53 protein-coding genes (2 of these 53 cut by a window edge) are annotated in these 56,702 nt (G+C 68.6%); 17 read left to right on the top strand and 36 right to left on the bottom strand.

Going from position 1 to position 56,702, the window contains the following annotated elements; translation table 11 throughout:
- The 3 genes in view from RM423_RS04640 to RM423_RS04630 are tightly spaced (at most 52 nt apart) and all read right to left on the bottom strand, a layout consistent with a single transcriptional unit that may run on beyond the window.
- Positions 1-361 carry the 5' portion of an MBL fold metallo-hydrolase gene (locus RM423_RS04640; protein WP_311421832.1) on the bottom strand. It extends 266 nt beyond the left edge of the window, so 361 of the gene's 627 nt are visible here — the first part of the coding sequence; its start codon is at positions 359-361; its stop codon lies beyond the left edge, outside the window.
- Complete coding sequence (locus RM423_RS04635; RefSeq protein ID WP_311421831.1) at positions 361-1,446, bottom strand: S-(hydroxymethyl)mycothiol dehydrogenase; 1,086 nt, start codon at positions 1,444-1,446, stop codon at positions 361-363. Before RM423_RS04635 ends, RM423_RS04640 begins: the two co-directional genes overlap by 1 nt.
- A 52-nt stretch (positions 1,447-1,498) precedes the next feature.
- Positions 1,499-2,809, bottom strand: a complete 1,311-nt coding sequence (locus tag RM423_RS04630; RefSeq protein ID WP_311421830.1) for a citrate synthase — start codon at positions 2,807-2,809, stop codon at positions 1,499-1,501.
- 87 nt (positions 2,810-2,896) lie between these two features.
- On the opposite strand from RM423_RS04630, the gene RM423_RS04625 reads away from it, so the two are divergent.
- Positions 2,897-3,388 (top strand): SRPBCC family protein, encoded by a 492-nt coding sequence (locus RM423_RS04625; RefSeq protein ID WP_311421829.1) that lies wholly within the window; start codon positions 2,897-2,899, stop codon positions 3,386-3,388.
- A 12-nt stretch (positions 3,389-3,400) separates the two neighbouring features.
- Entirely contained in the window at positions 3,401-3,880 is a 480-nt protein-coding gene (locus RM423_RS04620; RefSeq protein WP_311421828.1) for a DUF5709 domain-containing protein, read from the top strand.
- A gap of 45 nt (positions 3,881-3,925) precedes the next feature.
- Here RM423_RS04620 and RM423_RS04615 read toward each other — a convergent pair whose 3' ends face one another.
- From RM423_RS04615 to RM423_RS04590, 6 genes are read right to left on the bottom strand one after another with little or no spacing between them, the layout of a single operon-like run.
- Positions 3,926-4,327, bottom strand: a complete 402-nt coding sequence (locus tag RM423_RS04615) for a DUF3037 domain-containing protein (protein WP_311421827.1) — start codon at positions 4,325-4,327, stop codon at positions 3,926-3,928.
- Positions 4,324-5,094, bottom strand: coding sequence for a HipA family kinase (locus RM423_RS04610; protein WP_311421826.1), 771 nt, complete (start codon positions 5,092-5,094; stop codon positions 4,324-4,326). Before RM423_RS04610 ends, RM423_RS04615 begins: the two co-directional genes overlap by 4 nt.
- Before the next feature lie 10 nt (positions 5,095-5,104).
- Positions 5,105-6,460 carry a GH1 family beta-glucosidase gene (locus tag RM423_RS04605; RefSeq protein WP_311421825.1) on the bottom strand — a complete coding sequence of 452 codons (1,356 nt, stop codon included), beginning with the start codon at positions 6,458-6,460 and terminating at the stop codon, positions 5,105-5,107.
- Between the two features lie 45 nt (positions 6,461-6,505).
- Positions 6,506-7,345, bottom strand: coding sequence for a carbohydrate ABC transporter permease (locus RM423_RS04600; RefSeq protein WP_311421824.1), 840 nt, complete (start codon positions 7,343-7,345; stop codon positions 6,506-6,508).
- On the bottom strand, positions 7,338-8,306 hold the full coding sequence (locus tag RM423_RS04595) for a carbohydrate ABC transporter permease (protein ID WP_311421823.1): 969 nt from the start codon (positions 8,304-8,306) through the stop codon (positions 7,338-7,340). The genes RM423_RS04600 and RM423_RS04595 overlap by 8 nt, the downstream gene beginning before the upstream one ends.
- 7 nt (positions 8,307-8,313) lie before the next feature.
- Positions 8,314-9,654 (bottom strand): ABC transporter substrate-binding protein, encoded by a 1,341-nt coding sequence (locus tag RM423_RS04590; protein WP_311421822.1) that lies wholly within the window; start codon positions 9,652-9,654, stop codon positions 8,314-8,316.
- A 284-nt stretch (positions 9,655-9,938) separates the two neighbouring features.
- Between RM423_RS04590 and RM423_RS04585 the strand changes: the two genes are divergently transcribed.
- The 3 genes from RM423_RS04585 to RM423_RS04575 all read left to right on the top strand — a co-directional run bounded on the left by RM423_RS04585 (position 9,939) and on the right by RM423_RS04575 (position 15,338).
- Positions 9,939-11,195 (top strand): ROK family transcriptional regulator, encoded by a 1,257-nt coding sequence (locus RM423_RS04585; RefSeq protein ID WP_311421821.1) that lies wholly within the window; start codon positions 9,939-9,941, stop codon positions 11,193-11,195.
- 292 nt (positions 11,196-11,487) lie between these two features.
- A complete protein-coding gene (locus RM423_RS04580; protein WP_396327597.1) occupies positions 11,488-14,061 on the top strand; it encodes a galactose-binding domain-containing protein in 2,574 nt (857 codons plus the stop codon).
- Between the two features lie 167 nt (positions 14,062-14,228).
- Entirely contained in the window at positions 14,229-15,338 is a 1,110-nt protein-coding gene (locus RM423_RS04575) for a 5'-3' exonuclease (protein WP_311421819.1), read from the top strand.
- Between the two features lie 84 nt (positions 15,339-15,422).
- On the opposite strand, the gene RM423_RS04570 is transcribed toward RM423_RS04575, so the two are convergent.
- The 7 genes from RM423_RS04570 to RM423_RS04540 form a co-directional block, all read right to left on the bottom strand.
- The gene (locus tag RM423_RS04570; protein WP_311421818.1) at positions 15,423-16,385 is read right to left on the bottom strand and encodes an SRPBCC family protein; all 963 of its coding nucleotides are present in this window, start codon (positions 16,383-16,385) and stop codon (positions 15,423-15,425) included.
- Positions 16,386-16,396: 11 nt separating this feature from the next.
- Positions 16,397-17,254 carry an FAD binding domain-containing protein gene (locus RM423_RS04565; RefSeq protein WP_311421817.1) on the bottom strand — a complete coding sequence of 286 codons (858 nt, stop codon included), beginning with the start codon at positions 17,252-17,254 and terminating at the stop codon, positions 16,397-16,399.
- Entirely contained in the window at positions 17,251-19,752 is a 2,502-nt protein-coding gene (locus tag RM423_RS04560) for a xanthine dehydrogenase family protein molybdopterin-binding subunit (protein ID WP_311421816.1), read from the bottom strand. The genes RM423_RS04565 and RM423_RS04560 overlap by 4 nt, the downstream gene beginning before the upstream one ends.
- Positions 19,749-20,303 (bottom strand): (2Fe-2S)-binding protein, encoded by a 555-nt coding sequence (locus tag RM423_RS04555; protein ID WP_311421815.1) that lies wholly within the window; start codon positions 20,301-20,303, stop codon positions 19,749-19,751. The genes RM423_RS04560 and RM423_RS04555 overlap by 4 nt, the downstream gene beginning before the upstream one ends.
- Before the next feature lie 88 nt (positions 20,304-20,391).
- Complete coding sequence (locus RM423_RS04550) at positions 20,392-21,516, bottom strand: XdhC family protein (RefSeq protein ID WP_311421814.1); 1,125 nt, start codon at positions 21,514-21,516, stop codon at positions 20,392-20,394.
- Positions 21,509-22,645, bottom strand: a complete 1,137-nt coding sequence (locus RM423_RS04545; RefSeq protein ID WP_311421813.1) for a vWA domain-containing protein — start codon at positions 22,643-22,645, stop codon at positions 21,509-21,511. Before RM423_RS04545 ends, RM423_RS04550 begins: the two co-directional genes overlap by 8 nt.
- Positions 22,645-23,592: an AAA family ATPase gene (locus RM423_RS04540; protein WP_311421812.1), complete on the bottom strand. Its 948-nt coding sequence runs from the start codon at positions 23,590-23,592 to the stop codon at positions 22,645-22,647. The genes RM423_RS04545 and RM423_RS04540 overlap by 1 nt, the downstream gene beginning before the upstream one ends.
- A 177-nt stretch (positions 23,593-23,769) precedes the next feature.
- On the opposite strand from RM423_RS04540, the gene RM423_RS04535 reads away from it, so the two are divergent.
- Positions 23,770-24,534: a lysophospholipid acyltransferase family protein gene (locus tag RM423_RS04535; protein ID WP_311421811.1), complete on the top strand. Its 765-nt coding sequence runs from the start codon at positions 23,770-23,772 to the stop codon at positions 24,532-24,534.
- A gap of 77 nt (positions 24,535-24,611) precedes the next feature.
- Complete coding sequence (locus tag RM423_RS04530) at positions 24,612-26,210, top strand: metallophosphoesterase family protein (RefSeq protein WP_311421810.1); 1,599 nt, start codon at positions 24,612-24,614, stop codon at positions 26,208-26,210.
- Positions 26,211-26,230: 20 nt separating this feature from the next.
- Here the strand turns inward: RM423_RS04530 and RM423_RS04525 are convergent, their stop codons facing one another.
- From RM423_RS04525 to RM423_RS04515, 3 genes are read right to left on the bottom strand one after another with little or no spacing between them, the layout of a single operon-like run.
- On the bottom strand, positions 26,231-27,439 hold the full coding sequence (locus RM423_RS04525) for a cytochrome c oxidase assembly protein (RefSeq protein WP_311421809.1): 1,209 nt from the start codon (positions 27,437-27,439) through the stop codon (positions 26,231-26,233).
- A 35-nt stretch (positions 27,440-27,474) separates the two neighbouring features.
- On the bottom strand, positions 27,475-28,773 hold the full coding sequence (locus tag RM423_RS04520; RefSeq protein ID WP_311421808.1) for a Dyp-type peroxidase: 1,299 nt from the start codon (positions 28,771-28,773) through the stop codon (positions 27,475-27,477).
- Between the two features lies 1 nt (position 28,774).
- Positions 28,775-29,413 carry an SCO family protein gene (locus RM423_RS04515; protein ID WP_311421807.1) on the bottom strand — a complete coding sequence of 213 codons (639 nt, stop codon included), beginning with the start codon at positions 29,411-29,413 and terminating at the stop codon, positions 28,775-28,777.
- A gap of 146 nt (positions 29,414-29,559) precedes the next feature.
- Between RM423_RS04515 and RM423_RS04510 the strand changes: the two genes are divergently transcribed.
- A complete protein-coding gene (locus RM423_RS04510) occupies positions 29,560-30,039 on the top strand; it encodes a Fur family transcriptional regulator (protein WP_311421806.1) in 480 nt (159 codons plus the stop codon).
- 52 nt (positions 30,040-30,091) lie between these two features.
- Here the strand turns inward: RM423_RS04510 and RM423_RS04505 are convergent, their stop codons facing one another.
- From RM423_RS04505 to RM423_RS04485, 5 genes are all read right to left on the bottom strand, one after another.
- Positions 30,092-30,952, bottom strand: a complete 861-nt coding sequence (locus RM423_RS04505; RefSeq protein WP_396327596.1) for a metal ABC transporter permease — start codon at positions 30,950-30,952, stop codon at positions 30,092-30,094.
- A 41-nt stretch (positions 30,953-30,993) separates the two neighbouring features.
- Entirely contained in the window at positions 30,994-31,968 is a 975-nt protein-coding gene (locus tag RM423_RS04500; protein ID WP_311421804.1) for a metal ABC transporter permease, read from the bottom strand.
- A complete protein-coding gene (locus RM423_RS04495) occupies positions 31,965-32,813 on the bottom strand; it encodes a metal ABC transporter ATP-binding protein (protein ID WP_311421803.1) in 849 nt (282 codons plus the stop codon). Before RM423_RS04495 ends, RM423_RS04500 begins: the two co-directional genes overlap by 4 nt.
- Complete coding sequence (locus RM423_RS04490; protein ID WP_311421802.1) at positions 32,810-33,745, bottom strand: metal ABC transporter solute-binding protein, Zn/Mn family; 936 nt, start codon at positions 33,743-33,745, stop codon at positions 32,810-32,812. The genes RM423_RS04495 and RM423_RS04490 overlap by 4 nt, the downstream gene beginning before the upstream one ends.
- A gap of 87 nt (positions 33,746-33,832) precedes the next feature.
- Complete coding sequence (locus RM423_RS04485) at positions 33,833-34,276, bottom strand: SRPBCC family protein (protein ID WP_311421801.1); 444 nt, start codon at positions 34,274-34,276, stop codon at positions 33,833-33,835.
- A 216-nt stretch (positions 34,277-34,492) separates the two neighbouring features.
- Here RM423_RS04485 and RM423_RS04480 point away from each other — a divergent pair, with 216 nt between their 5' ends.
- On the top strand, positions 34,493-36,103 hold the full coding sequence (locus tag RM423_RS04480; RefSeq protein ID WP_311421800.1) for an alpha,alpha-trehalose-phosphate synthase (UDP-forming): 1,611 nt from the start codon (positions 34,493-34,495) through the stop codon (positions 36,101-36,103).
- Positions 36,104-36,216: 113 nt separating this feature from the next.
- Here RM423_RS04480 and RM423_RS04475 read toward each other — a convergent pair whose 3' ends face one another.
- Complete coding sequence (locus RM423_RS04475; RefSeq protein ID WP_311421799.1) at positions 36,217-37,407, bottom strand: chitinase; 1,191 nt, start codon at positions 37,405-37,407, stop codon at positions 36,217-36,219.
- 403 nt (positions 37,408-37,810) lie between these two features.
- On the opposite strand from RM423_RS04475, the gene RM423_RS04470 reads away from it, so the two are divergent.
- Positions 37,811-38,098 (top strand): hypothetical protein, encoded by a 288-nt coding sequence (locus RM423_RS04470; RefSeq protein ID WP_311421798.1) that lies wholly within the window; start codon positions 37,811-37,813, stop codon positions 38,096-38,098.
- On the opposite strand, the gene RM423_RS04465 is transcribed toward RM423_RS04470, so the two are convergent.
- The 6 genes from RM423_RS04465 to RM423_RS04440 form a co-directional block, all read right to left on the bottom strand.
- The gene (locus RM423_RS04465) at positions 38,064-38,825 is read right to left on the bottom strand and encodes an HAD family hydrolase (protein WP_311421797.1); all 762 of its coding nucleotides are present in this window, start codon (positions 38,823-38,825) and stop codon (positions 38,064-38,066) included. The two genes, RM423_RS04470 and RM423_RS04465, sit on opposite strands and share 35 nt — an antisense overlap.
- A gap of 58 nt (positions 38,826-38,883) precedes the next feature.
- The gene (locus RM423_RS04460; RefSeq protein WP_311421796.1) at positions 38,884-40,338 is read right to left on the bottom strand and encodes a mannitol dehydrogenase family protein; all 1,455 of its coding nucleotides are present in this window, start codon (positions 40,336-40,338) and stop codon (positions 38,884-38,886) included.
- Between the two features lie 123 nt (positions 40,339-40,461).
- Complete coding sequence (locus RM423_RS04455; RefSeq protein WP_311421795.1) at positions 40,462-41,244, bottom strand: phosphocholine cytidylyltransferase family protein; 783 nt, start codon at positions 41,242-41,244, stop codon at positions 40,462-40,464.
- A gap of 20 nt (positions 41,245-41,264) precedes the next feature.
- A complete protein-coding gene (locus RM423_RS04450) occupies positions 41,265-42,323 on the bottom strand; it encodes a CDP-glycerol glycerophosphotransferase family protein (RefSeq protein ID WP_311421794.1) in 1,059 nt (352 codons plus the stop codon).
- 115 nt (positions 42,324-42,438) lie between these two features.
- Complete coding sequence (locus RM423_RS04445; protein ID WP_311421793.1) at positions 42,439-42,621, bottom strand: DUF1059 domain-containing protein; 183 nt, start codon at positions 42,619-42,621, stop codon at positions 42,439-42,441.
- Between the two features lie 34 nt (positions 42,622-42,655).
- Positions 42,656-43,861, bottom strand: coding sequence for an EAL domain-containing protein (locus tag RM423_RS04440; RefSeq protein WP_311421792.1), 1,206 nt, complete (start codon positions 43,859-43,861; stop codon positions 42,656-42,658).
- A 257-nt stretch (positions 43,862-44,118) separates the two neighbouring features.
- Between RM423_RS04440 and RM423_RS04435 the strand changes: the two genes are divergently transcribed.
- Positions 44,119-45,264, top strand: coding sequence for a baeRF2 domain-containing protein (locus tag RM423_RS04435; protein ID WP_311421791.1), 1,146 nt, complete (start codon positions 44,119-44,121; stop codon positions 45,262-45,264).
- Between the two features lie 35 nt (positions 45,265-45,299).
- Here RM423_RS04435 and RM423_RS04430 read toward each other — a convergent pair whose 3' ends face one another.
- Entirely contained in the window at positions 45,300-45,563 is a 264-nt protein-coding gene (locus tag RM423_RS04430; RefSeq protein WP_311421790.1) for a hypothetical protein, read from the bottom strand.
- A gap of 139 nt (positions 45,564-45,702) precedes the next feature.
- On the opposite strand from RM423_RS04430, the gene ddaH reads away from it, so the two are divergent.
- Positions 45,703-46,560 (top strand): dimethylargininase, encoded by an 858-nt coding sequence (gene ddaH / locus RM423_RS04425; RefSeq protein ID WP_311421789.1) that lies wholly within the window; start codon positions 45,703-45,705, stop codon positions 46,558-46,560.
- Positions 46,561-46,574: 14 nt separating this feature from the next.
- Here ddaH and RM423_RS04420 read toward each other — a convergent pair whose 3' ends face one another.
- Complete coding sequence (locus tag RM423_RS04420) at positions 46,575-47,333, bottom strand: GAF and ANTAR domain-containing protein (protein ID WP_311421788.1); 759 nt, start codon at positions 47,331-47,333, stop codon at positions 46,575-46,577.
- A 219-nt stretch (positions 47,334-47,552) separates the two neighbouring features.
- Here RM423_RS04420 and RM423_RS04415 point away from each other — a divergent pair, with 219 nt between their 5' ends.
- Positions 47,553-48,326, top strand: coding sequence for an ANTAR domain-containing protein (locus tag RM423_RS04415; RefSeq protein ID WP_311421787.1), 774 nt, complete (start codon positions 47,553-47,555; stop codon positions 48,324-48,326).
- 14 nt (positions 48,327-48,340) lie between these two features.
- Here the strand turns inward: RM423_RS04415 and RM423_RS04410 are convergent, their stop codons facing one another.
- Positions 48,341-48,598 (bottom strand): hypothetical protein, encoded by a 258-nt coding sequence (locus RM423_RS04410; RefSeq protein WP_311421786.1) that lies wholly within the window; start codon positions 48,596-48,598, stop codon positions 48,341-48,343.
- Positions 48,599-49,173: 575 nt separating this feature from the next.
- On the opposite strand from RM423_RS04410, the gene ctaD reads away from it, so the two are divergent.
- The 3 genes from ctaD to RM423_RS04395 all read left to right on the top strand — a co-directional run bounded on the left by ctaD (position 49,174) and on the right by RM423_RS04395 (position 52,649).
- Positions 49,174-50,958, top strand: coding sequence for an aa3-type cytochrome oxidase subunit I (ctaD, locus tag RM423_RS04405; RefSeq protein WP_311421785.1), 1,785 nt, complete (start codon positions 49,174-49,176; stop codon positions 50,956-50,958).
- A 492-nt stretch (positions 50,959-51,450) separates the two neighbouring features.
- Positions 51,451-52,050 carry a neutral zinc metallopeptidase gene (locus RM423_RS04400; RefSeq protein WP_311421784.1) on the top strand — a complete coding sequence of 200 codons (600 nt, stop codon included), beginning with the start codon at positions 51,451-51,453 and terminating at the stop codon, positions 52,048-52,050.
- Positions 52,047-52,649, top strand: a complete 603-nt coding sequence (locus tag RM423_RS04395) for a hypothetical protein (protein ID WP_311421783.1) — start codon at positions 52,047-52,049, stop codon at positions 52,647-52,649. The genes RM423_RS04400 and RM423_RS04395 overlap by 4 nt, the downstream gene beginning before the upstream one ends.
- Positions 52,650-52,677: 28 nt before the next feature.
- On the opposite strand, the gene RM423_RS04390 is transcribed toward RM423_RS04395, so the two are convergent.
- Both RM423_RS04390 and RM423_RS04385 read right to left on the bottom strand, forming a co-directional pair.
- Positions 52,678-54,498: a family 43 glycosylhydrolase gene (locus RM423_RS04390; protein ID WP_311421782.1), complete on the bottom strand. Its 1,821-nt coding sequence runs from the start codon at positions 54,496-54,498 to the stop codon at positions 52,678-52,680.
- A 147-nt stretch (positions 54,499-54,645) separates the two neighbouring features.
- Entirely contained in the window at positions 54,646-55,500 is an 855-nt protein-coding gene (locus tag RM423_RS04385; RefSeq protein WP_311421781.1) for a phytanoyl-CoA dioxygenase family protein, read from the bottom strand.
- Positions 55,501-55,685: 185 nt separating this feature from the next.
- On the opposite strand from RM423_RS04385, the gene RM423_RS04380 reads away from it, so the two are divergent.
- Positions 55,686-56,702, top strand: the 5' portion of a protein-coding gene (locus RM423_RS04380; RefSeq protein ID WP_311421780.1) for a glycoside hydrolase family 3 N-terminal domain-containing protein. Its footprint extends 780 nt past the window's final position; only the first 1,017 of its 1,797 coding nucleotides appear in the window; its start codon is at positions 55,686-55,688; its stop codon lies beyond the right edge, outside the window.

The raw sequence follows: 56,702 nt of genomic DNA, 5'->3' as shown, positions 1-56,702 counted from the left end.
CCTGCAGCTCGACCCCCGCGACGGCGATCGACTCCTGCGAACCGAGCGGTTCGTAGTCGAAGTCGGGATGGCTCTGCCGCCACAGCACCTCATCGGCCGGGTGCAGCCGCACCGGTGCGCCGGTGGCCTCGCTCAGCTCCCGGGCGACGCTGACATGGTCGTCGTGGCCGTGGGTGCACAGCACCGAAAGCACAGTGCGGCCACCGATCAGGTCCACGATCGGCGCCAGCTCGTGTGGCGCGTCGATGACCACGCACTCGCTCTCGTTGCCCAGTACCCACACGTTGTTCTCGACGTCCCAGGTCCCGCCGTCCAGGCTGAACGTCCCCGATGTGGTCGCATGCGCGATCCGCGCGGTCATCAGAACACCACCACCGAGCGCAGCACGTCGCCGTGCCGCATCTTCTCGAACGCCGGCTCGATATCGGTGATGCCGATCGTCTCGCTGACGAACTTGTCCAGTGGCAACCGGCCTTGCAGATACAGGTCGATCAGCATCGGGAAGTCACGCGACGGCAGGCAGTCGCCGTACCAGGAGGACTTCAGCGAGCCGCCGCGGCCGAAGACGTCCAGCAACGGCAGCTCGATCCTCATCTCGGGGGTGGGGACGCCGACCAGCACGACCGTGCCGGCGAGGCCGCGGCCGTAGAAGGCCTGCCGGTACGTCTCGGGGCGCCCGACCGCATCCACCACGACATCGGCGCCGAAGCCGCCCGTGGCCGCCTGGATGGCCTCGACCGCGTCGGTCGCCGTGGAGTTGACGAGCTCGGTCGCGCCGAACTCGCGGGCGGCCGCCAGCTTGCGGTCATCGACGTCGACGGCGATGATCTTCGCCGCCCCGGCCAGTCGCGCCCCGGCGATCGCGGCCATTCCCACGCCACCGCAGCCGATCACCGCGATCGAATCACCCCGGCCGACCGCGCCCGTGTTGATCGCGGCGCCGATCCCCGCCATCACACCGCAGCCCAGCAACCCGGCGACGGTGGCCGGCGCCCGGGCGTCCACCTTGGTGCACTGACCGGCCGCGACGAGGGTCTTGTCGGCGAAGGCGCCGATCCCTAGCGCGGCGCTCAGCTCCGTGCCGTCCTCGAGGGTCATCTTCTGCTTGGCGTTGTGGGTGTTGAAGCAGTATTGCGGCCGGCCGCGCGTGCAGGCCCGGCACTGCCCGCACACCGCGCGCCAGTTGAGGATGACGAAGTCCCCGGGTGCCACCTCGGTGACGCCGTCCCCGACGCTCTCGACGATGCCCGCCGCCTCGTGCCCGAGCAGGAACGGGAACTCGTCGTTGATGCCACCCTCGCGGTAGTGCAGGTCCGTGTGGCACACCCCGCACGCCTGGATTCCGACGACGGCCTCGCCCGGCCCCGGATCGGGCACGTTGATCGTCACCAGTTCGACCGGCTTGCCTACGCTGCGCGCGATAACTCCGCGAACCTGTTGGGTCATGCGTATCTGTCTACATGATGCGCGGCGACAGGCGCATCCCGGTCAGCCGCTGTCAGCTTCGGTCGGACACCGGCACGTACGAGCGGCTGTCCGGGCCGGTGTAGAGCTGGCGCGGGCGGCCGATCTTCGTCTGCGGGTCGTTGATCATCTCGTGCCACTGGGCGATCCAGCCGGGCAGCCGGCCGATCGCGAACAGCACGGTGAACATCTTGGTGGGAAAGCCCATCGCCCGGTAGAGCAGGCCGGTGTAGAAGTCCACGTTCGGGTAGAGCTTGCGGCTGACGAAGTAGTCGTCCGACAGTGCGTAGCCCTCGAGCTCCAGGGCGATGTCGAGCAGGTCATCGCGCTTGCCCATCGCCGAGAGCACCTCGTCGGCGGCCTTCTTGATGATGGCCGCGCGCGGATCGTAGTTCTTGTAGACGCGGTGACCGAAGCCCATCAGCCGGACACCGGCCTCTTTGTTCTTCACCCGCTCGACGAAGGACCTCACGTCGCCGCCGTCGGCGCGGATGCTCTCGAGCATGTCGAGCACCGCACTGTTCGCCCCGCCGTGCAGCGGCCCGAACAGGGCGTTGATACCTGCCGAGATGGAGGCGAAAAGGTTGGCGTTGGACGAGCCGACGAGCCGCACCGTAGACGTCGAGCAGTTCTGCTCGTGGTCGGCGTGCAGCATGAACAGCAGGTCCAGCGCGCGGACCACCGCGGGATCGGCCTGGTACGGCTCAGCCGGCAGGCCGAACGTCATGCGCAGGAAGTTCTCGACCAGGTCGAGGGAGTTGTCGGGGTACAGGAACGGCTGGCCCATCGACTTCTTGTACGCGTAGGCCGCGATGGTCGGTACCTTCGCGAGCAGCCGGATGGTCGACAGGTCGACCTGCTCGGCATTGAAGGGGTCCAGCGAATCCTGGTAGAAGGTCGACAGGGCGGACACCGCCGAGGACAGCACCGGCATCGGATGCGCGTCGCGGGGAAAGCCGTCGAAGAACCGCTTGAGGTCCTCGTGCAGCAGGGTGTGCCGGCTGATTCGCGAGGTGAACGCGGTCAATTCGTCGGCGGTCGGCAGCTGGCCGTAGATCAGCAGGTAGGAGACCTCGGCGAAGTTGGACCTGGCGGCGAGCTCTTCGATCGGATAGCCGCGGTACCGCAGAATTCCGGCGTCGCCGTCGATGTAGGTGATCTGGGACGAGCAGGACGCGGTGTTCGCGAATCCCGGATCGTAGGTCACCAGGCCGGTCTTGGCGAGCAGCTTGCTGACATCGGCTCCCATCGCGCCCTCGGTCGTAGGCACGATCGGCAGCGTCAGATCATCACCCCTGACCGGGTGAAACAGGGCTGTGTCAACGCTTGTCGCGGTCTCCGACATCTTCAAGACTCCTTTGTCCATGGTCTGGGGCAAACCCTACTTCGCGAACCAGGGTGCTCCTCGCCAGGCCCGAATAGGATGTGTCAGATGGCGCCGGTGCGAACAGACATCACCCTCCCGGCGACGCCGCGGCAGGCCTGGGAGCTGGTCACCGACTGGACGTCGCACAGCCGCTGGATTCCCCTCACCACGGTCACCATCGACCCGGACAGCCCTGCTGGTTCCGGCCTGGGCACGAGGTTCACCGGCCGCACCCACCTCGGCCGAACCGGGTCGGGCGGCAGCGGGTTGAGCCGGCTGGGCTTCGACGACCCGATGGTGGTCACCCAGTGGCAGCCGCCGGACGTGCATGGCACCGGCTGTTGCCGGGTCGTCAAGCAGGGACCGTGGCTGACCGGCTGGGCCGAGGTCCAGGTCGCGGCGACTACCAGCGGTGCGCGGGTGACCTGGCTGGAAGAGGTCCGGACGCGCTGGGTTCCCCGGTTCGCCGACCCGGTGGTCAGCGCTGTCGGGTCTGCGCTCTTCGGACACGTGCTGCGCAAGATGGCAGCCGAACTCGCATCATCGCGCCCGGAGTGATGTAGTGAAGCCATGAGCGAAACCGATGACACTGCCTTCGGCGACGAGGTGTACGCCGCTGGAGACGACGACGCCGAGTACCTGGACCAGGCCGAGACACTGACCGGCGACGGCGTCGAACTGGACGAGCCGCTGGACACCAGTTACTCACCGCCCGACAACAGCCCGGTGGCCACCCGGTTCGGCAACACCGCCGCCGAGCAGGCGGAGGGTGAGAGCCTGGACCAGCGGCTGGCCCAGGAGGTACCCGACATCACGCCGGACACCGTCACCGCGGATGTGGCCGATCCGCGGGCGGGTCGCCTGATCGCACCGGACGAGGGCGCGCACGAGGACGACGAGGCCGCCCCGGTGGCCTTCGACGCAGGCAAGGCCGGCAGCGCGGCGACCGCCGAAGAGGCGGCGATGCACGTGGTGGACGAGGGCGACCTCAACCAGCAGGCCACCAACGAGGAGGACTTGAGCGCCGAGCCGCTGGACGACTTCCGCTGAGCTGAGCGGCCGGCCCGCTTCTCCTCCGGCGGTGGCCCGCAGCGGTCAGCCGACCAGCGAGCGCAGCAGGTGTTCGAGCTGCCGGGCCGGGTCCGCGGTCATTCCACCGTGGACCGGCCCCGGCTGCACGACGGTGCTCTTGGGAGCGGCCAGCCAGCCGAAGCGCTGGCCCAGGCCGGTGCGGCCGGCGGCACCGGCCGCGCCGTCGCCACAGCACAGTTGCCGCACCGCGTCCAGAGCCGCGGCCACCGCGGCGAGGTCCAGCTCCGGTGCCAGTGCCCGGATCGCCCCGGTACGGATTCTGCTTGCCGAGCAGAGGTAATCCGCGGCCTGGCTGTACACCACGACGCCGACATTGAGGAACTCCTCGCGGTCGACCCGAGGAACGCACCGCAGCACCACGTACTGGAACCCGGCCAGCTCCACCGACTGCCCCGGAGCCGTCATGACGCCACCGCCACGGGCAGCCAGCGCTTGCAGCCGTGCAGCCGCGCGAGCAGGTACGTCACGTACGCGCGCCGCACCGCCGCCGGTGTCCGGTGGTTGGGCGTCGGCTCCAGCCACTCGTCCGGGACCTGGGCCACGACCTCGGTCAGCAGATCCTCGTCGATCCTGCCGGCCAGCTCCGCGTCGGCGTCCGGCACGCCCGCGAGGTAGCCGATGAGCACGTGGTCGCCGGCGTCGTAGGGCTGGGCGGCGAATTTCTGCGGGCCGGCCGTCGGCGAGCCCCAGCCGTAGTGGAAGTACAGCGCGGCGCCGTGGTCGATCAACCACAGCCGGCGGTGCCAGACCAGCAGGTTCGGATTGCGCCAGCTGCGGTCGACGTTGGCGGTGAAGGCGTCCAGCCAGAGGATGCGGGCAGCCTCCGCCGGGTCGGGGGAGTAGCTGGAGTCCCAGCCGAACGCGCCGGGCAGGAAGTCGACCGCCAGGTTCAGCCCGACGCTGGCGGTGAGCAGATCCTGCACCTCTTCGTCGGCCTCGTACTTGCCGATCGTGGCGTCGAGCTGGAGCGCACGGAGCTCGGGAACCCGCAGTCCCAGCCGCCGCGCGAGCTCCCCGACGATCACCTCCGCCACCAGCACCTTCAAGCCCTGACCCGCGCCGCGGAACTTGGCGACGTAGGTTCCCAGGTCGCTTGCCTCGACGATGCCGGGCAGCGAACCCCCCTCGCGCAGCGGGGTCACATAGCGAAGGGCCTGCACGGTCGGGATCACACCGGCCAGCCTAGGTGATCGGGGCGGCCGCCTGACCGGTCCGGATCAGCTCGGCGTACGTCTGCCCGCTGAGCTTCAAGGTGCGCCGCTGCGTCCGGAAATCGACGTAGGCCAGACCGAAGCGCGGCCAGTACCCGTAGGCCCACTCGAAGTTGTCCAGCAGCGACCAGGCGAAGTACCCCTTCACCGGGGCGCCCTGGGCGGCGGCGCTGTTCATCGCGGCCAGGTGGCTCAGCAGGTAGTCCGTCCGCTCGGTGTCGGCCACGTAGCCGTCCGCGTCGGGCTCGTCGGTCCAGGCCGAGCCGTTCTCGGTGACGTACAGCGCCGGGGCGTCGTAGTCCTTCGTCAGCCGCAGCAGCAGCTCTTCCAGTCCCTGCGGATGCACCTCCCAGTCGAGGGCGGTGGTCACCGCGCCGGCCACCGGAACCTGGCGGTATCCCAGCGTGGCCACCGTGGGGTCTGCCCGCACCACCATGCGCATGTAGTAGTTCAGGCCGAGGAAGTCCAGCGGTGCGGCGATGGTCTGCAGGTCGCCGGTCCGTTCGGGCAGCTCGATGCCGTACAGCTGCACCATGTCGGCCGGAAACCCTTTGCCGTGCAGGGGATCCAGCCACCACCGGTTGGTGTGCCCGTCCGCCCGGGTCGCCGCGACGATGTCCTCGGTGCTATCCCCGGCCGGCTCGCACGGGCTCAGATTGTTGACGATTCCCACCGAGGGGGTGCTGGCGGCGGCGTGGCGGATGGCGTCCGTCGCCAGGCCGTGACCGAGCAGCAGGTGGTACGAGGCGTGCACCGCGCTGTGCAGGTCGCGGATGCCGGGCGCCATCCGACCCTCGAGGTGGCCGATCCACGCCGAGCACAGCGGCTCGTTCAGGGTGACCCAGTCGGTGACCCGGTCGCCCAGGCGCCCGGCGACGATCCCGGCGTACTCGGCGAAGCGGTAGGCGGTGTCGCGGGCGACCCAGCCACCCCGGCGCTGCAGTGCGGACGGCAGGTCCCAGTGGTACAGCGTCGTGAACGGCGTGATGCCGGCGGCCAGCAGATCGTCGACCAGCCGGTCGTAGTAGTCCAGACCCGCGGCGTTGACCGCGCCGCTGCCGGTCGGCTGGACCCGGGGCCAGGCGACCGAGAACCGGTACGAGTTCGCCCCGACGCTCGTGAGCAGTTCGAGGTCCTCCGGCCAGCGCCGGTAGGAATCGCAGGCGACCTCACCGGTGTCGCCACCGTCGATGGCCTCCGGGGTGCGGCAGAAGTCGTCCCAGATCGAGGAGCCCCTGCCGTCGGCGCGTACCGAGCCCTCGATCTGATAGGCCGAGGTCGCCACGCCCCAGACGAAGTCCGCGGGCAGGGAGCTGAGGTCAGTCATGAACTCTCCGGATGTTGCAGTGCGATGCGTGGTGCGGTGTGCGGGTCATTTCACGGCGCCGGCCGTCATCCCGGCCACCAGGAACCGCTGTAGCAGCAGGAAGCCGATCACGATGGGGATGCTGACGGTGAGCGAGGCGGCCATGATCTGGTTCCAGTAGATGTTGTTCTGAGTGGCATAGCCCTGCAGCCCCACCGCCAGGGTTCGGGTGGAGTCGTCGGTCATCACCGACGCGAACAGGACCTCGCCCCACGCCGTCATGAACGCATAGATCGCGACCGCCACGATGCCGGGTACCGCGGCCGGAACGACCACCCGGAACAGTGCGCCGAGCGGGCCGTTGCCGTCGACCTTCGCCGCCTCGTCCAGTTCACGCGGGATGGAATCGAGGTAGCCGACGAGCATCCAGATCGAGAACGGCAGCGTGAACGTCAGGTAAGTGATGATCAGCCCGGTCCGGCTGCCGTACAGCTCGATGCCGGTGGCCTGGCCGAGATTGACGAAGATGACGAACAGCGGCAGCAGGAACAGGATGCCGGGAAACATCTGGGTGGACAGCACGACCACCGAGAACGTCTGCCTGCCCCGGAACCGGTAGCGGCTGAGCGCGTACGCGGCGAGCAGCGCGATCGCCACCGAGGCCAGCGACGAGGTGGTCGAGACGAGCACGCTGTTGACGAAGTACCGGGCCAGCGGGATCGTCTGCCACATGTCGTGGAACGGCTGCAGGGTCAGGTGGGTCGGCAGCCACGAGAAGTCGCCCTGCACGTCGCTCAGTGGCTTCAGCGCCGAGGTCACCATGATGTAGATGGGCAGCAGGGTGAACAGCGACAGCAGCGTCAGCCCGACGCGGCGGGTCCAGGTGAACCAGGTGGGCTCACGCATGCTCGGTCCTCCGGTTCACCGCGACGAGATAGCTACCGGTCACCACGAGCAGGAACAGCAGCAGCAGCACCGACATCGCCGACCCGGTGCCGAAGTTCCAGGTGACGAACGAGTTCTGGTAGATGTGCATGGAGATCAGGTCCGCCTGGTGCGGTGCCGACTTGCCGAACAGCGTGTACGGCGTCGTGAACTCGTTGAACGTCCAGAGGAACAGCACCAGGATCAGCACCCGGTTCACCGGTGCCAGCAGTGGCAGGGTGACCCGCCGCAGCTGGCCCCCGATGCCGGCCCCGTCGAGCGCGGCAGCCTCGTACAGCTCACCGGGGATGCTCTGCAGGCCGGCCGTGAGGCAGAGGAAGGCGAAGGGCCAGCTGCGCCAGATCGTGACGATCACCAACGAATAGAAGCTGTTCTGGCCGATCAGCCAGAACGGCCGGTGGTCGACCACCTGCAGCTGGTCGACCAGCACATGGTTCACCACTCCGGTGTCGCGCTGGAGCATGAAGCTCCAGGTGATCACCGAGGCGAACACGGGCATGGCGTAGGGGATCAGGAACAACGTGCGGAGGATGCCGCGGCCGGCGAACGTCCGCTGGGTGAGCACCGCGGCGGCCATGCCGAGCAGCCACGAGAACCCCAGCACCAGAATGGTGAACGCCAGTGTCACCGCGAAGGAGTGCAGCAGCGCCTTTCCGGCGGGCTGGTTGATGTTCACCGCAAGCTTGTAGTTGTCGCCGCCCGCGAACGGCGCCGCCTTCCAGTTGCGCAGGTAGAACTGGGTCAGCTTCAGAAAGCTGATGGCCACGCCCACCATCATCGGGACGATGTGGATGAGCAGTTCCAGCAGGATCGCCGGCGCGAGCAGCAGATAGGGCAGCAGCTCGCGCCGGGGACGGCGGGCCTTACGCGGTGGTTCGGCCGGCCGGTCGGCCGGCCGAACCTGCTCGACCGTGTCTAGCACGTGCTCATCAACCGCCGATCTGCTGCTGGGCGGCCGCGAGCTGGCTCTTGATGGTGTCCTCGGTGACCGTCTTTCCGCTGGCCGCGTCGGCGAACATGTTCTTGATGGCGGTGCCGACCAGGGTCTCGAACTGGCTCTCCTGGGCGACGGCCGGAAGCGGCGCCGCGCTCTTGCTCAGGATGTCCTTGAAGGTCTGCACGGCCGGCGTTCCGAACGCCGGGTCGCTGTAGGCGTCGCTGACCGAGGGCAGCGAGCCGTAGGTCTTGTTCAGTTGCTCCTGCTCCGGGGTGCTCGTCATGAACTTGACGAACTTCAACGCCGCGTCCTTGTGCTTGGTGTTGTCGAACACCGCGAGGTTGATCCCGGCGACCATGCTGGTGACCTTCTTGCCGCCGGCCGGAGTGGTGGCGGGCAGTGGCAGCGGGGCGACGCCGATATCGGCGGCCTTCATTCCCAGCTGCGCCAGCGATCCGGAGGCCGCCTGCCAGAGCACCATCGAGGTCTTGCCGGTCGCGAAGTCCTTGAGCGCCTCGGTGCCGTTGGAGTACTCGGCATCACTCGGGCTGACGATCTTGTCGGTCTGCATCAGGTCGACGTACTGCTTGATCGCGGCGATGTTCTGCGGAGTGTCGAACGTCGGCTTGCCGGAGCCGTCGAAGAAGCTGCCGCCGTGCTGCTGGCTGAGCGTGAAAGCGTTGTGGATGTTCTCGGTGCCACTGCCCGCTTCCAGCGACAGGGCGAAGTGCTGGGCGGTGGTGAGCTTCTTGCCGTCGGCCACCAGCTCGTCCCAGGTCGCCGGGGGCTTGCTGATGCCGGCCGCCGCGAACTGCTTCTTGTTGTAGTACAGGCCGTAGGCGAGGCTGTAGAGCGGCACGGCCGTGGGAGCCTTGCCCTCGGCGCCGGTCGCCGACAGGCTGCCGGCCAGGAAGCGGTCCTTGCCACCGACCTGCTGGATGGTGGCGTCGTCGAACTGCGTCAGGGCACCGGTGGCCTGCAGCGAGGCGGACCAGGTGTTGCCGATGTTGAGCACGTCCGGGCCCTTGCCGGACGTGGTCGCCGCCAGGATCCGGTTCAGCAGGTCCGACCACGGGACGACCTCGACGTTGACCTTGATGCCGGTCTGGCTGGTGAACTTGGCCAGCTCGGGTGTCAGGATCTGCTTGTCGTTGGCCAGGCTGGTGCCCTGGTTGCTCGCCCAGTACGTCAGGGTCGTGTTCGCGTCGGCGTTCTTGCTGTCGCCACTGGTGCCGCTGGCGCCCTTGGCACTGTCGCCGCTGCCACAGGCGGCAAGCGGGACGGCGAGCAGCGCGGTGGTGATGGCCGCGGTGGCGGTCCTGGTCAGTCGCACGGTGAGTCCTTCCATTCGGTGCGGGAGTTGCCCGCCGCTCAGAGACGATCGACGAGGGGCCCGCACACTCCTGCAAGGCTTCCTCTAAGTCGTGAATCATGTGGCGAGACGGGGCCGGAGTCAACCTCCGCCCCGGCTCCGACTCCGATTTGTTATCCGCACGTTGCGCGACGTTAAGGGCCAGTTACGTGCGCGCGTTGCCGCCGCTCTTACACGACGTGAAGTATGGTCGGCGATAGCTGCACCACACCGCTAAGTCGTACACGTCTCGCAGGGGAGCGCCGATGCCCGGGACGAGGACGACGACCGTCCGGGATCTTCGCAAGAGCAACCGGGCGCGCGCGCTGTGGGAGCTGTACATGAACGGCCCGCTGACCCGGCAGGAGGTGGGCGCGGCTGCCGGAGTGAGCCCGGCCACCGTCAGCAACCTCGTCGGGGAGCTGCTCGAGCAGGGCGTGGTGATCGAGGTCGGGCTCGAGGACTCCAACGGCGGACGGCCTCGCGGCCTGCTGCAGGTCAACCCGGAGTACGGCTTCGTGGTCGGCGTCGACGTCGGCGAGACGGCGTTACTGGTCGAGCTGTTCGACCTGTCGATGAAGGTCCGCGCCTCGCACGTGTCGACCACCGAGCTGGCCCGGCTCGATCCCCAGGACGTGGTCGACCGGGTGCACGAGGGCATCGAGGCGGTGATCGCGCAGGCCGGCGTCCGGTCCGAGCAGATCCTCGGCGTCGGCGTCGGCGTACCGGGGCTGGTCGAGCACGGGAACGACGCCGTGGTGCACGGTCAGAGCGTCGGCTGGGACGCGGTGCCGCTGGGGGCGATGCTGCGCGACGGCATGGACCTGCCGCTGCTGATCGACAACGGCGCCAAGACCCTGGGGCAGGCGGAGAAGTGGTTCGGCGCCGCCAGAGGCTCGGACAACGCGGTCATCGTGCTGCTCGGGATCGGCGTCGGCACCAGCATCATCAGCAATGGCGAGCTATACCGCGGCTCGACCAGCAGCGCGGGCGAGTGGGGCCACACCACCGTGATGGTCGAGGGCCGTCAGTGCCGTTGCGGAGCGGTGGGCTGCCTGGAGGCCTACGTCGGGGCGGAGGCCATCGTGGCGCGCTACGACGAGCTCAAGCGGCGCCGGGTCGAGATCAAGCCACGGGAGCTCGAGGAGCGCGTCGCCGCGATCGTGACCGCGGCGCCGTCCGACAAGGCGGCCGCCAAGGTCCTCGACGAGACGGCGACCTACCTCGGTGCGGGGATCGCCGACCTGGTGAACCTGTTCAACCCGGAGCGGGTGGTGGTCGGCGGCTGGCTCGGCCAGTTGCTGGGCGACACCCTGCTGCCCCGGGTTCGCGAGGTCGCCGCACGGCACGCGCTGCGGCTGCCCTTCAGCCACGTATCGATCCTCAAGGCGCAACTGGGCAAGGACGCCGTCGCGCTCGGCGCCGCCACGCTGCCCATCGCGAGCGTGCTGTCCTCCGGTGCCGTGCTGCCCTCGACCACCGTCCGGTCGCGGCTGCTCGACTCCAGCCGCGCCACCGGCTGACGCTCGCCGGAAACCTTTTGGCAATGTCCGGTATTCCCTCTTGTCAAGATATATTACAAGCTGTGTAGGATGTGCGTCACAGTCCTCTGCTACAGCAACGGCGAGGACCGGCGCGCGGAACAGCTCCTGGTCACCGGCGCCTGGCTCGACCCGCCCACCCCCTCCGTCCCCCCTGATAGGTAGGCCGATGAGACCAACCCCCGCATCTCCGCACGGTGCCGAACTGGCCCGCGCCGATTCCCGACGCCCGTACCGGCGTGCTCGCGTTCTGCTCGCCGGCCTGGCCGTCGCCATGGTCGCCAGCGTCGTCGGCGTGGTGCACACCGCGGCCCCCGCGGCCGCTGCCGGCACCCTGCTCTCGCAGGGCAAGGTCGCGACCGCGTCCTCGACCGAGAACGCCGGCGTCCCGGCCTCGGCAGCGGTCGACGGCGACACCACGACCACCCGCTGGTCGAGCACCTTCGCCGACCCGCAGTGGCTCCAGGTGGACCTCGGCGCGTCCGCGACGATCAGCCAGGTGACGCTGACGTGGGAGGCGGCCTACGGCAAGTCCTTCGAGATCCAGACCTCGGCCGACGCCAGCACCTGGACGTCGATCTACTCGACCACCACCGGAACCGGCGGCGTGCAGAACCTGACCGTGTCGGGCACCGGGCGCTACGTGCGGATGTACGGCACCGCCCGCGGCACCACCTACGGGTACTCGCTGTGGGAATTCCAGGTCTATGGCACCACCGGCACCACCGGCGGTACCTGTGGCACCACCAACGCGGCGCTCGGGCACCCCGCCACCGCCTCGTCCACCGAGGACGGTTCGGCGGCCTCTGCGGCCGGCAACGCCGTCGATGGCAACACCACCACGCGATGGTCCAGCACCTTCGCCGATCCGCAGTGGCTGCAGGTCGATCTCGGCTCGTCGCAATCGATCTGCGGCGTGTCGCTGAACTGGGAGGCCGCCTACGGCAAGTCCTTCCAGATCCAGACCTCGGCCGACGGCACCACCTGGACGTCGATCTACTCGACCACCACCGGAACCGGCGGCGTGCAGAACCTGACCGTCTCGGGCACCGGGCGCTACGTGCGCATGTACGGCACCGTGCGGGCCACCACCTACGGGTACTCCCTCTACGAATTCAGCGTGTTCACGACCGGCGGCGGTACCACGACGCCGCCTACGACGGGAGCGTGCCCGACCCAGTCGGACAATCCCAACTTCGGCTCGAACGTCCACATCTTCGACCCGTCGATGTCGAGCGCGACAATCCAGGCACAGCTGGACGCCGACTTCAACGCGCAGAAGGACACCAACACCGCGCAGTTCGCCAGCGGCCGGGTCGCCGAGCTGTTCAAGCCGGGCACCTACAGCGTCGCGGACAACGTGGGCTTCTACACCTCGGTCGCGGGCCTGGGTCAGAACCCCGATGACGTCACCATTAACGGCGACGTCACGGTCGATGCGTTCAACAGCTCCGACGCCGGCAACGCCACCCAGAACTTCTGGCGCTCGGTGGAGAACCTGGCGATCAACCCGTCCTCGGGCACCGATCGCTGGGCAGTGGCTCAGGCCGCGCCGTTCCGCCGGATCGACGTGCACGGCAACCTGAACCTGTACCCGGCCAGCTACGGCTGGGCGAGCGGCGGCTACATCGCCGACACCAAGGTCTCCGGCCAGGTCGCCTCGGCCTCGCAGCAGCAGTGGTACAGCCGTGACAGCAACTTCGGTAGCTGGAGCGGATCGAACTGGAACATGGTCTTCTCAGGGGTCAACGGCGCTCCGGCGCAGAGCTTCCCGAACCCGCCGATGACCACCCTGGCCACCACTCCGGTGTCCCGCGACGTGCCGTACCTGTACCTCGACTCGACCGGCAAGTACCGGGTCTTCCTCCCGTCCCTGCGCACCAACGCCTCGGGCCCGAGCTGGGCGAACGGCTCCACGCCGGGCACCTCGCTGCCGATGAGCCAGTTCTACGTGGTGAAGTCCGGCGACACCGCGACGACGATCAACCAGGCTCTGTCCAATGGTTGCAACCTGTTCTTCACCCCCGGCGTCTACCACGTGAGCCAGACGCTGAACGTGACGAAGGCCAACACCGTCGTCCTGGGCATCGGCATGCCGACGATCATCCCCGACAACGGCGTGAACGCCATGTCGGTCGCGGACGTCGACGGTGTCCGGCTCAAGGGCCTGCTCTTCGACGCCGGCACGACGAACTCGAACGCGCTGCTCACCGTGGGTGCCGCCGGGTCCAGCGCATCGCACGCGGCCAACCCGACCACGATCCAGGACGTGTTCTTCCGGATCGGTGGCGCTGGTGCCGGCAAGGCCACGAACAGCCTGATCGTGAACAGCAATGACAGCATCATCGATCACATCTGGGCGTGGCGCGCCGACCACGGCGCGGGCGTGGGCTGGACGACCAACACCGCGGACAACGGCCTGACCGTCAACGGCAACAACGTCCTCGCCACCGGCCTGTTCGTCGAGCACTACCAGAAGTACGAGGTCCAATGGAACGGCCAGAACGGCAAGACCATCTTTTTCCAGAACGAGATGCCCTACGACGTGCCGAACCAGGCCGCCTGGATGAGCACTCCGACGACGAATGGTTACGCCGCCTACAAGGTCGCCGACACGGTGACCACGCACGAGGCCTGGGGCGTGGGTAGCTACTGCTACTTCAACGTCAACACCTCGGTGAACGCCTACCACGCGTTCGAGGTCCCCAACACGGCCGGCGTGAAGCTGCACGACCTGCTGACCGTGTCCCTCGGCGGCAACGGCACGATCACCCACGTCATCAACGACACGGGTGCCACGGCACAGGGCAGCGCCACCGTTCCGGTGGATGTGGTGAGCTACCCGTAAGCCAGTACCCGTGGGGAGGCCTGAATACCCCTCGGGATCAGCTGAATACCTGAGCGCCGGCCGGACAGCAGCAGCTGCCCGGCCGGCGTTCTGCTTCTTCCGGCGGTTCTGCTTCTTCCGGCGGTGCGAACTTCGGATCGTCAGGGGTCGCGTTTACAGTGGTGGCCGTGGAGAACGCCCCGGTGCTGCTCGCCATCGACGGCAATTCCCTGGTGCACCGCAGCTTCCATGCCCAGGCCGGGTCGGGCCTGCGCTCGTCCGACGGCCGGCCGCTGTGGGCCATCCGGGGGCTGCTCACCCAGCTGGTCGCGGCCGCCGAGCGGATCGCCCCGGCCGCCATCGTGGTCGGCTTCGACGACGCGGCGGCGAGCCTGCGGCGGGAGCGATGGCCGCAGTACAAGGCCACCCGGACGGTCAAGCTGGAGACCCTGGTGTCCCAGCTCGACGGCGCGGCACAGGTGCTGCGCGAGATGGGCGTCGCCGTCGTCGTCCCGGACGGGCTCGAGGCCGATGACGTGCTGGCATCGGCGGCCCGGTTCGCGCCTACTGTCGGCGCTACCACGGTGATCATGACGTCGGACCGGGACTCCTTCGCACTGATCGATGAGCACACCAGGGTGCTCCGGATCATCAACGGCGGGGTCGACGCCTCGCCCATGCTCACCCCGGAGCGGCTCGTCACCCTGCTGGGCGTGCGGCCGCACCAGTACCGCGACTTCGCCGCCCTGCGCGGTGACCCGTCGGACAACCTTCCCGGCGTGCGGGGCATCGGTCCGAAGACCGCCGCGAAGCTGCTGACGGCGCTCGGCTCCGCGGCCGCGGCGTTCGAGGACCTGGCCGCCGGCGGCGCCCGGGTGGTGGCCGCGGTCGGCCAGGCCGTTGCCGACAAGCTAGCCGAACCCGCCGCCCGTGAGGCGTGGGCGCTGAACTGCCAGGTCATGCGGATGCACGCCAATCTCGACCTGGGGGTCCGGCTGGCCGGCGACGGCGCCGGCCAGCTGCCCCTGCAGCCGGATGCGGTGAGCCAGGCGTTCTCGGCGCACCAGCTCACCTGGACGGCGCCCAGTGCTCTGCAGGCGCTCTGCCACCAGGAGGCCCCGGAGCGACCGGTCCGGACGGCCTCGTGGACCGAGCGGGAGTTCAGCGGGGCCGCCCCAAGTCTCGGACACCGGCCCGGTCGACGGCACCCGCCGCTGCCTCCGCGCCAGACCGAGCGGCAGAAGGCCGCCGCCAAACGGCTGGCAGCGGCGAGCGCGCAACTGTCGCTCTTCGACTAGCCGGACCGGAGCAGTGGGGGCAGCGCGAGCTGGGTCAGTGCCGCTCGATGAGCGGCTCGATATCGGCCGCCGCGGCGCTCTGCATCAGCGGCGCCGCCGGAGCGCGGCCAGCACGAGCGCCACGACGACCGCACCCAGTGCCACCGGGGCCAGCCGCTTCGCCACGGCGGGTCCGGCCGAGCCGAGCAGGTCGATCGGTTCAACCTCGTCCATGGTCCGGCGGTGCTGCCCTCCCGATGCCGGCGATGGCAGCACCGCACTGTCGGACGGCGCAGGCACAGCACTGTCGGTCGGTGGCGGGCTCTCCACCAGGGGAGTGATCGGCGGCGCGGTCTCGCCGGACGCGGCTCCGATCGGGACCTCCTCGACCGGCGCGTCCACGACGGACATTTCCGCGGTCGGCAGGTCGTACACCGACGTCTCGGAGTCCGCGCCAACCGGGGCCGCCGATTGCTCCTGGGCGAAACTGGCGATGGCGACGTAGGACTCCGGATCGTCGGTGACCTCGTCCGAGGGGCCACCCAGGGCATCACCGGTCACGCCCGCACCGGTCACACCCACACTGGTCACCGCTGCATTGGATGAAGCGGCACTGGTCACGTCACCGCCGGCCAGCTTTCCGGCCAGGCAGTCGGCGAACTGACCGATCAGCTTGTTGCCGACGTCCACCATCACGCTGCGGCCGAACTGCGCCGGCTTGCCCGTGATGTTGAGGTCGGTCAGCACGGTGACCGCGGTGCCGGCACCGTCCGGTACCAGCGTCGCGGTGATGGTCGCCGTTGCCGTTCCGTTGCCGCGGGCGTCCTTGCCGCGGGCGTCGATGACCGTCCGATGCGCCACCGCGTCCTTCTCCACGAAGGTAGCCTTGCCTTTGTAGGTAAGCCCGATCGGTCCCAGTCGAACCTTCACCGTCCCGGTGAAATCGTCCCCGTCCACGGTGTCGATCGCCGCACCGGGCATGCATGGCGCGATCCGCTCGATGTCGAGCAGCACCTGCCAGGCCTGCTCGACACCGGCGGGCACGGTGAAGGTGTGTTCCAGCTGCACGAGTTCTCCGATCAGATTCCGGCCGCGGCGAGCACCGCTCGCCGGGTCAGCACGGTGGCCAGGTGATTACGGTAGTCGGCTTTGCCCGACAGGTCACTGGGTGCCGCTGTGCCGTCGGCGGCAACGGCGGCGGCGTCGGTCACCGCGCCGGCCACGGCATCGGCTCCGACGAGCGCCTGCTCGGTGGCCCGCGCCCGCAGCGGTGTCGGGCCCATGTTCGTCAGCCCGATCCTGGCCTCGGTGATGGTGCCGTAGGAGCGGTGCACCGCCGCCGCCACCGCCACGATCGACCAGGCCTGGGCGACCCGGTTCAGCTTCTCGTAATGAGTCGACCAGCCGTCCCCGAGCTTGGGAATCCGGGTCGCGGTCAGGATCTCGCCCGGTTCGAGCGCCGTCGTCAGGTAGTCGAGGAAGAAGTCCTGAGCCGCGATCGTCCGGGCGCCGTTCGGGCCCTGCGTCAGCAGTTGAGCGTCCAGGGTCAACGCCACCGCGGGTAAGTCACCGGCCGGGTCCGCGTGCGCCAGCGATCCGCCGAAGGTGCCGCGGTGGCGCACCTGCCGGTCGGCCACCGTCTCGGTGGCCTGCACCAGCAGCGGCGCGTGCCGCGTGACCAGCGGGTTGCCCAGTACGTCTGAGTGAGTGGTCATGGCACCGATCAGGATGGCGTCGCCCTCATCGGTGACGCCGGTGAGCTCGGTGATGCCGCCGAGGTCGATCACCAGCTCCGGATAGGCCAGCCGCAGCCGCAGGATCGGCAGCAACGACTGCCCACCGGCCAGGATCTTGGCGTCCTCACCGGCCGCGGTGTAGGCCTGGACCGCCTCGGCGATCGTGGCCGGCCGGACGTAGTCGAAGGGCGCGGGGATCACAGCTGACCTCCTTCAGAGGCAGTGCTGCCGTCGGACGTGGTTGTGGACGGACCGCCGTAGGCGACGGTGCCGCCGGGGGAGCGGTCGGCCTTCGCCGGCGCACCGGTCTCTGCGCCGTTGATGGCCCGCCACACCCGCTCGGGTGTGCACGGCATCTGAATGTCGTTGATGCCCCAGGGCCGCAGCGCGTCGATGATCCCGTTGACGATGGACGGGGTCGAGGCGATCGTGCCCGCCTCGCCCACGCCCTTGACCCCGAGCGGGTTGGTGGTGGACCTGCTCACCGTCCGGTCGGTGGTGAATGTCGGCAGGTCGGTCGCCGAGGGCAGCAGGTAGTCCACGAACGTCCCGGTGGTGAGATTGCCGTCGTCGTCATACACCGCCTCTTCGTACAGGGCCTGGGCAATGCCCTGGGCGAGGCCGCCGTGCACCTGGCCGTCGACGATCAGGGGGTTGATCACCTCGCCGATGTCGTCCACGCAGACGTACGTGCGGATGGTGGCGACGCCGGTCTCGGTATCGACCTCCATCGCACACAGGTGGGTGCCGTGCGGAAAGGAGAAGTTCTCCGGGTCGAAGGTGGCGTCGGCGTCCAGGCTCGGCTCCATGCCCTCGGGCAGGTCGTGCGCGGCGAAGGTGGCGAAGGCGATCTCCTGAATGCTCTTGCCGGTGCCGGGCGCGCCCTTGACGCTGAACGAGCCGCCGGAGAACTCCAGGTCGTCCTCGCTGGCCTCGAGCATGTGCGCGGCGATCCGGCGGGCCTTGGCGACCACCTTGTCGGCGGCCCGCACCACCGCGATGCCGCCGACGACAAGGGACCGCGAGCCGTAGGTGTCCATGCCCTTCGGCGAGGACTGGGTGTCGCCGTGGATCACCTCGACGTCCTCGAACGGCACGCCGAGCTGGTCGGCGACGATCTGGCTCCACGCCGTCTCGTGACCCTGGCCGTGCGCGCTGACGCCGGTGACGACCTCGACCTTGCCGGTGGCCAGCACCCGGATGGAGGCGTTCTCCCAGCCGCCGGCGGCGTAATCGAGTGAGCCCAGGACGCGGGACGGGGCCAGGCCGCACATCTCGGTGAACGTGGAGATGCCCAGGCCGAGCTGCACCGGGTTGCCCTCGGCCCGGCGCTGAGCCTGTTCGGCGACCAGGTCGTCCCAGCCGATCAGCTCCAGCGCGCGATCGGTCGCGGCCTCGTAGTTGCCGCTGTCATAGGTCAGGCCGCAGACCGTGGTGAACGGGAACTCCTCGTGCCGAATCCAGTTCTTGCGCCGCAGTTCCAGGCGGTCCATGCCGAGCTCGGTCGCCAGCTCGTCCATGATCCGCTCGATGGCGAAGGTCGCCTCGGGACGGCCGGCGCCGCGGTAGGCATCGGTCGGCGTCTTGTTCGTGAACACGCCCTCGCAGGTGAACCGATAGGCGTCGAACTTGTAGATGCTGTTGAACATGAACGCGCCGAGCACCGGCACGCCGGGCGTGATCAGCCGCAGGTAGGCGCCCATGTCGGCGTACAGGTGCACGTCCAGGCCGGTCACCGTGCCGTCCCGCTTGGCGGTGATGGTGATGTCCTGGATCTGGTCACGGCCGTGGTGCCCGCTCATCAGCGACTCCGACCGCGACTCGGTGTACTTCGCGGGCTTGCCGAGCTTGCGGGCGACGAGAGCGGTGATCACCTCTTCCGGGGTGACCTGGAGTTTGCCGCCGAACCCGCCGCCGACATCGGGCGCGATGACCCGGATCTTGTGCTCGCCGATGCCGAGGGTGAGCGCCAGCATGGTGCGCAGGATGTGGGGCACCTGGGTCGCCGACCACATCACGAAGCCGTCGCCGTTGGGCTGGACGACGGTGGACCGGGGCTCCATGAACGCCGGGATCAGCCGCTGCTGGAGAAACCGGCGGCTCAGCGTGACCTCGGCCTGGCTCACCACCTCGTCGATCGCCGCTCCGGTGCCGGCCGTGCCCGAGTCGAAGACCCAGGTGAACGAGCGGTTGGACTGGGTGTTGTCGTGCACCAGCTGTGCGTCCGGGGCCAGTGCGGCCTCCATGTCCAGCACCACGGACAGCTGCTCGTAGTCGACGTCGATGGCCTCGAGGGCGTCCTGCGCCGCGGTCTTGTCGCGGGCGACCACCACGGCCACCGCCTCGCCGACGTAGTTCACCTGCTCGACCGCCAGGCTCGGGCTGCCGGGGTTGACCATGTCCGGGCTCACCGGCCACGCGCAGGGGATGTTGCCCTGGGTCTCGGCGAAGTCGCGCCCGGTGTAGGCGGCGATCACGCCGGGACGGGTGAGTGCCTCGGACACGTCGATTGCGGTGATCCGGGCGTGTGCCATCGGGCTGCGCAGGATGGCCAGGTGCAGCATGCCCGGCAGCGTCATGTTGTCGGTCCAGGTGGTGCGACCGGTGATCAGGTGGGCGTCCTCCTTGCGGCGCCGGGACTTGCCGACTTCGAGCGCGGGGACGTCCTCGGCCGCGGGACGGTCTTCGATGGTGGTCACGCTGAGGCCTCCACTGCATTCGGGGCGGGGATGAGCGCGGCCGGCGGGTCGCCGGCTGAGGCCTGGGCATCAGTTGCTGTCTGAGCCGACATAGCGGCGCCGGCGGCCTGCACGGCGGCGACGATGTTCTGGTAGCCGGTGCACCGGCACAGGTTGCCCTCGATACCCTCGCGAACCTCCTCGTCGCTGGGGTTCGGGTTCTCGCGGAGCAGGTCGCACGCCGCGAGCATCATGCCCGGGGTGCAGAAGCCGCACTGCAGGGCGTGCTTGTCGTGGAAGGCCTGCTGGATGGGATGCAGCGTGCCGTCGGCCGCGGCGAGCCCCTCGACCGTGGTCACCGCCGCGCCCTCGGCCTGCACGGTGAGTACCGAGCAGCTCTTGACGCTCTTGCCATCCATCAGGACGGTGCACGAGCCGCAGTTGCTGGTGTCGCAGCCGATCACCGTGCCGATCTTGCCCAGCCGCTCGCGCAGATACTGCACCAGCAGCAACCTCGGCTCCACATCGTCGGAATACGCGACCCCGTCCACCGTCACGCTGACCCGTGTCATGAAACCTCCAGCAGAACTCGTTGTAATGAGGATCACAGACAAGCCTCAAACGGCTGTGGGCGCAAGCCGCAATTTCGTCGCAGGCGTTTCAGCCCACGCTCAGCGGACCTGGATGGTCGACGTGGATGGGGCCGGCGGTGACGCGGAGTGGTTCACCGGTGCCGCCCCACCGCGCCGCGATGATCTCCGCGGCGATCGAGACCGCTGTCTCTTCAGGGGTGCGGGCGCCGATGTCCACGCCGATCGGGGCGTGCAGGCGAGCGAGTTCGTCCTCGCTGAAACCCAGCTCGCGCAGCCGGCTGAGCCGGTCGTCGTTCGTGCGGCGGGAGCCCATCGCACCGACGTAGGCCAGCGGCATCCGCAACGCCAGTTCGAGCAGCGGCACGTCGAACTTCGGGTCGTGGGTGAGCAGGCAGATCACGGTCCGCTCATCCACCTCGGTACCGGCCAGGTACCGGTGCGGCCACTCGACGACGACCTCGTCGGCGTCCGGGAACCGCTTGCGGGTGGCGAAGATCGGCCGGGCGTCGCATACGGTGACCCGGTAGCCGAGGAAACTGCCGATCCGGGCAACTGCCGAGGCGAAGTCGATGGCGCCGAACACGATCAGCCGCGGCCGGGGCGCGTACGCGGCCACGAAGACGCCGATGTCATCGAGCCGGCGCTCACCGTGCGGGCCGTACCGGATCACGCCGGTCCGGCCCTGGGCCAGCAGGCCGAGGGCGTCGTCGCGGACGGCGTCGTCCAGCCGCTCCGAGCCGAGAGTGCCGGACGCACCGGCGGGACGGACCACCAGCCGCCGGCCGCGCTGGCCCTCGGGAGCGTCCACCACCGTGGCCACCGCAACCGGCCGGCCGGCCTGGATATCGGTTGCGATGTCACCCAGCTCCGGATAGCTCTGGGGCCCGATCCGCTCCACGAAGATGTCGATGATCCCGCCGCAGGTCAGGCCGACCGCGAAGGCATCGTCATCGCTCACGCCGTAGCGCTGCAGTACCGGTACGCCACCAGCGCGCACCTCGGTCGCCAGCTCGTACACCGCGCCCTCGACGCAGCCGCCGGACACGCTGCCCGCGGCGGTGCCGTCCGGACCCACCAGCATCGACGCGCCGGGCTGGCGTGGCGCCGAACTCCAGGTGGACACCACGGTGCCGATCCCGACCTCGGCCCCGGACTCCCACCAGCGCAGCAGATCGGCGAGCACGTCACGCATGGGCAATCACCTCGACCAGTTCTTCCAGCGCCGCGAAGCTGTGCCCGGCGACGAGGACGTCGATGTGGGGCAGTGCGGCGACCATACCGCCGGTGCTCGGCGCGAAGCCGTCCTTGCCCTTGTGCGGGTTCACCCAGATGACCGCGTGCGCCAGCCTGGCCAGCCGCGCCAGCTGGCTTCCCAGCTCCGCCGGATCGCCGCGCTCCCAGCCGTCCGAGCACAGCACCGCCACCGCGCCCCGGGCCACCCCGCGCTGGCCCCAGCGGTCCAGGAACGCCTTCAGCGCGTCGCCCAGCCTCGTCCCACCGCTCCAGTCCGGCACCGCCCGCCCTGCCGCGGCGAGCGCCCGGTCGGGGTCGCGCGCCCGCAGCTCCCGGGTGATCCGGGTCAGCCAGGTACCGACGGTGAATACCTCGGTGTTCAGGGGCGCGGACCGTACCGCCGCGTGGGCGAAGCGCAGCAGTGAATCGGCGTACGGAGCCATCGAACCGCTGACGTCGAGAAGCAGCACCAGCCGACGGGGTTTCGTGCGCCGGCGCCGGCGGAGCAGCTCGCTCGCCTCACCGCCCTGGCGCAGCATCTGCCGGACGGTGCGGTCCAGGTCCACCCGGCCCCGGTGGGCGCGGGTGTACCGGGGCGACCGGCGCCCGGCCAGCCGCGGGGCGAGCAGCGCGAACAGCCGCCGCAATTGCTCCCGCTCCGGCTCGGTGAGGGTGGCCACGTCCTTGTGGCGCAGTACCTCGTGCCGGCTGGCCTGGACCGCGAAGGTGGGCGACTCCTCGTCGGAATCCGCGCCCTGGGCCGCGGTATCGACCTCGAACGGCGCGGCCTGCAGCACGGACGGCGGCGTCTGGGTGGTCCGGCCGCCGCGCTCGTCCGTGCCGCCGAAATAGAGCGCGAAGGCGGAGTCATACCTCGGTAGGTCGTCCGGGTCGGCGCACAGCGTCAACCGACCGGCCCAGTACACCTGCGCGGGATCGAGGACGTCCAGGTGTGCCACCGCGCCGAGCATCGCCTGTACCCGCTGGGGGCTGGCGGGCACCCCCGCGTGACGCAACGTTCGGGCGAATCCCGTGACCGTGTCGATGAAATCTCGATCCGGGGCGGCAGCTCTCCCGGTGGCCGGCATCACCGGACCGCTGATCCGGCCAGCTCCGCCAGTACCGTGTCCCGGATTCGGACGGAGTCCTCCTGGTACTTGAGCACCGCGCCGAGGGTGGCGGCCGCCCGCTCCGGATCGAGGCTGCGCGCGCCCAGCAGGTGCAGCGCCTGTGCCCAGTCGATCGTCTCCGCGACCCCGGGTGGCTTGAGCAGGTCGGCCTCGCGCATCCGGCGGACCGCCCCGGCGACCTCGCGTGCCAGCCGCTCGGTGATGTCGGGCAGCCGGCCGCGCAGGATCGCGACTTCGCGGTCGAAGGACGGGTGCGCCACCCAGTGGTAGAGGCAGCGCCGCTTCAGCGCGTCGTGTACCTCGCGGGTCCGGTTCGAGGTGAGGACGACCAGCGGCGGTGTCTCGGCGCGGATCGTCCCGATCTCGGGGATCGTCACGGAGTTGTCGGACAGCACCTCGAGCAGGAAGGCCTCGAACTCGTCGTCGGCACGGTCGATCTCGTCGATGAGCAGCACGGACGGGGAGTGCTCGATCGCCCGGAGGATCGGCCGCGCGATCAGAAAGCGGCGGTCATAGAGCGCGTGCTCCAGTTGCGCGGCGTCGGTCGCGATGGCAGCCGATTCGGCGGCGCGCAGGTGTAGCAGTTGGCGCGGGAAGTCCCAGTCGTACAGCGCCTGCGAGGCGTCGATGCCCTCATAGCACTGCAACCTGACCAACTCGGCCCCGGTGACCTGGGCGAGTGCCTGCGCGAGGCTCGTCTTGCCGACCCCGGCGTCGCCCTCCAGAAACAGCGGCCGGCCCATCTTCAGCGCCAGGTACGCGGCGGTGGCCAGGCCCTCGTCGGACAGGTATCCGGTGCGTTGCAGTGCGGCGGCCAGCGCGGACGGGTCGGCTGGGTCTGCCCGGTGGGCTGGGCCGCTGCCAGGTGATGCAGTGTCCGGTGATGCGCTGTCAGGTAATGCCATGCCAACAGCATGGACTGCCGCCCGTCCGCATGCCATGGAAGCGGCTGTGTCATGGGCCGCCGAAACCCAGGCGGCTGTGTCATGGGCCGCCGAAACCCAGGCGGCTGTGTCATGGGCCGCCGAAACCCAGGCGGCTGTGTCATGGGGCGCCGAAACCCAGGCGGCTACGGTATCGGGATGGAGCCCGTCTACTCGTCCGTCATCACCATCGCCCGCGGTGTGTTCGCGCTGCAGGGGCTCAAGTTCACGCTCAGCGGCGCCGAGAACGTTCCCCGCACCGGCGGCGCCGTGATGGCGATCAACCACACCGGCTATATGGACTTCACCTACGCCGGGCTCGCGGCGCAGCCGTCCGGGCGGTTGGTCCGCTTCATGGCCAAGGATCAGGTGTTCACCCACAAGATCAGCGGCCCGTTGATGCGCGGCATGCGCCACATCCCGGTCGACCGGGACGCAGGCGCCGCCTCGTTCCGTGCTGCCGTCCAGGCGCTCAAGAGCGGGGAGATCGTCGGCGTCTTTCCCGAGGCCACCATCTCGCGGTCCTTCGAGCTCAAGGAATTCAAGAGCGGCACCGTCCGGATGGCGGTGTCGGCCGGCGTGCCGATCCTGCCGACGGTGATCTGGGGCTCGCAGCGAGTCTGGACCAAGGATCATCCCAAGCGGCTCGGCCGTACCGGCGTGCCGATCTTCCTGAGCGTGGGGGCGCCGATCACGGCCACCCGCAAGGACGATTCGGAGGAGGTCACCAACCGGCTGCGGCACGCGATGACCGAGCTGCTGCACGCGGCGCAGGCCGGCTACCCGCCGCTGACCGGCGACGATCTGACCTTCCTGCCGGCCCGGCTCGGCGGTACGGCCCCCACGCCCGAGCGAGCGCAGCAGCTGGATGAGGAAGAGGCCGTCGCGCGCGCCGCCCGACGGGCCGCCAAGGCCGGGCACTGACGGCGGTTGAGCGCTAAACTCAGCGGGTCAGATTGGATTGACCCATCACACGCATAACCACACGCGCCACCGTTCGGGTGCTGCTCTTAATTTGCCTTATCCTCGCCCCGCTCGGCGCCGGATTCAGCGCGATCGTCGTCGCGCCGCCCGCGAAGCTCACCGATATCGGTCTGGACGGCCTCAGCGCCCAGATCGATCTGCGGATCGGCGACAATACCGTCCAGGTCGACTCGGGATTGCTCGGTGGCCTTCGCAAGGCCGGCCCGACGGTGTTCGGCAAGCCGGTCGGACTCGAAATCAAGCCGAATGACCTGGACCTGGCGCTCTTCCAGTCCAATGGCTCACTCGATCCCGCGACCATCGACGTCGCCGGTCACCTGTTCGCTGATCCGCAAGCCCGCCGAGCAGAGATCGACAAGGTCGCCGCCGCGGTGGTCCGGCACTACGGCGGTATCGGTTTCGGTGCGATGTACCTGGTCGCGATGCTCGAAATCTTCGGCTATGTCTACGTCAAATATCGCCGCCGGACGCTGGCCGCGGTGACTCCGGAGGTCCGGGCCCAGCTGTGGGCCGACCGCCGGCTGGAACGGGGCGTGGCGACAACGGTGGCGGTGCTGGCGTTGGTGGCGGTGCTCGTCCCGGCCGGCTACGGCCTGTCGCCGCTGTCCAACCACGACGTGTCGATCAGGCCGGACGCCGAACTGAATCGGACGTTCCTCTCGGGTTGGCAGCTCACCGGGCCGTTCAAGTCCCTGTTCACACAGGCAGTGAACAGCGTCGACTCGCTGAGCAAGTCCGAGCAGGCCTTCTACGACAAGGTGGCTGCGAACCGCGACCAGGAATACCTGGCGCACTACGGCGCGGACACGCTGGAAAAGAATCCGGACGTGGTGCGGCTCATGGTGCTCGATGACCTGCAGGGCACCAGCGGCATGGCCCGGACGGTCGCCGAGTCGGCGCAGCGGGTGAGCGCCGACGCCATCGTGAACCTCGGCGACCTCACCGCCACCGGCACCCAGCAAGAGGCGTACCTCTCGTACCTGAAGAGCTATACCGTCGAGGTGCTCGCGCGTTACGCGGGCGACATCCCCGTGTACAGCTCGCTCGGGCGCCACGACACCCCCGCAGTCGCGGCGTACGCCAAGAAGGTGCACATCACCGTCGCGGACGGCGGCAAGCAGAAGATCGCGGGCGCCGAGTTCGTCGGTGCCAACAGCCCGTACATCGTCAACTTCGGCGACGCCGCCGAGCTGATCGATCCCGACGTCACGATCGACACGGTGGCGGCCAAACTGCGCGACACCGCCTGCGCCGACAAGCCGCTGGCGGTGTTCACCCACGACAAGGAACTGCTGGACCCGGTCACCACCAGTGGCTGCGTGCCGATCGTGATAGGCGGTCACGATTACACCGGCATGCCGAGCCAGAACGTGACGACACCGGACGGCATCACCCGCAAGATCATCCTCGGCAGCACCGGCGGGCACGGTGACGGCGACGGTCTCGGCGGGTTGTCGACGCCCCGCAACAACGCGCCGTTCGTGCTGCTCAGCATCGACAAGAAGACCGGCTCGGTGACCGTGGACACGACGACCGTGCACCCGGATGCCTCGGTCACCATGCAGACCACGACGCTGGCGCCGCTGCCCGCCGGCGACCTGTCCCGGCTGAGCTGACTCATAACGGCGGAGCTGACCTATACGGCGTCCCGCTGCTCGTTCGTCCCGGCTCCCGGTGCCTGTCGCGAGGCGCCCGGTTCCGCGATGGAGGCCAGCCAGCGGTTGTAGTCCTGCAACCGCAGCTCGTCCTCGTCGAAATCGCGGTCGGGGTCCTGGCCGGGCGGCGTGTACGAGGCGCCGGTGTGCTCGCTGAACACCCCCTGGCGGGCCTGCTCCAGCCAGCCGCCGCGGTCCCGCTGGCGCAGTTCGGGGCGCCCCAGCCACTCAAGTGCCATCAGCACCATCACCGCGGCCATCAACCCGTCCCCGCCGACCCACATGATGGCGCCACCGGTGCGGGTGTCGGACAGCGTGTTCACCGCCAGGCCGGGAACGCTGGTCATGGTGATCGGCCGGGCCGACATCAGCAGGATCACGCCGGTGAAGGTGTCCACCGCCATCGACACCGCGACGAGCAGCCAGCGTGCCGGCGTGCCCAGCTGCCACCGGATGGGTTCGTTGCCGAGGACGACGGTGAAGAACTGCATCCCGATCACCACGTACACCAGGTGCTCGACCTGGCCGATCCACGGCGACACCATGATCTTGTCCATCAGACCGGTCAGGTGACTGCCGACGATGACGGCCGTGTAGCAGGCCAGCGCGATCGGCGGCGCGGTCATCAGCGACACCACCGGCCCGGTCAGCAACCGGCTGATCCGCTCGCGCCGCCGGCCCTGGCTGGTTTCGACGAGCAGCGTCAGCGGACGGCCGTACGCGAGCAGCGCGGGCGCCAGCATGACCAGCATCAGGTGCCCGATCATGTGCGCGGTGAACAGTGCCATGTCGTAGACGGCGATGCTGGAGTTGGTGGCCAGCACGCAGACTCCGATACCGGCCAGGAACGACACCGTGCGGGACACCGGCCAGCTCGATTCCGGGTCGTACCGGCGTAGCGCGGTAACGCCACCGACGTACAGCACGGTCGGCACGGCCAGTACGGCGAGCGCGATCGCGTCCAGGTGCCACTGGGTGAACAGCGCCCGGCCGAGCAGCGGCGGCAGGCTGGTCGACGCTCCGGTGCGGCACCACGAGAGGGGCAGCACCGGCAGTTGCGGCGAGGTCAGGTGGCGGACGACGGCATAGCCGAGCACCGCTATGACCGCCAGCGCGGTTACCACGGAGAACACCGTGAGCCCCCGGAATCCGGTCGCCGGCCGGTGCTGCTCCGACGTACCCGTACTCATCTGCCCACCCCGTCATCCATTGCCTGTACCAGCCCTCATGTGCCCAGCAGTGTCTCGCCGACCCAGCCGCCCCGAGTGGCGCCCGGGGGGATCGCGAACACGGCCGACGCCTCGTGCCGGATGAACCTGCGCAGCGCGTCAGAGCCGGCCAGCCGCCGCTGAATCGGCGTGAACGCCTGTTCAGGGTCCACCTGGAACGCCTGGAAGAACAAACCCGCGTCGGGCTGGCCGTCGGCGCGGAACCCGTCGTCGAAGGAGTACCCCCGCCGCAGCATCGTCGCACCGGCATTGTTGGCCGGATGGGCCAGCCGGACGTGCGCGTTGGTCGCGATGGCGAGCGCTCCGCTGCGATCGCGGGCCGTGAACTCGGGGGCGGTGTGCTCGTCGCCGCCGCTCAGCGGCGCGCCAGTGCTCAGGCTGCGGCCGATGACGTGTTCCTTAAACGCGGTTGGCTGCTCTTGCCAGCTGTCGAGCAGCATCCGGATCCGGCGGGTCACCAGGTACGTGCCGTCGGCCATCCAACCGGGGGAGGCGCCCTGGGAGGGCAACCACACCGCGATCTCGAGCCGGGAACCGGTGGGATTGTCGGTGCCGTCGAGCTGGCCCATCAGGTTGCGCGGGGTGGCACCGGCGTCCCGCGAGGCGGCGGCACTGGGCAGGAAGCCGTTCTGGGACCAGCGCAGTCGCAACGGCCCGCGGGCCAGGACCACCAGGGCGCGGGCTACCGACGAGACCACCTGCGGGTCCCCGGAACACACCTGGATCGCGAGGTCACCATCGCCGCGGGCCGGATCGAGGGCATCTCCAGGAAGGGCTGGCAGTGGGTTGAGCGCCGGCGGAACCGGCTTGCCGGCCGCTCGCAGCAGGCCCGCTCCGAACCCGAAGGTGATTGTCAGCCCGGCCGGCGCCAGGTTCTCTGTCACGGCGCCCTGCTCGGGTAGCCAGTGACCTGCCATCATCGCCGCCGCCGCACCGCTCAGCCGCGTCATCACCTTCGCGAGCGCGCCGCCACGGCGACCGGCGTCCGTGAGGTCGAAGGTCAGGAAGCGGAGCTGTGCCGGCGCGCGGTCCGTCACCCCGGGCTGGTGTCGGCCGTAGAACTCGATCGGGTCACTGGCGGTCGAGGCTTCGGCCGCGCCACTCAGCGGGTTGGGGTTTCGTGCTGCCGAGCCTGGTCCGCTCGGATCGGCGGCCGCGCGCTCAGCCAGTGTTCCGGCCACTCCTCCCACGGCGACGCCGCCGGTGACCAGGCCTGCTCGGCGCAGAAAGGCGCGACGATCGAGTCCTCGGCGCTCGTCAGGTGGCTGATTCGAGCCCCGCTGATTCGACGCCATGTCAGGCCTTGTTCTCGGCGAGCAGCGCCAGGTCGTGGGCGTAGTCCGCGGCCGGAGTGCCCTCGACATAGGCGTACCGGGCCGTGCCGTCCAGGCCGAAGGCGAGGACCTGGGCGCCGTGCTCGACCTCGTACGTCCCGTCGGGCTCTGCGCGGGGAGCCTTCAGCGGCACCCCGACCTGCTCGGCGGCCGCGTAGATGGCTGCCTGGTCGCCGGTCAGCCCGACGAAGGAAGGGTTGAAGTGCGACAGCCAGCGCTTGATCACCGCGGGGTTGTCGCGGGTGGAGTCGGAGGTGACGAACACGACCGTGACCTTGGCACGCGTCGCGGCGGGAAGGGAGCGGACGGCGAGTGCGAGGTCGGCCATGGTCGTGGGGCAGACGTCCGGGCAGAAGGTGTAGCCGAAGTAGAGCAAGGTGACCCGGCCCGCCGTTCTCGCGCGCAGGTCGTAGCTCTTCGACGCGGTGTCGGTGAGCACCAGCTCCGGCTTGGCGATCGGGCCTGCGAGCCGGACGGCGCGCACGCCGGTCGCCGCCGCGGCGGGTACAGCGGAGTTGCCGGTGCTCTGCCCGCACCCGGTCAACCCGAGGGTGGCCATGACCAGCACCGCTGCGGAGACGAGCAGCCTGACAATGCTCATCCGGAGCGACTCCTCTCGATGGGTGCCCGGCCGCCTGGGCCGAATTCGGGAACTGGGTGGTGCGAGTGCTCTGTGCCCATCGTATTGAGCGGTGCCGACAACTCTGTGCCGGCCGAGCGCTCGCCGGCGTCTGTTACCGTTTTTTTGTGAGCTATGACGGGTCTCCGGACCTGGAGACACCTGTGGTGCCGAGCACGCCCACCTCCTCTCCCGCCGGACGGGTTCGCAACACCCGGCAGGCCGGTGCTGTCGAGGCCGTGCTCCGTGCCGCGGACGGCTTTCGCACCGCGCAGGAACTGTTCGCGGAGTTGCGCCGGCGCGGCGACCGGATCGGGCTCACGACGGTCTACCGGCATCTGAGCACGCTGGCCGAGCAGGGCGCCGTCGATGTGGTGCACAACGGCGAGGGGGAGTCGCAGTACCGGCTGTGCGGCGTGAGTCAGGGGTCCGCCGATCAGCCGGATGCTCACCACCATCACGTCGTGTGCCGGCAGTGCGGGCGCAGCGTCGAGGTCAGCGGGCCGGAGGTCGAGGCGTGGGCCGCGCGGGTGGCGGCTGCCGCCGGTTTCACCGAGGTGACCCATACCCTCGAGGTGTTCGGGCTGTGCCCGGAACACTCGGCCTGACTTCGTCCGCTCGGTAGCTGTCGCAAGTTTGACCGACCAACGCTGCTGCTCGTCAACCCTCAACTGGAAGTGCGGCGACGAACCGCGACCGGAACCGCTCACGCCGGCGGCGCCCGACCGCGACGAGGGCAGCGAGGGCGTACTCCGCGGTGGCGCAGGCCATGATGGTGAAGCTCGGTGGCAGCCGAGGCGCGGCGTAGGCGAGCCCCAGGCCCACCCACATGGCCAGCACCGCGAGGGCGCCGGCAAGCACCAGGGCACGCCACGGGCGGTCGGTCAGCCGCTGCGCCGCGGCGGCCGGTGCGGCGAGTAGCCCGAAGAGCAGGAGCGCACCGACCGCCTGGCTGGCCTCCGCGGCGGTGGCTCCGACGATGCCGAGGAACAGCGGGCCGAGCAGCCGGACCGGGACGCCGGCCGCCGCTGCCACCGCCGGGTCGAGGCTGGCGAACAGCAGCGGACGCGCGATGACCAGCAGCGCCGCGATCAGGACCCCGGCGACCACCGCGGCGACGACGGCCGACCCGGAGCTGATGCCGAAGATCGAACCGAAGAGCACGTTCACGTTCGCCGTGCCGTTGCCGGTGCTGGAATGCGTGGTGTACAGCGCGAGAAAGAAGACCCCGAGCCCGAGCACCCAGGCGAACGTGGTGCCGATGACGACGTCGTCCGCGGCTCCCCGGCCGCCCAGCAGTCCGAGAACCACTCCGACGGCGATGGTCGAGGCGAACAGGCCGAAGCGCAGGTCCACCCCCGCCGCCAGGGCCGCCAGCGCTCCGGCGTACGCGACATGGGACAGCGCATCGCCGGCGAACACCTGGCCGCGCAGCACCACGAAGTAGCCGACCAGGCCCGAGAGCAGGGCGATCGCGGTGCCGGCCAGCAGCGCGTGCTGCAGGAACGGCTGCGAGAGCATGTTGGCGAGCCCGGTGACCGGGTTGCTCGCCAGCAGAACCGTCACCGCGGCTCTCCGGCAGCGACCGCGTCAGATATCCCACTACCGCCGAGCGTCCCCGAGTCGGCGCCCAGCTGCCCCGGGTCGGAGAGGTGACGCCGGCCGAACCCGCCCCGTCGATCCGCCAGGGACCGGTACCCGGTGGCGAGCAGGAACGCGGCGAACGCCAGGCTGGTCACCCAGAATCCGATCGGGTACGGCGAGAAGAAGGCGATGCCCTCACCGAGCCAGGTGACCGCCACCGCTATCAGCACCGAGCAGGCGAGCCCGGCGGCCGGGCGCGCGGTGAGCCGGCTCGCGGTCGCGGCCGGTGCCACCAGCAGCGCGAATACCAGCAGGCTGCCGGTCACCTGGCTCGTCCCGGCGGCGGCGACGCCCAGCAGGACGAGGAACGCGGCATTCACCAGCCGCACCGGCACGCCCCGAGCGCGGGCAATGTCCGGGTCGACGCTTGCGAACAGCAGCGGACGGCCGAGCAGCACCAGCGCCAGCAGGCAGCCTGCGGCCGCCACCAGCAGCACCAGCACCTGGTTGTCCGAGATACCCGTGATCGAGCCGAACAGCAGGTTGTTGAGGCCGCTGAGAAAGCCGTTGTACAGGCTGACGAACAGAAAGCCGCAGGCCAGCGCGAAGGCCTGCACCGTGCCGATGACCGCCGACTCCTCGCCGTAGCCCCCGAGCCCGGACGTGGACCGGCCGGAGGTCGGCAGCGCGGCGATGACCAGGGCGGCCGCCACGCAGAAGCCGAAGTAGCCGAACTGGGTGCTCACCCCCAGCCAGGTCGCGCCGGCCGCGCCGGGAAAGCCGATGATCGCCAGGCTGTGCCCGGCGAAGCTCTGCCGGCGCAGCACCATGAAGTAGCCGATCGCGCCGGCCACCACGGCGACGATGGTGCCGGCCCGCAGCGCGTTGAGCATGAAGTGATAGCTCAGCAGCTGGTAGACGTCGTCCACCAGGTTCCAGCTGAACCCCGTCATGGCCGGTGATCCGGACGGCTGTCGGGCTGGCCGACCACGACGAGCCGGCCGGCCCGGTCCCGCAGCACCTCGATCGGCGTGCCGTACAGCATGGTCAGGGTCTCGGCGGTGATCACGTCCTCGGGAGTTCCCATCACCGCACCGCCCCGCGCCAGGTAGATGACCTGGTCCAGGTAGGGCAGGATCGGGTTCACATCATGCGCCACCAGCAGCACCGCGACGTTCTGGCTGCGGCAGACAGACTGGATCAGCGCGCTCACCGACGCCTGGTTGGTGACGTCGAGGCTGTCCAGCGGCTCGTCCAGGATCAGCAGCTCCGGACGGCGGATCAACGCCTGGGCGATCAGCAGGCGCTGCTGCTCACCACCGGAGCACTGGCCGATCGGCTGGTCGGCGTAGCTTTCCGCGCCGACGAGCCGGATCACCTCGCGGACCCGGTCGCGCGCGTTGCGGCCGCGAGCGCCGCTGAGCCGATCCGGTAGCGGGGTGCCCCAGCGGTCGCCGTCCCAACCGAGCCGGACGATGTCGGCGCCCCGTACCCGGGTGGTGGGGTCGAACGCCCGCCGTTGCGGAAGGTAGCCGATCCGGGAGTTGTGCTGGCCGGGACGACCGCCGAGGACGCGGATCCGGCCGGAGGTGACGGGGCTCAATCCGAGCAGAGCCTTGAGCAGGGTCGACTTGCCGACCCCGTTCGGTCCCAGCACGGCCACGAACTCACCTGCCCGTACCCGCAGGCTGACCTCGGACCAGATGGCGCGGCCGCCCACGGAGCCGGCGACCCGGTCCAGGAACAGCACTTCGGGCGGCTCACCCGGCCGGGTGACCGCGTCCGAGGTGGCGCTCACCGCCCGGTCGCCTGTCGCAACGCCGATTCCAGGGACCGCAGCTGTGCCGACTGCCAGTCCTGAAAGCGCGCGCCGACCGGCGTCAGCGTCTCGGTCACGGTGGTCACGGCTATCCCGGCCTTCTTCGCGGCAGCCACCTGGGCCGTGACGTCCGGGGTGGAATTCTGGCTGTTGAAGACGTACACCTTGATCTTCTTTCCGGTGAGCTGCGCGTCCACCGCCGCCTTGTCGGCGGCCGAGGGGTCGGTGCCCTCGCTGATCGCCTTCAGGAAGCTGGGCGGTGTGACGAGCTTGAGACTGAGCGCCTCGGCCAGCGGGGCCAGGATGCTCTCGCTCGCGCCGATCGGGGTGCCCGCGTACCGGCTCTTGATCTCAGCGATCAGCCGGTGGTACTCGGCGAGACCGGTCCGGTCGAAGTCGGTACGCCGGCGGTCGAAGTACGCTGCATCCTCGGGATCGGTCTTCTTCAGCGCCGAGGTGATGGCATCGGCGACCTTCTCGACATCGCCGGGGGAGTACCACCGATGGGGATTGCCGCCCTCGGGCACTCCCACCACGGTTCCCACGTCCACCACCGTGCGCGCAGGCTCGGGATTGGCAGCCACCGACTTGGCAGCCCAGCTGTCGTACCCGACGCCGTTCTCGACGAATACCCGGGACTCCGCGATGGTCCGGCTGTCCGCGGGCGTCGGCTGGTAGTCGTGCGGGTCGGTGGCCGGACTGGCGATGATCGAGGCGGCGGAAACGTGCGCGCCGCCCAGCTGCGCGAGAATGCTGCCCCAGGCATTGATGCTGGCGGCGACCGGCACAACCTTGCCGACACCGTTACTCGTTCTTATCGGCTGCGGCGAGGTGGCGCAGCCGGCGCAGACGGCGATCGCCATCCCGGCCAGCAGCATGGGCGCCACCTGGTGGTGCGGACGCAGGCGCATCTGCTCTCCTCGGGTCGAAGCGACTAGGTCCGCTCCATAATGACATTGATTTCCAATATCGTTTGACCCGGGGTGCGCCGTGCCGAGCTACCGCGAGTCGCCCTCGGCCAGATAGGAGAGCCGGCGCAGTGATTCGCGGTTGCGGGCGGCCAGCGCCCGGTGCCGGATCGCCGTGGGAATCGCCTTGCCAGGACCCGATACGAAGTCCTCGCGCATCCGGATCTCGGTGCCGCGGTCGCCATCGAGCTCCACGAGCTCGAGTTCCACCAGGGACTCACCGAGCGGACGGGTGCGCGCCATCAGCCGCAGCAACCGCTCGGGCTCGGACTGCTCGACCTTGGTCTCGTCGTCGAGAAGGACCGGCCAGCTGCCGACGGAGTGATGGATCTTCGCCTCGACATTCGGCCACGGGCCTTCGACGGCTCGGATGCGGGACGCTCCGACGACCCAGCTGGCGTACAGCCAGCCGTCGGCGAGCACGGCCCAGACCTGGTGTCGCGGTGCTCTGGTCTGCCACGTTATTTCGATCACCCGTCCCACCCTAATGATCGCCGGCCGAGATGGGGACTATTGCCGGCTTGCCATCCGCACTCGCCATCCGCAGCAGTAGTTCGACAGCCGGCTGACGGCATGCAGACGGCGCTCGATCCGCTTCCCGCGCCCACAGGTTAGGGTCGGAGAGGTTGAGTAACCAGCTTCCCGGCGAATCGCCGGCCGAACGGGTGCAGGTATGGAGATCGAGCCTCGATGAGCAGCTCAGCGGACGGTGCGTCACAGCAGGCACCCATCGGCGATTACGACTTCGTCGTCGTGGCGAATCGGCTACCCCTTGACCGGGTCGAAGAGCCCAACGGCGAGGTCAGCTGGCGGCGCAGTCCCGGTGGCCTGGTCAGCGCGCTGGAGCCGGTGATGCGCGGCACCAGCGGCGCATGGGTCGGCTGGACCGGTTCCGCCGACGAAGCGCCCGAGCCACTGGACGAGGCCGACATGCATCTCGTGCCGGTCGCGCTGTCCGAGGACGAGGTCCGGAACTACTACGAGGGCTTCTCCAACGCCACGCTGTGGCCGCTGTACCACGATGTCATCGCTACACCGGAGTTCCACCGCGCCTGGTGGGAGGCGTACGTGGCGGTGAACCGGCGCTTCGCCGAAGCCGCCGCACAGCAGGCCGGGACCGGCGCGTCGGTGTGGGTGCAGGACTACCAGCTGCAACTGGTACCGGGCATGCTCCGGGAGCGCCGTCCTGATCTGCGCATCGGCTTCTTCAACCACATCCCGTTTCCTGGCTACGAGATCTTCGCCCAGCTGCCCTGGCGCCGTCAGATCGTCCAGGGACTGCTCGGCGCCGACCTGCTCGGCTTTCAGCGCCAGGGCGACGCAACGAACTTCCTGCGGGCCTGCCGGCGGGCGGCCGGCCTGACTACCAAGGGCTCGCTGGTCCGGGTTCCCCGCGGCAAACCGGGCGAGCCCGATCCGTTCGACAGCCCCATCCGCGGTGGCCGCTCCGGCCGCTCGGGATCGGGCGAGAACCCCGAGGCGGCGGACGACCGGCTGGTTCGGGCAGCGGCGTTTCCGATCTCGATCGACTCGGCGGCCTTCGAGGAGATCGCCCGCCGCCCCGAGGTCAAGGAGCGGTCGGCCGAGATCCGCGCGGCGCTGGGCCAGCCGGAGGTGGTGCTGCTCGGAGTCGATCGGCTCGATTACACCAAGGGAATCCTGCACCGGCTGAAGGCCTACGGCGAGGTGCTGGCCGACGGCCGGCTGTCCTCCCCGGAGGCGGTGCTGGTGCTCGTGGCCAGTCCCAGCCGGGAGCGGGTCGCGCAGTACCAGCTGCTCCGCGACGAGGTCGAGGTCACGGTCGGCCGCATCAACGGTGACTACGGCGAGGTCGGCAGCGCGCCGGTGCACTACCTGCACCAGTCCTACCCGCCGGAAGAGATGGCCGCGCTGTACCTGGCTGCCGACGTCATGCTGGTCACCTCGCTGCGGGACGGCATGAACCTGGTGGCCAAGGAGTACGTGGCGTGCCGCTACGAAGAGACCGGGGCGCTGGTGCTGAGCGAATTCACCGGCGCCGCCGACGAGCTCGGCAGCGCCTTCGTGGTGAATCCGCATGACATCGACGGCCTGAAGGATGCGATCACCCGAGCGGCGAAGATCGCCCCGGCGGAGGCTCGCCGCAGAATGCGCTCGATGCGACGGCGGGTGCGCGAGTACGACGTCGCGCGCTGGGCCGGCACCTTCCTGGACGCGCTGGGCAGGGAGCCGAACGCCGGTCAGCTTGCCGAGCAGACTTCACAGCACAGTTCTCAACCCGACAGAGACGCTGAGCCGACAGCCGTCCATCCCTCTCAGTGACACTCAGCAGAAGGAGTACCGCTCAAGCCGTGGCTGGCATCAGCAAGGCCGCGGTCTCGGTCTCGCCGGAGAGACCGGCTGAGGGCGCACCAAGAAAACCGATTGGAGCCGGATCAGCAGGTCCCGTTGTCCACCCAGACGGCCTGGGAGTTGTTGCCGGGGATGTCGCCCTGGGTCCACCACTTGGCCGTCCACTTGTGGCCGCTGTACGAGACGACCGATCCACCGACGTAGGCGGTGGAACTCGACCACGCGCCGGCGCAGCCGGTCGGCGGGGTGGTGGGCGGGGGAGTGACGACCCCGCCGCCCGGGGTGAACGGGGCGAAGAGGTGGGCGAATGCCCACTGCGCCTGGCTGAGTCCGCTGCAGGACGGTGATGCATAGGTCTGGCCGGGGCAGCTGCCGTTGTCGCGGCCGGCGGACCAGAACGACAACTCGGTGATGCCGTGGGCGTTGGCGAAGGACAGCACCGTCTGCGCGTCGTTCAGGCTGAAGATCTCACCCTGGCTGTCATTCTGCCCGATCATCGGCGTGATGCCGACCATCGCCCACAGCTGAGCGGACGTCCTGCCGGTGAAGATGCTCCCGAGCTGGGACACCAGGGCTGTCGCGGCCGACGTCGCGGCGCCCCCCATGTTCGAGTTCGCAGAGCCGTAGTCCATGGTCATCATGTTGACCACGTCCACCCGAGCATTGTTGCTGACCGCGTTGCGCAGCAGGTCGATCCCGGGCTGGGTCAACGCGCTCGGCAGCACCGGCAGCGTGTAGGTGACCTTGAGACTGGGATTGGCCGCCTCGAGGCCGGCGATGGCCTTGTTCCGGCGGTCGACCGAGGCGGTGTCGCTGAGCGCGCCGCCCTCGACGTCGAAGTCCAGATGACTGATCTTGTAGTTGTCGATGATGCGCTGGTACTGCGCCTGCAGGCTGCTGGCGGTGGTGCAGGACTGAGCGGGCTCCGAGCCGTTGGCTCCGCCGACCGAGATGGCGACGTCGCCACCGGCCGCGCGCAGGCTGGCAATGTCGGACTGCAGAAAGCCGGTGTCCAGGGCGGTGTAGCTGCTCCAGCCGGCGTTACAGGTACCACCGGTGTTCAGGATGAAGCCCAGCGTGAAGAACTTGTTACCGGACTGCTGGGCGGCTTGGGTCAGGTTGAACGTCGGGTACAGGCTGATGTCGACGTAGGGGGCGGAGTAGTGGGCCGGCCAGGTCACGGCGGCGTCGGCTGTTCCGGAGTGCGTGAGCACGCCGGCTGTCGCCGCTGCCGCACTCGCCAGGACCGCCACGATTGTCTTGCGAATGCGCATGATTCTCCTCCGGGGGTCAGGCGGGAGCACTCTCGCGGTCGGCTACAGCCGGACCTCTGATTGAGGGTGGCACCGGACAGGGATGACCGTGGGGACGGAGAATGCCGCGCCTGCTCGAAAATGGTGTAGACGAATGTGCAGAGTATTGGTCTAAACCATTCGAAGTGTCAAGGGTTTGCGGTGAAACGTCGGGCGATCTGGCTGGGACGGCTGCCAGGTCTTGCCGACGTCGGTGCTCAGCAGGACCGAGGACTCCGAGCAGTTCCGCTTGCCGCCCGCGCAGGACCGGCTGGTCAACCTTGGGGTCATCCAGGTTCGGTGAGCCATCGAGGTCCACCAGATCCGCGTCGTTGGCCTTGCCGAAGCCCTGCGTGTGTCGGCGGCGGCGGCTACCGTGCGGGTCATGCCCGCAGACCGTCAGCAGCCAGCGCACCGCAGCCCGTGCGAACACTGCGGCGTTGAGATCCTCTGGCTTCCGATGGCCGACGGCAGCGGCTGGTCGGCGTTCGACCCGGCCAGCGTGCCGACGGCTCTGGTACAGCCTGCGGAGACCTATGCCCTGACCCGGCGCGGGGTGGTGCCGCTGGCGGGCCGGCTGCACCCTCCGGAGCAGTGCATCTGCGCGCACCCGTGCCAGGTGCTGGCGGGGGACCCGCTCAGGGCACAGCCGCAGTCTCGGGGCGGGACGTGAGCAGCTGCGTCAGCTCCGTCCAGGAGTCGACCACCGTGGCCACTCCCGCCGCCATGAGGTCATGGACTCGCTGGTCCCGTTCGTCCGCCGGCACGAATTCCACGATGCCGATCGTGACAATGCCGGCGGCGACAGCGGACTGGGCACCGGTGACCGAGTCCTCGATGGCGATGGCCTGACCGGGGGTGGCGCCGACGGCGCGCAAAGCGAACTCGTACACCGCCGGGTGCGGCTTGCTGGTCGGGGTGGGCAGGCTGTCCTCGGCGCTGAAGCGAGTCTCGGGTGCGATGAACTGATCCAGGTCGCTGGCAGTGAAACAGGCCGCCAGCCGGCTGAGCGCACTCGAACTGACGGCGGCGAGCCGGTAGTGCTTCGACACCTCCGCCAGGCCCGACACGACATCGACGACGGGGGACAGCGCAGTACCGAGGTAGTCGCTGACCTCGGCCTTCTCACGCCGCACCCAGGTCTCCAGCTCATCAGGATCGGCCCGCACCCCGACGGCGGCCAGCAGTTCGCCGGCGGTGGTGCGGAAGTTCTTCCCGGTGGTGGTGAGCCGCAGGTGCTCCGGCGAGAAGTCCCCCCGCAGCCCGTACCGATCGGCGAAGTCCTGGGTCACGGTGGCCGACGCGACGAAGGCCGGCTCCTCCGATGGGAACAGCGTTCCGTCCGCGTCGCACAGGACGGTGGTCACCTGGCTCAGGTCCAGCTTGTCGGGGGTGCTCATCCGCGATCGGTTCTCCTGTCTGAGCGGGCAGCTCCGGCGGGCCGCCGATGCGAGATGATCATTGCGAGTGCAGCACGGAGTTCATGGTGCCCTGCACGCCCTGATCATCGATCATCGCCATCAGCCGCTGCACCTCGGCCGCAAACTCCTCGTTCCCGGACAGGCCGTCGAAGATGTCGGTCAGAGCCAGCAGGAGGCGCGGGTCGCCCTCGCTGTCCTCGGCCAGGGCACGCAATTCGTCGCCTCGGGCATCCTTGAACTCGAAGCGTTCGCCGGCCAGGTCGACGCCCCGGACGTAACGCAGCCAGCCCGCTACGACGAGCGTCAGCAGGCCCGACGGACTGCCCTTGGCGCGGGCGTCGAACAGCGAGGGCAGCACGTAGTCGGGCATCTTGGTCGTGCCACGGCCGGCCAACCGGGACAGCTGATCGCCGATGGCGGCGTTGGCTAATCGCGCCAGCAGCGAGGTGCAGTACTCCTCGAGTTCCATGCCCGGCACGTCGGGCGGCAGCAGTGGGGCGACCTCGTCGCGCATCAGCTTCTCGAGAAACGCCGCGATGACCGGGTCGGCCATGGCCTCGTCGCTGCGCTCGTATCCGGCGAGCGAGCCGAGATAGCCGAGCGCGCAGTGGCTGCCGTTCAGCAGCCGACTCTTGATCAACTTGTACGGGGCCACATCGTCGACGAAACGGACGCCGACCTGGTCCAGCGGCGGCCGGCCGTTGCAGAACCGGTCCTCGATCACCCACTGCGCGAAGGGCTCGGTGATCACGGGCCACTGGTCGGCGACGTGAAACTCCTGCTCGATGCGGTCGCGCTCCTCGGGGCTGGTGGACGGCGTGATCCGGTCGACCATGCCGCCCGGAAAGGCAACCTCGGCCTCGATCCAGCTGGTCAGCTCGGGATCACTCGAGCCCGCGCACCCGAGCACCGCTTGCCGTGCCACCTCGCCGCTGTCGGGCAGATTGTCGCAGGACAGCACCGTGAACGGTGCGACACCGGCCTTGCGGCGCTCGTCCAGGGCCTCGACCAGCACCGGAAAGATCGAGTTCTCGGCCGCCTCGGCGCTGTCGGGCACGGTGTAGCCGTCACCGGTGACGGTGAGGGTCACCAGCCGGGTCCGCGGGTCGCGCAACCGCTGGCTGACGGCGTCGCGCTGCTCGCTCAGCAGCAGGTAGTCCACCATCGCCCCGACGACACGGGCGCTGCTCTGTTCGGTGCCGCGTTCCACGACGGTGAACAGGTTGTCTTGAACGCCGAGCACTTCGCCCATCTTGCGGCGGTGCATGCCGATGCCGACGACGCCCCAGTCGGTGATGCCGCGACGGGCCAGCTCATCGAAGTAGACGGCTTGATGAGCGCGGTGAAAGCCACCCACCCCGACGTGCACCACGGCAGGGGCGAGGGCGGATCGGTCATATGCCGGGACCAGCACGGTTTCCGGGTGCTGATGCAGCGTCTCTTCGGTCAGCGGTAACGGCGTCAGGACAGCACTATTCGGCGACTCGGTCATGAAGATCCTTCACAGGGGCGGGCGCACCGCACATCGGTGGGGGCGCCCGGTCGAGCCGGGGCTCTCGGCCACCTAGCTCTTCGTGCGCTGCACGCTCAGCACTGAGCAGAGCATACCGAGTTCTCAGAGAGCGTTCGCCCGAGTGAGATCGTCCTCGAAGTCGACCTCGACCACTCCGAAGGACGAGATGTCCACCGCGCGCACTCTCAGCCCGGCGTCGAGGATGGCGTTCTCGATCCCCTTTTCGAAGTAGTCGGAATCCTCGACCGCCGCAAGATGGCAGACCAGCACCGGACGGTCCGCCGCCGACACGAAGTTGATTCCTACGGCTTCGCCGAGGCCGCCGACGACAGCCTTCGACAGCTCGTTGATGTGGCCCGAGTCGTCCAGGGTGTACTTCACCTCTTCATCGGCCACCCGGTCGGTGTTCACGGCGACGAACGTGCCGCCCTGGACGTGGGTCAGCAGATGATCGAGCAGGCCGGTCACGAATACGACGTCGCCGTTCATCCACAGCACGCCGCCGGGAGCGGCGAGCTGCAGGGCTCGCAGCAGGCTGCGTGCCGTGTTGGTCTCGTCGAAGCGTTCGTTGTAGACGAAGGTGGCCTCACAGCCTGCCGCGTCCATGATCATTTCTTTGCCGAAGCCGACGACCACCGACACCCGCGGCCGGTCGGCGGCCGATTCGGCGAAAGCGGCCCGGATGTGATCCAACTGCTGGCGCAGGATGGTCCGGCCGTCGCGCAGCACCGTGAGCGGCTTGGGGTGCGAGCGCCCCAGCCGCGTTCCCTTTCCGGCGGCGAGGATCACCACCGCGCCGGTAACACCGGCCCTCTGCCCGCCTTCCTGCTGCTCGGTGGTCAGGCCACTCAGATCGACGCCCGAGCGCCCTGGTCGCCAGCTCATGACTGTCCCTCCGATTCGCCTCATAGTCGTTGCAGCACCCGAGCGCCGGCGGAGCCATCCTCCAGCGAGCAGAACCGCTCCTGGAATCCCTGGTACTTAGCCGCGTAACGACGCCGTACGCCGGGCAGGTCCAGCAGCGCCTCGCCGAGCTCCTCCTGGGTGCGCACCAGCGGCCCCGGGGCGATCTCTTCCAGGTCGAAGTAGAAGCCCCGCACCTCGTCGCGGAACGACTCCAGGTCATAGGCGAAGAACAACAATGGCTTACCGGTGATGGCGAAGTCAAACATGGTGGACGAGTAGTCGGTGACCATGGCGTCTGCGGCCAGGTACAGGCCGGCGATATCGGGATGATAAGAGACATCGCGCACCTGTGGGCCGGTCACCGCCTGCAGCCGATCCGTCATCAGGTAATGCACTCTGACCAGCAGGCAGAAGTCATCCCCGAGCTGCTTCATCAGCTGCTCGATCCGCAGCGACAGCTCGATGTCGGGAAGACCTTCGGCGAACACGGCATTGTCGCGCCACGTCGGGGTGTAGAGCACCACCGTGGTGTCGTCGGCCAGGTCGAGGTCGGCTCGCACCCGCCGGCGCAGTGCATCGCGCTCGGGCGAGTTCAACACGTCGTTGCGGGGATAACCGGTTTCGAGAACCTCGCCGGAGAAGTCGAAGGCGCGGCGAAGCGTGTCAGTGCTGGCGTGGTTGGGGGACAGCAGGATGTCCCACCGGTTGACGTCGTGCGCCAGTCGTGCCAGCCGCCCGGCCGGCGCCCAGAGCACGTCGTTGTGGATGCGCTTGAGCGGCGTGCCGTGCCAGGTCTGCAGGTACGTGGCGCCGGAGCGCTTGTTCCACTCCATATCGGTGTGGGTGTTGGCAATGAGTAGATCCGCTGCCTCGAGAGCGGCGACGCACTCGGGCCCGGTAGCCGGGACAGTCTCGACGCCGGCCGGAAAGCCGGCCAGATGTGCTGGGTCGGCCAACCAGGTGTGGACGTCACCCGGCCGTTCGCGCACCCAGGCCTCGTACAGAGCTCGCGGGCTGTCGGAGTAGCGGCCCTCGAAGCTCTGGTACGCGATTCTCATTGCGGCATCGTTGCCGCGTCAATGCCTGAGGCACTAGATGTCGGTGTCATGGCCCCGACGGTACCGGCAGGCCTCCGCAACCGATCCGCTGGCTCAGCCGAATCGATCCGCTGGCTCAGACGGAGGTGAGCATGACCGCCCGGATGCTGGCGATCAGCGCGTCCGGCATCGCGTCGTCGGTCAGGCCGTGCGCGTGCTGGGCGTGCACGGTGCAGATCGCCAGCATCTCCTCCTCGGTGTCGGCCGTGAAACGCGCACCGCAGCCCGGCACCACATCTCCACACGAATACTCCTTCATTGCAAGCTCCTTCGCTCATTTTCCGTACTCGGCCCTATCGGGATATTTCGGATCTCGCCTCGGCCAGCCGGAGCATGAGGCGCTCCGGTCGTACGACGCCCAGGTAGTGGCCGTACGCGTCGCCGCACACCACCGGGTCGAACCGGGTTTCGGACGGTCGGGTCATTGCCCGCGTCGCGACATCGACGACCTCGGCAGTGGCCGATACCCGCAGGCTCACCGGAAGCGCGCGGGGTTCGTCGCCCCCGCGGCCCTCACCGGTCGGGCGGCGGAGCAGGCAGACCGGCCGGTTGTGCCGGTCCACCACGGCCGCGACCTCGAGACCACGGTCGGCCAGGAACAGCGACCGGACGGCGCCCAGATCGTCGTCCCGGACCACGGGGGTCCGCTCGATCAGGCTGGTGATGCGCTCGGTGTGACGGGTGTCCTCGGCCAGCGACCGGATGAGGTCGGCCTGATCGGCCCCGAGCTGTGCCCAGGCCGCCTGGCCCCTGCCGAACAGCCAGCCCTGGCCGAGCGGAACACCCAGCCTGATCAGGGCCGCCAACTCTTCGGGACGCTCGATTCCCTCGCCGAGAATGACGGCGTCCAGGCGACCGGCGTAGGCGCCGAGCAGTTCCGCCACGGCAAGCTTGGCCTCGTCGCGGTCGGCATAGTCCACGAAAGCCCGGTCGAGTTTGACGATATTGGGACGTACCAGGGCCAGTTGCTGTAATCCCGAGTACCCGGACCCGGCGTCGTCGAGGGCGACCGCCGCGCCGGCCGTTCGAAGCTCGTTGAGCAGCGCCAGCAACTGGGCATGATCATCGACCAGGACGTGCTCGGTGAGCTCCAGGACAATCTTGCTCAGATCCCCGATGTCGGCGAACGCCTGCAGCAGTTCGGGCTCGGCGAGCAGGTGCGGGCTGACGTTGACAGTGACGAAGCAGTCGGGCGGCAGGCTGTCGCGGACTGCGCCGACGGCGCGGACCACCTGTGCCTCCAGCGCGGCTCCCAGCCCCAGTCGATCAGCGGCCTGAAACCACGCGTCCGGGCCGAGGTCCGGGCGCTCATCGAAGCGCGCCAGCGCCTCGTAGCCCGACACCACGCCGCGCCGCAGATCGACGATGGGTTGGTAGACGACTCGCGGCCGGCTGGGGTCGGCGAGGACCTTGCTGATGGCGGCAGCCCAGTTATGGTGTGCGGTCGGGTCGGGCGCTTTCGCGGCCCGCGGCACCACGCGATGGCTGACCGCTCTCATCGGAGCATCACCCGGCGACCCCCGTCCGTTGATGATCGTGCGCCGGCACCGGGAACACGTGGGCGTGCCGCAGTGACGGGTTGTCCTCCATCCCATCGGCAAGCTCGGCCGATACTTGATGAGGAATTCCAGTATTCGCCGAGGGTGGCGCAGGACGTGATCGGAGTGCGCCGAGTGGGTAGGCTCGGAGCATTGCCAGCCGCCCGCTGAAGGTGCAGCGACGTCGCGGTGGCGCAGCTTGTACAGGGAGACAAATCGTGCGGATTCCGGCCGATATTTCCGACCTCGCGGGTATGCCCGGGCCCTTTGCGACGGCGTACCTGGACAGTGACCGGGCGAACGAGAACGGCGCGAAAGATGTCGAGCTTCGCTGGCAGTCGCTTCGCGAGGACCTGAGCTCGGCGGGGGCGGACGAAGACACGCTGGCCGCCATGGACGAGGTCGCCGGAAGTCACCTTGACCTTCCCGGGTCCCACGGGCAGCTGATAGTGGGCACTCAGGGCACGGTGGTGCTGGACCGGATACTGGCACGACCGCCGCTCCGGGCGACGGCGCGGTGGTCGCCGCTGCCGCACGTCATGCCGTTCTTCGCCCAGGGCGGTCCGCAGATCGCCCACGTTCTGGTCGTAGCCGACCGAACTGGCGCCGACCTGTCCACCGTGGGGCTCAACGACGCGCTCGCCGCGGTTCCCGGACAGAAACTGACGGTGACCGGCAACGAGCAGCACCCGCTCCACAAAGTGGGCCGTGACCAGTGGAACGAGCGCCAGTTCCAGAACCGGGTGGACAACGCGTGGGCCGCCAACGCCCATGACGTCAGCGCCGAGGTGCTCAAGCAGGTCAACAACGCGCGCGCCCGGCTGGTGATCGTGGCGGGGGAGGAACGGGCCCGCGCGCTGCTACGCCAGAGCCTGCCCGAGGTGCTGGCGCCTGCCGTCGCGGTAGAAGAGGTGACGGCCGGTGGACGGGCTGCAGGTGCGTCGGAAGAGGCCCTGGAAGAAGCGGTGCACGGGGTGCTGCTGCGCCACCTGTGGCGGGAACGCCGCCAGCTCCTGGAGCGCCTGCAGCAGGGAGTCGGGCGCCACGACTACGGCGTGCTCGGGCTGACCGCGGTGCTGGACGCCCTGCGGCGGGCCCAGGTGGACACCCTGGTGCTCTCCGACGATCCGTCGTCCACCGCGATGGCGTGGGTGGGTCCTGAGCCCCTGCAACTCGGCGAAACGGAGGATGAGCTGCGCGCCATGGGTGTTGCCGACCCGCAACGCGACCACCTCGACGCGGCCATCGTCCGGGCTCTGGCCGGAAGCGCCGCCCAGATCCTGGTGACCCCGGACGCGCACGACTACCTGCCGGACGGCCTCGGCGCCGTGCTGCGCTATACCGACGCCAGCACGCCGGCCTGACCGGCGCGCCGGCGGGCGATCACCACCGGTTCGGCTCAGGCCTGGGCGGCCCAGGTCATCATGAACTGGGTATGAGTGGCGATGAAGTCCCGGCCCGTCTCCGCCGCCTCGTCGGCCGAGACGAGCTGGCCCCCGTCCTCGACGAGCATCGCATCGATGACGTCGATGGACTCGGGTTCGCCGACATAGCCCAGTTCGGACGCGGCCACCCGCCCGGTGTGCAGCTCGGACTCGAGCAGCGCCAGATTGCCGGTCGCCCGGACAGCGCCTGAGTAGGTCCAGCGGGGCAGCTCTGTCATCGTTCTCCTCGAGTTGGTGTGGCGGCTGCCAAACCCTAGCGGGTAGCGGTGGGAGCTGCGCACAGCGAGCGCCGGAAAATGGGTAGCGTGTTTTATGGCTGAGCCGACAGTCGATGCTGTGAAACCGAATGGTGATTTCATGCTTTCCACCTCAGCTCGGCGGTACCTGATGTGCCCGCCGACCTTCTTCGATGTCCAGTACGCCATCAACCCGTGGATGCGGCTCGGCGAGCGCGTCGACCCGGCTCGCGCGTGTAAGCAGTGGACTGCCTTGAAAACCACGCTGGAAGCTCTCGGGCACCACGTCGAGGAGATGAGTCCGCAACCCGGGCTGCCCGATCTGGTGTTCGCCGCCAATGGTGGCATCGTCATCGGCGCGAAGGCGATGGCGCCGGCGTTCCGCTTTTCCGAGCGGGCCGCTGAGACGCCCTTCTACGCCGACGCGCTGAAGCAGCGGGGTTACGAACGGGTGGCCGCGCCACACAATCTCAACGAGGGCGAGGGTGACTTTCTTCTTGTGGGGTCGACGATCCTGGCCGGTAGCGGCTTTCGCTCCGACGAACTCGCCGCAGCGGAGGTCGGCGCGTACTTCGGACTGGCGGTGGTGTCCCTGACGCTTGCCGATCCGCGGTTCTACCACCTGGACACCGCGCTGTCGGTGCTGGACTCAAACACCATCGCCTACCTGCCGGAGGCGTTCGACCCTGCGAGCCGGGGCGTGTTGAGGGACCTCTTCCCGAAGGCCATCCTTGCTGAGGACGCGGACGCCCGCAAGCTTGGGTTGAATCTCGTCAGCGACGGCGCCAACGTGGTGATGAGCGCCGAGGCACCGGGCCTGGCACGCGCTGTCGGCGAGCGCGGGTACCAGGTGCATCCCATCGAATTCGATGAGTTCCGCAAGGCCGGCGGCGGGATCAAGTGCTGCGTGCTCAGCCTGCACGACGCCCCCGCCGGCGAGGCCGCATCCTGGGCACACCCGGCCGTGACCGCCTGCTGAGGCGCTGTTTCGCCTTATCCGCGCTGGATGAACGGACGAGGTCGCTGCGGCGGCTCGCCGGTGATGGTCTCGATCAGCTCGGCGGCGATGTCATGCAGCTTTCGGTTGCGGTGCTGCGAGGCCTCCCGAAGCACGCTGAAGGCCTCGGCTGCACCGCATCCCCGCTGGCCCATGACGATGCCCAGCGCCTGATCGATCACCGCACGGGTCGCCAGCGCCTCGCGCAGCTGATCCTCCAACTTCACCTGGTCGGCGTGCCGCAGCACGATGGCCAGTCCGGTGGCCGCCTGCTTGGCGAAGGCCGTGGCGTGGCCGATCTCGCCTGCGGTGAAGTCATGCTGATTACTGGTGTAGATGTTCAGTGCGCCGAGCGTGGCGCCCTGCACGGTCAGCGGTAGTGACAGCGAGCTGCGGACGCCCTGGGTGAGGGCGTGGCTGCGGTAGTCCGGCCACCGCTCATCGGTGGCCAGGTCGGGAACGCTGACGACCACACCGGTGTGCAGCGCCTCCAGGCAGGGGCCCTGACCTCGCCCGTACTGGATCTCGTCCGCCCGAACCGCCAGGTCGCCGCTGTTCGCGATGGTGCTGATCTCGCGGTCGCGCCGCAGCGTCACGCCACACTGGGCGGACGGGCTCACTATGGCCGATGCCAGGTTGACGATCTGCTGCATGAACGTCGCAACGTCCGGGCCGTCGAGCAGCAGGTTCTGGAACTCGCTGTACGCGGCGGGCAGTTGAAGCGCCTCGTCAGAACGGTGCGAATCTGTGGACATCGCTTGTCTTCACTTTCAGTCGGTGCTCTTGGCGCCAAGGCCGCACCACCTCGACAGGAAGCACTCGGAAAAATCCTCAGTTGCTTGCACCGTACGGCACGCTGCCCCCAAATCCTCCGGTGCGACTGCTATCCTGTCCGGCAGGTTTGGATATGAGCCTAGCGGCCTGACGCTGTCACGCACACAGGTCGCATCCACTCCGTACGACGGAGCCTTCCGATGTCCGATTCGACTTTCGAGCCGCTCGCCGCGCGCGATGTCACCCCCGCACATCCCATGCACACCGTGGGCGTTGTGCTGGCCGAACTGGTTCGCAGTGCGGACCCGGTAGTGGTGTTCTCTTCACTGGTCGAGGCCTATTCCGCCGCAGCCTCGGTGTTCTGCGCTGCGGAACTGATCACCAGCGGCAACCGCTCCATGATCAAGAGCGACGCCCCGGCCGACGTGAGGACCACCGACAAGGCGGCCGGCGTCGAGGACCAGCAGGTCTTCTCGCTCTCTCGACGATTGATGACCGGCGATGGCCAGCCACTGATCGAGGGCGACTGGCTGGCGGTCCCGATCGGGGCGACGGAGCCCGAGGTAACAGTCGCGGAACCGGGTGGGGGGACGGTCGGTGCCTTCATCTGCCGGGTGGATGGTTCCTTCGCGGCCGAGGACCATGCCGAGATCGCGCGGCTACTGGTGGCCGCGGCAACCGCGTTGTTGCGTAGTGAGCAGCGTGCGGTCAAGGCAGAGCAGGATGTGGAAAACCTGCAGATAGCGCTGCGGAGCAACCGCGATATCGGCACCGCCATGGGCATCCTGATGAGCGTTCACCTGATCACGCAGGACGAGGCCTTCGATGTGCTGCGCCGGGCCAGCCAGCACGGCCATCGCAAGCTCCGCGACGTCGCGGCTGACGTCATCTTCACCGGGGCCCTCGAGCTGCTGCCGCCGCGGCAGGCGCCGGGCGGAACGCCGGTAACGCGGCCTCGGTCAGCCTCGTACTGACAGCGTCTCCCACCTCAGGTCGCGGTCGTCGCCGTGGCGCTCCAGTAGCTGACCGGGTACGCCTGTCCCTCGTCCAGAAAGTGTTCGTTCATCGCCTGGGCGATGACGTCATGGGAGTGTTCGTCGGGATTGAGCATGCCGAGGACGTAGGCCTCGACCTCCAACTGTCCGGCGGTGCCACCGACCGATACCTGCAGCAGCCAGAGAGCTTCAAAGGTCAGCCGGGACAGTGCCATCCCCTCGGCCAGACCCAGTCCTGAGGGAAGCGTCACGATGTGTGTCCTCCTGTCGGACCAGTGGTAGCGCGCAAGATCGAGCAGGCGTCGCTGCGGCAGGCGGCGCACACCATTGTTGCGCACTGTCGCACGTGCGGCGCGCCGAAACTGGTGCTATTCGGTTCGACCCCGTTTACTTGTCACGGCAAATCGGTCTGCGTACAGTCCGAAGGGCTGGGAATGCAGCAGAAACCTTTCCCGCCCGCAGCGGGTGAAGCGGCATGATGCCATGTTCTCCAATCCAGAGATCCCAGGAACCCGTACCGCGCTGCCGTCCGTCGACCGGCGCGCTCACCTACGGCCGCGGGATCGCTGCTGGTGGACAGGCCACCACTGGACCTATCGCAGAAGCACCGAGCGGGTGATCATCGAGTTCCGTCAATGCAATCGTTGCAGCGAGGTCGAAGTCGCGGTACGCCGTGGCTTGTGATCGGCCGCCATAGCTCTAGACTGAAGCACGCGCGCTGGGCATGCAGCGTTTCCGCTTCGCCCCTGATCGAGATCCTTTCCGCCACCCGGGCTCCGCGCAGGCGTTGCCATTCGAACGGGCGTAGACCGCCACCGGAGTGTTGATGACCGACCTCGATGAGCTGACCACCCTGGAGCCCAGGCCGATCCTGACCAGGCAGTACCCGGCTCAGCCGCCCTCGCGTGGCTCGCTGTTCCTGGCGCTGCTGCGCACGACGGACCACAAGGTCATCGGCCGGATGTACATGGTCACGTCGTTCGGTTACTTCATGATCGGCGGTCTTCTCGCGCTGCTCATGCGCGCGGAGTTGGCGAGACCCGGCATGCAATTCCTGTCGCCGGAGCAGTACAACCAGCTGTTCACGATGCACGGCACAATCATGCTGCTGCTCTTCGCGACGCCGCTGGTGTTCGCGTTCGCGAACCTGGTGCTGCCGCTGCAGATCGGCGCTCCGGACGTCGCCTTCCCCCGGCTGAACGCCTTCTCGTACTGGTTGTATCTGTTCGGCGCCGCCGTCGTCATGAGCAGCTTCCTGACGCCGCAGGGCGCCCCGGACTTCGGTTGGACCGCCTACACGCCACTGAGCAACCAGTTGCACACCCCGTCACCAGGCGCCGACCTATGGATCATCGGGCTGGCGATCTCCGGCCTGGGAACGATCCTCGGTGGCGTGAACATGATTACCACCGTGCTGTGCATGCGCGCGCCGGGAATGACCATGTTCCGGATGCCGATCTTCACCTGGAACATCCTGGCGACCTCGCTGCTGATCCTGCTCGCCTTCCCCATCCTCACCGCGGCGCTGCTGGTGCTGTGGGTCGACCGGAATCTGCATGCCCAGGTCTACGAGGCGTCCAACGGCGGCCCGGTGCTCTGGCAGCACCTGTTCTGGTTCTTCGGGCACCCCGAGGTTTACATCGTCGCACTGCCGTTCTTCGGCATCGTCACCGAGGTGATTCCGGTGTTCAGCCGCAAGCCGCTGTTCGGCTACAAGGGCATGGTGTTCGCGACGTTCACCATTACCGGCCTGTCACTGACCGTCTGGGCTCATCATATGTTCGCCACAGGCTCGGTGCTGTTGCCCTTCTTCTCGGTGATGACCTATCTGATCGCGGTGCCCACCGGGCTGAAGTTCTTCAACTGGATCGGCACCATGTGGCGCGGCAGCATCACCTTCGAGACTTCGATGCTGTTCTCGCTGGGCTTTCTCGTGACCTTTCTGCTCGGTGGGCTCACCGGCGTCATCCTCGCGTCGCCGCCGCTGGACTTCCACGTCACCGACAGCTATTACGTGGTGGCTCACTTCCACTATGTGCTCTTCGGCACCATCGTCTTCGCCGCCTTCTCCGGGATCTACTTCTGGTTCCCGAAGTTCACCGGCCGGTACCTCGACGAGCGGCTGGGCAAACTGCACTTCTGGCTGACGTTCATCGGTTTCCACGCGACGTTCCTCATCCAGCACTGGCTTGGTGCCAGGGGGATGGCCCGTCGCTACGCCGACTACCTGCCCAGTGACGGCTTCACCACTCTCAACACGATCTCCACGATCGGCTCGTTCATCCTCGGCGCGTCAATGCTGCCGTTCCTCTACAACGTCTACAAGTCCTACCGCTTCGGCGAGATCGCCACCCAGGACGACCCCTGGGGCCACGGCAACTCCCTGGAGTGGGCGACGTCCTGCCCTCCACCGCGGCACAACTTCACCTCGATGCCCCGGATCCGCTCGGAGCGTCCCGCGTTCGAGGCGCACTACCCGCACCTGATCCCGCGGCTGGAACGCGAGGCGCACGCCGACAAGCGGGCTCACGCCGTGCACGGTCTGGCCAACGCGGCTGTCGGCGGGGAGGGCGAGCGACGGAGCAGCCGGGACACCGATCCCGGTGAGTGAGCCGGCCGGCGCGTTCTGTCATAGCGAACGAACGACAATCCTGGGACTTGCCGTGACGCAACCAGCTCAACCGACCCGTGCCGAGTTGCCCTTGGCCGTTTGAGAGCGCGGTAGCTTGAGAGGCAGTGCGCGCCGAGCAGCGGAGCTGCGGACTGACGTTCTTCCAGCCTCGAAGGAATCCCTTGAAGCTCAACGTCATTCTTCGTGTCGCGCTGATCCCATGTGCGGTGTCCCTCACCCTGGTGCTGGCCGGTTGCCAGGTATCGCGGCAGGCCGGCCCGGGATCCGACGCGCAATGGGGTTCGGCCACCGGGTCAAGCTCGGCTTCGGGCTCCTCGTCCGCGGACCAGGCTCCGGATGCGGTCATTCCTGTCGTCAACGACAGCCACTCCGACTTCGACCGCGTGGTCAAGAACGCCATCGCCGACGTACAGGCGTTCTGGCGTACGACCTATCCGGAGGTGTCGGGCGGCAAGCCCTATCCGGAACTGAGTGGGGGCGTCTACTCCGTCGACGGCACGCACCTCACCGCGGCCGTCCGGGGCAACGCGTGCCTGCGCCAGGACCCGTCCGGCGCGTTCCAACAACGCCTTTTACTGCCAGGCCGACGATTCCATCGTCTACGACCGCAATCCCCAGCACCTGGTGGCGCAGTTGGGGGCCAAGTACGGGGAGTTCATGATTGCCGCGGTGATCGCACACGAGTGGGGGCACGCGATCCAGCAGCGTCTCGGCGTGTTCGAGTCCTCGCCGAACCGGGCGACCATCTACACCGAGACGCAGGCAGACTGCGCGTCCGGGGCGTTCATCGCCACCGCGCAGAAACACCAGGCGCCGCACTTTGCGATCACCAACCAGCAGTTGGAGAACACCTTGCTGGGTTACCTGCAGGTACGTGACCCACCGCCACTCAGCGTGCAGCAGATCTCGCACGGCAATGGCTTCGACAGGTTGTCCGCGATGGCCGACGGCATCAGCAACGGTGCCAGCTTCTGCTACGCGAGAAGTTCTTCTCGCGCAGTTTCACCGAGCGACCCTTCACCTCCGACGTCGACTACGAGCAGCGCGGCAACCTGCCGTACGCCGAGATGATCGATCCGACGCCCACCACACCGGACGGCAGCAGCCTGCAGATCCAACTCAACTCGTTCTGGAGTGCCGCGGCGCAGTCGATCAGGAAGCCCTGGCAGAACGTCAGCACCAGGGAAACCGATCACCCGCGGTGCGATTCCACCAACATCACCGAGTTCAACTACTGCCCGTCCGGCAATTACGTGTACTTCAGCGATCAGGAAGCGCGCCAGGCCTACAACAGCCTGCCGGACAAGCAGCAAAATCCGCAGACAGGACAGTTGACCCTGATCGACAATGCCCCGGCCGACTACTCGCTCGGCATGCTGTTCGTGTACGGCTGGGCGATGGCCGTGCGGTCGCAGCTCTTCCACGCCAGCACCCAGGACCGCGACGCGATCCTGGCGGCCAGCTGCTACAGCGGGGCGTTCACGGCCTCGATCAACACCGACGATCCGAGCCAGGGCTTCGCGCTGTCACCGCCGGACATGGACGAGGCCACCGCCGCGGTGATCCGGGTGGTTCCGGAGCCCCAGGCATACGGAGCTCACGGAACCACCGCCCTCGACCGAATCCAGTCGTTCACGAAGGGGTACTTCGGCGGTCTGCCATCTTGCTGATGTCTTTGCAAAGACAGCCTGACGCTCTTTACGAGGCAGGCTGTGCTTTACACCGGGCGTGTGCCGTCCGAACGGTGCTGACCCGGACGTAGTCGAAGGTGCTGGTGAATCCGGTTCCACCCATCGAGATCAGGCCGATCCTGGTGTGGTTGGTCGCGGCCTGGGTCCAGGTCCCGCCCTTGTCCCAGCGCTTGCCGTCCAGGCTGGTGAACGCGGTGTAGCGCTGTCCGTGCCGGACGACCCGCAGGTAGGTGCTGTTCCCGACCGGGCCGACGACGGCGTTTCCGTAGCTGGGGTAACCGGCCGGAACGGGTTGGACGTTCTTGCCCCACTCGGTCTGGCGGGTGTTCCAGATCGACACCGACGCCAGCTTCAGGTAGTTGCCGTCGTCGTTGTAGATCACCAGACCGCCCTGGACGTAGTTGTGGCAGCAGCCCTCGGCGGGAACGCTGACGCTGACCCTGGTCTCTACGACGTAGTCCCCGGTCGGCGCCGGCTCGGTGAGCACCGAGGCGAGGTCGGTCGCCGGCGGGTGCAGGTCACCGGACTGGGTGTTCCAGCGAAGCTTGCCTCCGCTCACCGAGTACGTGCCGGCGGCGGGCTGGCGGACCCAGGACCACCGCGAGGACAGCGTCGTGCCGCTGAAGGTGTCCGACAGGCTCCGGTACGTCCGGGCCGGCCGCGGGTAGGACAGGAAGTGCGGGCGGTAGGCGGTGCGCTCGCCCGGCTGTGCGGCCGGGCCGGGCTGCGGGGTGTCCGACGGGCCGCGGCCACCGCGCACCGTGGGCCAGCCGTGCTCCCAGTCCAGCGGGTCGATCAGCGCCGGCCGCTTGGTGTAGCCGACGTCGCCGGCGTAGTACGGGTCGGTGCGGTCGACGGCGTGGTAGACGATCCAGTCCTGGCCGGCGAAGTCGGTGATGACCGTGTCGTGACCGGCACCGACCCAGCGGTTGCCGTTCTGGGTGAGCACCGGAGTGCCGCCGACCCGGCCGGCGAGCAGCGAAACCCCGTCCCGGTCGACGAACGGGCCCAGCGGGCTGCGGGACCGGCCGGCGAACACGGAGTACCCGGTCAGCGGGCCGGCACAGCAGTTCGTGGCCGAGGCGAGCAGGTAGTACCAGCCGCCGTGCCGAACGATGTCGGTGCCCTCGTACCGGTTGTCGATGGTGATCTGGGTCTGGCTCGCCGCGTCGGACGACAGCCCGTCAGCCGACAGCGTGCGGGCGGCGATGCCACCGAAGTAGCTGCCGAAGTAGAGGTAGGTACGGCCACCGGCCGTGATCACCTCGGGGTCGAACTCCCAGCGGCGGCTGCCCGCGGGTCCCTGCGGCTCGACGACCGGCTTTCCGGTGTCCGTCCAGGGGCCGGTGGGGCTGGCACTGGTCGCGACACCGACGGCCGAGCCACCACCCGGCAGCGAGGTGTCCGACGCGGCGTAATACATCAGGTAGTGGCCGTTGCGGTACACCACGTCGGGCGCCCACAGGTTGCCGGTCGCGGCAATCCAGGACGGCTTCGTCGGAAAGGCGTCGCCCCGGTACGTCCAGTGCGTGAGGTCCAGCGAGCTGAACGTCGGCAGGTTGTGGATCAGCGGCTTGCCGTCCGGGCCGAGTTCGGTGGCCGTCAGCGCATCGGACGTGCAGTACAGGTACCAGTGCCGGTCACCACGGGTGGCACCGTGCGTGACGAACGGATCGGCGCAGCTCTCGGCGCTCTGGCCGGAGGGAAGCTTCAGGGACAAGGGATTGGTGTAGCTACCGGCGACCCGCTGATGACCGGAGCCGTTCGCCGTACGGGGTGCGCTCGCCTGTGAGGGGCTTGCGGTCACCACCGTGGCGGTGGCTGTCATCAGCGCGAGCGCCGGTAGCAGGAACCTTCTGGACCAATGCACGGCAACCTCCGGACACGTTGGAACTGGGGGGGGACCAAGACATCCTGGGGCCTGTTTCCAACGTTGTAAAGAGCCGTGCCGATATGCGTATTTGTACGAAGAGCGTTAGTCAGCCTCTCCCATGACCAGGCCCTCGATGGTGTGCTTCTGGGTGATCGGGGTGAGCGCCTCGACGATGGGACAGCGCAGGTGATCCCGTACCGCCTGCGGCAGCGACTCCCAGTAGCCCTCCGTCACCGCCAGGTCGTGATGCTCGGCATTGCCGGCGCCCGGCGCGTCCACGCCCAGCACCAGCACCGGCCGCGGCTTCGGAGAGTGATTCTTGGTGCCGCGGTGGATGGTCAGCGCCGACCGGATCGAGATGTCGCCTATCTTGGGGTACTTGCGCTGTGCCCGCTCCTCGTAGCGTGGGTAGTCGAATTTCGCCGGGAACATCTCGTGCTCGAAGGTGTCCCCGAGGTCGAACTGGGTGCCCGGCGCGATCTCGAACGGCCCCATGTCCTCTTCGGTGTCCACCGTGGTGACATTGACGGCCAGCGAGGTCAGCCGGTGGTTGTCCCGGGTCTCGGCCGGCATCGGGAAGTCGCGGTGCCACGGCTGGTTGACCGCGCCGGCCAGCGGAACGTCGAAGCCCACCTCGACGATCTCGTACTCGGGCCCGAGCACGGAGTTGCAGACCGCGGTGATCCACGGGTGGTTCGCCAGGTCGACGAAGCCGCGGAGCTGTTCGGGATGGATCTCGACGTAGTAACGGTGCGGGCCGCGCCCGACAGCGCCGTTCGGCCGGCTCCGCGCCTCGCGGAACGCGACGTCGACGTCCTCGGCGAGCGCGCCTACCCACTTCCGGTCGAAGGCGCCGGGAAGGCCGATGATGCCGTCGCTGTACAACCGCTGAACCAGCTCCTCGGTTCGCCCCTGATCCAGCGCGCCGGGGCCGGTAGGGGCGGTCGTGTTGCTCATGTGACTCTCCTCGGTTGCTGCTCGATGACGGCTCGCACCGCCGTCGCCAAGGCTATGCTTCCGCGCCGCCCACCGTCTCGGCATAGACCCACCCGGCCGCTCGTCGGGCGAAGACGTGGCTTACCAGCTTTACTGGTGCAATCCGGGCGAAGTATGTTTCCCGGAACCACTTCTAAGGAGCACCGATGCTGTTGCCCGTCCGTTTTCTGCCGCCACTGGCGGCGCTCGCCTCGATCGGCCTGGCCGCTCCGTTCACGAGCCCGTCGGCTCCGGCCACCGTCGCCGCGCTCAGCCCGGCGGCGGTGAATTCCGGCAGCGCCGGCGCGGTGTTCAACAGCATGACCGAGGCGCAGCGGGTCGGGCAGCTGTTCATGATCGGTACCCCCGCCGGCAGTGTCAGCAGCCAGGCGGTGACCGACATCCAGACCTACCACGCCGGCAATGTGATCCTCACCGGCCGCAGCTCGGCCGGGGTTGCGGCCACCGCGTCGGTGAGCGCCTCGCTGCAGGGCAAGGTCACTCTGGCCGCGACGGCCGGCGTGCCGCTGTTCGTCTCGACCGACCAGGAGGGTGGCCAGGTGCAGGTGCTGTCGGGTACCGGCTTCTCCAGCATCCCCACCGCGCTCGTCCAGGGTGGCTACGCGACGACCACCCTGCGCGCGGACGCCAAGACCTGGGGCGCCCAGCTCGCGGCGGCCGGGGTGAACGTCGACCTGGCCCCAGTGCTGGACACGGTTCCGAGCGCGGCCTTCGCGCCGAAGAACCCGCCGATCGGGTACTACGACCGCGAGTTCGGCTATGACCCGACCACGGTGGGCACCAAGGGCACCGCGTTCGCCCAGGGCCTGGCCGACGCCGGGGTCGACGCCTCGATCAAGCACTTTCCGGGCCTGGGACGGGTGACCGCCAACACCGACACCAGCTCCGGCGTCACCGATTCGCAGACCACCCGCACCGACTCCTACCTCACCCCGTACGCGACGGCCGTCAACGCCGGCGCACCGTTCCTGATGATGTCCAGCGCGTACTACAGCGCCATCGACGCCGCCAACCCGGCGGTGTTCTCTTCGACCGTGGTCACCGGCATGGTGCGCGGTGACCTCGGCTTTCCCGGCGTCATCATCAGCGACGACCTCGGCAATGCCACCCAGGTGCAGAGCTGGACGCCCGGCGACCGGGCGGTCAAGTTCCTGCAGGCCGGC

Origin of the sequence: Jatrophihabitans lederbergiae (assembly GCF_031845305.1) — a bacterium.
GTDB classification, from domain to species: Bacteria; Actinomycetota; Actinomycetes; order Mycobacteriales; family Jatrophihabitantaceae; genus Jatrophihabitans_A; species Jatrophihabitans_A lederbergiae.
This window is presented reverse-complemented; position numbering and strand designations above follow the sequence as displayed.

Excerpts from the sequence above, each read along its gene's own strand:
- RM423_RS04635 (WP_311421831.1), bottom strand. The coding sequence starts at position 1,446 with ATGACCCAACAGGTTCGCGGAGTTATCGCGCGCAGCGTAGGCAAGCCG.
- RM423_RS04630 (WP_311421830.1), bottom strand. The coding sequence starts at position 2,809 with ATGTCGGAGACCGCGACAAGCGTTGACACAGCCCTGTTTCACCCGGTC.
- RM423_RS04625 (WP_311421829.1), top strand. The coding sequence starts at position 2,897 with ATGGCGCCGGTGCGAACAGACATCACCCTCCCGGCGACGCCGCGGCAG.
- RM423_RS04620 (WP_311421828.1), top strand. The coding sequence starts at position 3,401 with ATGAGCGAAACCGATGACACTGCCTTCGGCGACGAGGTGTACGCCGCT.
- RM423_RS04615 (WP_311421827.1), bottom strand. The coding sequence starts at position 4,327 with ATGACGGCTCCGGGGCAGTCGGTGGAGCTGGCCGGGTTCCAGTACGTG.
- RM423_RS04605 (WP_311421825.1), bottom strand. The coding sequence starts at position 6,460 with ATGACTGACCTCAGCTCCCTGCCCGCGGACTTCGTCTGGGGCGTGGCG.
- RM423_RS04600 (WP_311421824.1), bottom strand. The coding sequence starts at position 7,345 with ATGCGTGAGCCCACCTGGTTCACCTGGACCCGCCGCGTCGGGCTGACG.
- RM423_RS04585 (WP_311421821.1), top strand. The coding sequence starts at position 9,939 with ATGCCCGGGACGAGGACGACGACCGTCCGGGATCTTCGCAAGAGCAAC.
- RM423_RS04580 (WP_396327597.1), top strand. The coding sequence starts at position 11,488 with ATGGTCGCCAGCGTCGTCGGCGTGGTGCACACCGCGGCCCCCGCGGCC.
- RM423_RS04555 (WP_311421815.1), bottom strand. The coding sequence starts at position 20,303 with ATGACACGGGTCAGCGTGACGGTGGACGGGGTCGCGTATTCCGACGAT.
- RM423_RS04550 (WP_311421814.1), bottom strand. The coding sequence starts at position 21,516 with ATGCGTGACGTGCTCGCCGATCTGCTGCGCTGGTGGGAGTCCGGGGCC.
- RM423_RS04545 (WP_311421813.1), bottom strand. The coding sequence starts at position 22,645 with ATGCCGGCCACCGGGAGAGCTGCCGCCCCGGATCGAGATTTCATCGAC.
- RM423_RS04540 (WP_311421812.1), bottom strand. The coding sequence starts at position 23,592 with ATGGCATTACCTGACAGCGCATCACCGGACACTGCATCACCTGGCAGC.
- RM423_RS04535 (WP_311421811.1), top strand. The coding sequence starts at position 23,770 with ATGGAGCCCGTCTACTCGTCCGTCATCACCATCGCCCGCGGTGTGTTC.
- RM423_RS04525 (WP_311421809.1), bottom strand. The coding sequence starts at position 27,439 with ATGAGTACGGGTACGTCGGAGCAGCACCGGCCGGCGACCGGATTCCGG.
- RM423_RS04520 (WP_311421808.1), bottom strand. The coding sequence starts at position 28,773 with ATGGCGTCGAATCAGCGGGGCTCGAATCAGCCACCTGACGAGCGCCGA.
- RM423_RS04515 (WP_311421807.1), bottom strand. The coding sequence starts at position 29,413 with ATGAGCATTGTCAGGCTGCTCGTCTCCGCAGCGGTGCTGGTCATGGCC.
- RM423_RS04505 (WP_396327596.1), bottom strand. The coding sequence starts at position 30,952 with ATGCTCTCGCAGCCGTTCCTGCAGCACGCGCTGCTGGCCGGCACCGCG.
- RM423_RS04500 (WP_311421804.1), bottom strand. The coding sequence starts at position 31,968 with ATGACGGGGTTCAGCTGGAACCTGGTGGACGACGTCTACCAGCTGCTG.
- RM423_RS04490 (WP_311421802.1), bottom strand. The coding sequence starts at position 33,745 with ATGCGCCTGCGTCCGCACCACCAGGTGGCGCCCATGCTGCTGGCCGGG.
- RM423_RS04480 (WP_311421800.1), top strand. The coding sequence starts at position 34,493 with ATGAGCAGCTCAGCGGACGGTGCGTCACAGCAGGCACCCATCGGCGAT.
- RM423_RS04475 (WP_311421799.1), bottom strand. The coding sequence starts at position 37,407 with ATGCGCATTCGCAAGACAATCGTGGCGGTCCTGGCGAGTGCGGCAGCG.
- RM423_RS04470 (WP_311421798.1), top strand. The coding sequence starts at position 37,811 with ATGCCCGCAGACCGTCAGCAGCCAGCGCACCGCAGCCCGTGCGAACAC.
- RM423_RS04465 (WP_311421797.1), bottom strand. The coding sequence starts at position 38,825 with ATGAGCACCCCCGACAAGCTGGACCTGAGCCAGGTGACCACCGTCCTG.
- RM423_RS04460 (WP_311421796.1), bottom strand. The coding sequence starts at position 40,338 with ATGACCGAGTCGCCGAATAGTGCTGTCCTGACGCCGTTACCGCTGACC.
- RM423_RS04455 (WP_311421795.1), bottom strand. The coding sequence starts at position 41,244 with ATGAGCTGGCGACCAGGGCGCTCGGGCGTCGATCTGAGTGGCCTGACC.
- RM423_RS04450 (WP_311421794.1), bottom strand. The coding sequence starts at position 42,323 with ATGAGAATCGCGTACCAGAGCTTCGAGGGCCGCTACTCCGACAGCCCG.
- RM423_RS04445 (WP_311421793.1), bottom strand. The coding sequence starts at position 42,621 with ATGAAGGAGTATTCGTGTGGAGATGTGGTGCCGGGCTGCGGTGCGCGT.
- RM423_RS04440 (WP_311421792.1), bottom strand. The coding sequence starts at position 43,861 with ATGAGAGCGGTCAGCCATCGCGTGGTGCCGCGGGCCGCGAAAGCGCCC.
- RM423_RS04430 (WP_311421790.1), bottom strand. The coding sequence starts at position 45,563 with ATGACAGAGCTGCCCCGCTGGACCTACTCAGGCGCTGTCCGGGCGACC.
- ddaH (WP_311421789.1), top strand. The coding sequence starts at position 45,703 with ATGCTTTCCACCTCAGCTCGGCGGTACCTGATGTGCCCGCCGACCTTC.
- RM423_RS04420 (WP_311421788.1), bottom strand. The coding sequence starts at position 47,333 with ATGTCCACAGATTCGCACCGTTCTGACGAGGCGCTTCAACTGCCCGCC.
- RM423_RS04415 (WP_311421787.1), top strand. The coding sequence starts at position 47,553 with ATGTCCGATTCGACTTTCGAGCCGCTCGCCGCGCGCGATGTCACCCCC.
- ctaD (WP_311421785.1), top strand. The coding sequence starts at position 49,174 with ATGACCGACCTCGATGAGCTGACCACCCTGGAGCCCAGGCCGATCCTG.
- RM423_RS04395 (WP_311421783.1), top strand. The coding sequence starts at position 52,047 with ATGATCGATCCGACGCCCACCACACCGGACGGCAGCAGCCTGCAGATC.
- RM423_RS04390 (WP_311421782.1), bottom strand. The coding sequence starts at position 54,498 with ATGACAGCCACCGCCACGGTGGTGACCGCAAGCCCCTCACAGGCGAGC.
- RM423_RS04385 (WP_311421781.1), bottom strand. The coding sequence starts at position 55,500 with ATGAGCAACACGACCGCCCCTACCGGCCCCGGCGCGCTGGATCAGGGG.